The 57428-nt window shown below is 59.1% G+C and carries 52 protein-coding genes and 5 pseudogenes (2 of these 57 cut by a window edge); 28 read left to right on the top strand and 29 right to left on the bottom strand.

The annotated features are described in order from the left end of the window. The 5 genes and pseudogenes from LB577_RS19425 to LB577_RS19400 form a co-directional block, all read right to left on the bottom strand. Window positions 1-4: the beginning of a hypothetical protein gene (locus LB577_RS19425; RefSeq protein WP_224687933.1), read on the bottom strand. It extends 155 nt beyond the left edge of the window; 4 of the gene's 159 nt are visible here — the first part of the coding sequence; its start codon is at window positions 2-4; the stop codon falls past the left edge of the window. An 82-nt stretch (window positions 5-86) separates the two neighbouring features. Further along, the gene (locus tag LB577_RS19420) at window positions 87-320 is read right to left on the bottom strand and encodes a hypothetical protein (RefSeq protein WP_224687932.1); all 234 of its coding nucleotides are present in this window, start codon (window positions 318-320) and stop codon (window positions 87-89) included. A 466-nt stretch (window positions 321-786) separates the two neighbouring features. Continuing rightward, window positions 787-1329, bottom strand: a complete 543-nt coding sequence (locus tag LB577_RS19415; protein ID WP_224687931.1) for a LysR family transcriptional regulator substrate-binding protein — start codon at window positions 1327-1329, stop codon at window positions 787-789. A gap of 38 nt (window positions 1330-1367) precedes the next feature. Further along, window positions 1368-1706, bottom strand: a pseudogene (locus tag LB577_RS33515) (MAPEG family protein). A 412-nt stretch (window positions 1707-2118) separates the two neighbouring features. Next, the gene (locus tag LB577_RS19400; RefSeq protein ID WP_224687929.1) at window positions 2119-2358 is read right to left on the bottom strand and encodes a DUF6894 family protein; all 240 of its coding nucleotides are present in this window, start codon (window positions 2356-2358) and stop codon (window positions 2119-2121) included. A gap of 1793 nt (window positions 2359-4151) precedes the next feature. Between LB577_RS19400 and LB577_RS19395 the strand changes: the two genes are divergently transcribed. Next, entirely contained in the window at window positions 4152-4895 is a 744-nt protein-coding gene (locus LB577_RS19395; RefSeq protein ID WP_224687928.1) for a Crp/Fnr family transcriptional regulator, read from the top strand. A gap of 9 nt (window positions 4896-4904) precedes the next feature. Beyond that, a complete protein-coding gene (locus tag LB577_RS19390; protein ID WP_224687927.1) occupies window positions 4905-5144 on the top strand; it encodes a DUF6894 family protein in 240 nt (79 codons plus the stop codon). A 282-nt stretch (window positions 5145-5426) separates the two neighbouring features. Here the strand turns inward: LB577_RS19390 and LB577_RS19385 are convergent, their stop codons facing one another. Further along, window positions 5427-5582 carry a hypothetical protein gene (locus LB577_RS19385; RefSeq protein WP_224687926.1) on the bottom strand — a complete coding sequence of 52 codons (156 nt, stop codon included), beginning with the start codon at window positions 5580-5582 and terminating at the stop codon, window positions 5427-5429. Window positions 5583-6604: 1022 nt separating this feature from the next. Between LB577_RS19385 and LB577_RS19380 the strand changes: the two genes are divergently transcribed. The 3 genes from LB577_RS19380 (at window position 6605) to LB577_RS19370 (ending at window position 8083) form a co-directional block, all read left to right on the top strand. After that, window positions 6605-6931, top strand: coding sequence for a hypothetical protein (locus tag LB577_RS19380; RefSeq protein ID WP_224687925.1), 327 nt, complete (start codon window positions 6605-6607; stop codon window positions 6929-6931). A gap of 539 nt (window positions 6932-7470) precedes the next feature. After that, window positions 7471-7785 (top strand): hypothetical protein, encoded by a 315-nt coding sequence (locus tag LB577_RS19375; protein WP_224687924.1) that lies wholly within the window; start codon window positions 7471-7473, stop codon window positions 7783-7785. A gap of 160 nt (window positions 7786-7945) precedes the next feature. Then, on the top strand, window positions 7946-8083 hold the full coding sequence (locus tag LB577_RS19370; RefSeq protein ID WP_224687923.1) for a hypothetical protein: 138 nt from the start codon (window positions 7946-7948) through the stop codon (window positions 8081-8083). Window positions 8084-8571: 488 nt separating this feature from the next. Here LB577_RS19370 and LB577_RS19365 read toward each other — a convergent pair whose 3' ends face one another. From LB577_RS19365 to LB577_RS19350, 4 genes are all read right to left on the bottom strand, one after another. Beyond that, window positions 8572-8868 (bottom strand): DUF982 domain-containing protein, encoded by a 297-nt coding sequence (locus LB577_RS19365; RefSeq protein ID WP_224687922.1) that lies wholly within the window; start codon window positions 8866-8868, stop codon window positions 8572-8574. Window positions 8869-9056: 188 nt separating this feature from the next. Continuing rightward, entirely contained in the window at window positions 9057-11225 is a 2169-nt protein-coding gene (locus LB577_RS19360; protein ID WP_224687921.1) for an amylo-alpha-1,6-glucosidase, read from the bottom strand. Window positions 11226-11415: 190 nt separating this feature from the next. Continuing rightward, window positions 11416-12528 (bottom strand): glycosyltransferase family 4 protein, encoded by a 1113-nt coding sequence (locus LB577_RS19355; protein ID WP_224687944.1) that lies wholly within the window; start codon window positions 12526-12528, stop codon window positions 11416-11418. Window positions 12529-12542: 14 nt separating this feature from the next. Further along, window positions 12543-13937: a Do family serine endopeptidase gene (locus LB577_RS19350; RefSeq protein WP_224687920.1), complete on the bottom strand. Its 1395-nt coding sequence runs from the start codon at window positions 13935-13937 to the stop codon at window positions 12543-12545. A gap of 244 nt (window positions 13938-14181) precedes the next feature. On the opposite strand from LB577_RS19350, the gene LB577_RS19345 reads away from it, so the two are divergent. The 7 genes from LB577_RS19345 to LB577_RS19315 all read left to right on the top strand — a co-directional run bounded on the left by LB577_RS19345 (window position 14182) and on the right by LB577_RS19315 (window position 22333). Then, the gene (locus tag LB577_RS19345; protein WP_224687919.1) at window positions 14182-14541 is read left to right on the top strand and encodes a hypothetical protein; all 360 of its coding nucleotides are present in this window, start codon (window positions 14182-14184) and stop codon (window positions 14539-14541) included. 265 nt (window positions 14542-14806) lie between these two features. Next, entirely contained in the window at window positions 14807-15277 is a 471-nt protein-coding gene (locus LB577_RS19340; protein ID WP_224687918.1) for an Hsp20 family protein, read from the top strand. Window positions 15278-15352: 75 nt separating this feature from the next. After that, window positions 15353-15847, top strand: a complete 495-nt coding sequence (locus LB577_RS19335; RefSeq protein ID WP_224687917.1) for an Hsp20/alpha crystallin family protein — start codon at window positions 15353-15355, stop codon at window positions 15845-15847. 71 nt (window positions 15848-15918) lie between these two features. Further along, window positions 15919-16665 (top strand): NADH dehydrogenase ubiquinone Fe-S protein 4, encoded by a 747-nt coding sequence (locus tag LB577_RS19330; RefSeq protein WP_224687943.1) that lies wholly within the window; start codon window positions 15919-15921, stop codon window positions 16663-16665. A gap of 9 nt (window positions 16666-16674) precedes the next feature. Further along, window positions 16675-16980 (top strand): transposase, encoded by a 306-nt coding sequence (locus LB577_RS19325; RefSeq protein ID WP_224687916.1) that lies wholly within the window; start codon window positions 16675-16677, stop codon window positions 16978-16980. Between the two features lie 30 nt (window positions 16981-17010). Further along, on the top strand, window positions 17011-18183 hold the full coding sequence (locus LB577_RS19320; protein WP_224687915.1) for an MFS transporter: 1173 nt from the start codon (window positions 17011-17013) through the stop codon (window positions 18181-18183). 1714 nt (window positions 18184-19897) lie between these two features. Next, window positions 19898-22333, top strand: coding sequence for a putative bifunctional diguanylate cyclase/phosphodiesterase (locus tag LB577_RS19315; protein ID WP_224687914.1), 2436 nt, complete (start codon window positions 19898-19900; stop codon window positions 22331-22333). Between the two features lie 430 nt (window positions 22334-22763). Here the strand turns inward: LB577_RS19315 and LB577_RS19310 are convergent, their stop codons facing one another. Both LB577_RS19310 and LB577_RS19305 read right to left on the bottom strand, forming a co-directional pair. Further along, the gene (locus tag LB577_RS19310; RefSeq protein WP_224687942.1) at window positions 22764-25346 is read right to left on the bottom strand and encodes an EAL domain-containing protein; all 2583 of its coding nucleotides are present in this window, start codon (window positions 25344-25346) and stop codon (window positions 22764-22766) included. Between the two features lie 315 nt (window positions 25347-25661). After that, window positions 25662-26531: a class I SAM-dependent methyltransferase gene (locus tag LB577_RS19305; protein WP_224687913.1), complete on the bottom strand. Its 870-nt coding sequence runs from the start codon at window positions 26529-26531 to the stop codon at window positions 25662-25664. An 877-nt stretch (window positions 26532-27408) separates the two neighbouring features. On the opposite strand from LB577_RS19305, the pseudogene LB577_RS33510 reads away from it, so the two are divergent. After that, window positions 27409-27546, top strand: a pseudogene (locus tag LB577_RS33510) (four-helix bundle copper-binding protein); the annotation flags it as partial. A gap of 451 nt (window positions 27547-27997) precedes the next feature. Here LB577_RS33510 and LB577_RS19290 read toward each other — a convergent pair. Beyond that, window positions 27998-28456 (bottom strand): hypothetical protein, encoded by a 459-nt coding sequence (locus tag LB577_RS19290; protein ID WP_224687911.1) that lies wholly within the window; start codon window positions 28454-28456, stop codon window positions 27998-28000. A 10-nt stretch (window positions 28457-28466) separates the two neighbouring features. Between LB577_RS19290 and LB577_RS19285 the strand changes: the two genes are divergently transcribed. From LB577_RS19285 to LB577_RS19275, 3 genes are all read left to right on the top strand, one after another. Next, window positions 28467-29072: a transposase gene (locus LB577_RS19285; protein ID WP_224687910.1), complete on the top strand. Its 606-nt coding sequence runs from the start codon at window positions 28467-28469 to the stop codon at window positions 29070-29072. Between the two features lie 486 nt (window positions 29073-29558). Next, window positions 29559-29987: an EF-hand domain-containing protein gene (locus LB577_RS19280; protein ID WP_224687909.1), complete on the top strand. Its 429-nt coding sequence runs from the start codon at window positions 29559-29561 to the stop codon at window positions 29985-29987. A gap of 175 nt (window positions 29988-30162) precedes the next feature. Next, complete coding sequence (locus tag LB577_RS19275) at window positions 30163-30399, top strand: hypothetical protein (protein WP_224687908.1); 237 nt, start codon at window positions 30163-30165, stop codon at window positions 30397-30399. A 65-nt stretch (window positions 30400-30464) separates the two neighbouring features. Here the strand turns inward: LB577_RS19275 and LB577_RS19270 are convergent, their stop codons facing one another. From LB577_RS19270 to LB577_RS19230, 9 genes and pseudogenes are all read right to left on the bottom strand, one after another. Then, window positions 30465-30716, bottom strand: a complete 252-nt coding sequence (locus LB577_RS19270) for a DUF982 domain-containing protein (RefSeq protein WP_224687907.1) — start codon at window positions 30714-30716, stop codon at window positions 30465-30467. Between the two features lie 142 nt (window positions 30717-30858). Beyond that, window positions 30859-31194 carry a hypothetical protein gene (locus LB577_RS33295; protein ID WP_318013517.1) on the bottom strand — a complete coding sequence of 112 codons (336 nt, stop codon included), beginning with the start codon at window positions 31192-31194 and terminating at the stop codon, window positions 30859-30861. A gap of 172 nt (window positions 31195-31366) precedes the next feature. Next, window positions 31367-32227, bottom strand: a complete 861-nt coding sequence (locus tag LB577_RS19260) for a YihY/virulence factor BrkB family protein (RefSeq protein WP_224687906.1) — start codon at window positions 32225-32227, stop codon at window positions 31367-31369. Window positions 32228-32508: 281 nt separating this feature from the next. Beyond that, on the bottom strand, window positions 32509-32814 hold the full coding sequence (locus tag LB577_RS19255) for a hypothetical protein (RefSeq protein WP_224687905.1): 306 nt from the start codon (window positions 32812-32814) through the stop codon (window positions 32509-32511). Window positions 32815-33357: 543 nt separating this feature from the next. Next, a complete protein-coding gene (locus LB577_RS19250) occupies window positions 33358-33804 on the bottom strand; it encodes a hypothetical protein (protein ID WP_224687904.1) in 447 nt (148 codons plus the stop codon). Window positions 33805-34269: 465 nt separating this feature from the next. Continuing rightward, window positions 34270-34716, bottom strand: a pseudogene (locus LB577_RS19245) (Dyp-type peroxidase); the annotation flags it as partial. A 514-nt stretch (window positions 34717-35230) separates the two neighbouring features. Then, entirely contained in the window at window positions 35231-36055 is an 825-nt protein-coding gene (locus LB577_RS19240; RefSeq protein WP_224687903.1) for a Ku protein, read from the bottom strand. Window positions 36056-36131: 76 nt separating this feature from the next. After that, window positions 36132-36746, bottom strand: coding sequence for a class I SAM-dependent methyltransferase (locus tag LB577_RS19235; RefSeq protein ID WP_224687902.1), 615 nt, complete (start codon window positions 36744-36746; stop codon window positions 36132-36134). Window positions 36747-37103: 357 nt separating this feature from the next. Then, window positions 37104-37418, bottom strand: a complete 315-nt coding sequence (locus tag LB577_RS19230; RefSeq protein WP_224687901.1) for a YMGG-like glycine zipper-containing protein — start codon at window positions 37416-37418, stop codon at window positions 37104-37106. Between the two features lie 238 nt (window positions 37419-37656). Between LB577_RS19230 and LB577_RS19225 the strand changes: the two genes are divergently transcribed. From LB577_RS19225 to LB577_RS19210, 4 genes are all read left to right on the top strand, one after another. Then, the gene (locus tag LB577_RS19225; RefSeq protein ID WP_224687900.1) at window positions 37657-39219 is read left to right on the top strand and encodes a recombinase family protein; all 1563 of its coding nucleotides are present in this window, start codon (window positions 37657-37659) and stop codon (window positions 39217-39219) included. Next, window positions 39216-40043, top strand: a complete 828-nt coding sequence (locus LB577_RS19220; protein WP_224687899.1) for a plasmid partitioning protein RepB C-terminal domain-containing protein — start codon at window positions 39216-39218, stop codon at window positions 40041-40043. Before LB577_RS19225 ends, LB577_RS19220 begins: the two co-directional genes overlap by 4 nt. A 457-nt stretch (window positions 40044-40500) precedes the next feature. After that, on the top strand, window positions 40501-41184 hold the full coding sequence (locus LB577_RS19215) for a hypothetical protein (protein ID WP_224687898.1): 684 nt from the start codon (window positions 40501-40503) through the stop codon (window positions 41182-41184). A 1-nt stretch (window position 41185) separates the two neighbouring features. Further along, a complete protein-coding gene (locus LB577_RS19210) occupies window positions 41186-41566 on the top strand; it encodes a hypothetical protein (protein WP_411969299.1) in 381 nt (126 codons plus the stop codon). 208 nt (window positions 41567-41774) lie between these two features. Here LB577_RS19210 and LB577_RS19205 read toward each other — a convergent pair whose 3' ends face one another. Then, window positions 41775-42269 carry a metallophosphoesterase gene (locus tag LB577_RS19205; RefSeq protein WP_224687896.1) on the bottom strand — a complete coding sequence of 165 codons (495 nt, stop codon included), beginning with the start codon at window positions 42267-42269 and terminating at the stop codon, window positions 41775-41777. A gap of 382 nt (window positions 42270-42651) precedes the next feature. Between LB577_RS19205 and LB577_RS19200 the strand changes: the two genes are divergently transcribed. The 3 genes from LB577_RS19200 (at window position 42652) to LB577_RS19190 (ending at window position 43977) form a co-directional block, all read left to right on the top strand. Beyond that, complete coding sequence (locus tag LB577_RS19200; protein WP_224687895.1) at window positions 42652-42960, top strand: hypothetical protein; 309 nt, start codon at window positions 42652-42654, stop codon at window positions 42958-42960. Continuing rightward, complete coding sequence (locus LB577_RS19195) at window positions 42957-43226, top strand: hypothetical protein (RefSeq protein WP_224687894.1); 270 nt, start codon at window positions 42957-42959, stop codon at window positions 43224-43226. Before LB577_RS19200 ends, LB577_RS19195 begins: the two co-directional genes overlap by 4 nt. Before the next feature lie 490 nt (window positions 43227-43716). Further along, window positions 43717-43977: a hypothetical protein gene (locus LB577_RS19190; RefSeq protein WP_023767887.1), complete on the top strand. Its 261-nt coding sequence runs from the start codon at window positions 43717-43719 to the stop codon at window positions 43975-43977. Window positions 43978-44052: 75 nt separating this feature from the next. On the opposite strand, the pseudogene ligD reads toward LB577_RS19190, so the two are convergent. Then, window positions 44053-45821: pseudogene (gene ligD / locus LB577_RS19185) on the bottom strand (DNA ligase D). An 875-nt stretch (window positions 45822-46696) separates the two neighbouring features. On the opposite strand from ligD, the gene LB577_RS19180 reads away from it, so the two are divergent. Then, entirely contained in the window at window positions 46697-46933 is a 237-nt protein-coding gene (locus tag LB577_RS19180; protein WP_083833366.1) for a hypothetical protein, read from the top strand. 190 nt (window positions 46934-47123) lie between these two features. On the opposite strand, the gene LB577_RS19175 is transcribed toward LB577_RS19180, so the two are convergent. Beyond that, complete coding sequence (locus LB577_RS19175) at window positions 47124-49277, bottom strand: putative bifunctional diguanylate cyclase/phosphodiesterase (RefSeq protein ID WP_224687893.1); 2154 nt, start codon at window positions 49275-49277, stop codon at window positions 47124-47126. A 659-nt stretch (window positions 49278-49936) separates the two neighbouring features. Here LB577_RS19175 and lgt point away from each other — a divergent pair. Further along, window positions 49937-50791 carry a prolipoprotein diacylglyceryl transferase gene (lgt, locus tag LB577_RS19170; protein ID WP_224687892.1) on the top strand — a complete coding sequence of 285 codons (855 nt, stop codon included), beginning with the start codon at window positions 49937-49939 and terminating at the stop codon, window positions 50789-50791. A 137-nt stretch (window positions 50792-50928) separates the two neighbouring features. Here lgt and LB577_RS19165 read toward each other — a convergent pair. From LB577_RS19165 to LB577_RS19150, 4 genes and pseudogenes are all read right to left on the bottom strand, one after another. Beyond that, a pseudogene (locus LB577_RS19165) lies at window positions 50929-51207 on the bottom strand (transglutaminase-like cysteine peptidase); the annotation flags it as partial. A 266-nt stretch (window positions 51208-51473) separates the two neighbouring features. Further along, a complete protein-coding gene (locus LB577_RS19160) occupies window positions 51474-51992 on the bottom strand; it encodes an RES family NAD+ phosphorylase (RefSeq protein WP_224687891.1) in 519 nt (172 codons plus the stop codon). Further along, window positions 51989-52378, bottom strand: a complete 390-nt coding sequence (locus tag LB577_RS19155) for an MbcA/ParS/Xre antitoxin family protein (RefSeq protein ID WP_224687890.1) — start codon at window positions 52376-52378, stop codon at window positions 51989-51991. Before LB577_RS19155 ends, LB577_RS19160 begins: the two co-directional genes overlap by 4 nt. A 229-nt stretch (window positions 52379-52607) precedes the next feature. Next, window positions 52608-53708 (bottom strand): tartrate dehydrogenase, encoded by a 1101-nt coding sequence (locus LB577_RS19150; protein ID WP_224687889.1) that lies wholly within the window; start codon window positions 53706-53708, stop codon window positions 52608-52610. 502 nt (window positions 53709-54210) lie between these two features. Between LB577_RS19150 and LB577_RS19145 the strand changes: the two genes are divergently transcribed. The 3 genes from LB577_RS19145 to LB577_RS19135 form a co-directional block, all read left to right on the top strand. Beyond that, the gene (locus LB577_RS19145) at window positions 54211-55290 is read left to right on the top strand and encodes an ABC transporter ATP-binding protein (RefSeq protein WP_224687888.1); all 1080 of its coding nucleotides are present in this window, start codon (window positions 54211-54213) and stop codon (window positions 55288-55290) included. Window positions 55291-55328: 38 nt separating this feature from the next. Next, window positions 55329-56654 carry an ABC transporter substrate-binding protein gene (locus LB577_RS19140; RefSeq protein ID WP_224687887.1) on the top strand — a complete coding sequence of 442 codons (1326 nt, stop codon included), beginning with the start codon at window positions 55329-55331 and terminating at the stop codon, window positions 56652-56654. A 94-nt stretch (window positions 56655-56748) separates the two neighbouring features. Then, on the top strand, window positions 56749-57428 hold the 5' portion of the coding sequence (locus LB577_RS19135) for a carbohydrate ABC transporter permease (protein WP_031258236.1). Its footprint extends 259 nt past the window's final position; the window shows 680 of its 939 coding nt (coding positions 1-680); its start codon is at window positions 56749-56751; its stop codon lies off the right edge, out of view.

Here is a 57428-nt window from a genome sequence, read left to right as displayed (position 1 = left end):
TCATTGCGTCGGCAGGTTTTCTGCCATCCACGGTCGAGGAATTAATGCCGCGCGTGCTGATCGAGCACATAAGCCAAAGCTAAGGGCTAGGTTCCGGAGTCAGGACGGTCGACTGCTGTTTCGTCCACCTCTGCTTCCATGCTGGCGCTCATCGGCTTGGGCTCGCTGCCCAGTGGCACGCCGTCGAAGCCATGCAGCCAGGCTTCGGCGTGCTCGGTCCAATAGCTTGGCACGGCGCGTTCCTTGCCATCCTTGTGCGCCTGCTGACCGTACATCCAGGCGTACGTGACGCGCTCCTGATCCTTCTTAGCCAATGCCATCGTCGTCCTTCCAGAAATCGCGCAGCATCGCTTGGTGCAACGTCTCTTCGTCTTTTAAGGAAGCGCACCTTGCCTGAAAGGCCCGCCTTCAGCCACTCGGCTTTTTGCTTTTTGAGGCCCTTCGGCGGCGGCGCACCGACCTTGCCCTGGACGCGATTCCAGAGCGCCTGGCCTTGAAGGTGACAAAAGCGCCGCCCGTGTAGCGGCCCTTGTCGGCCATCAGCACATCCGAAGCTATCGTATGCAATTCAAACGGTAGGGTTCCTGTCCTGCAAAGTACCGCGTCTTGATGCCACGGGCGATCGACCTGTTTCGACCATATGTCCTTTCCATCGGGGATCTCGCCTACGGCATCTCAAGCCGGAAACCCTCCACACGATCCGGGTTGCGAGGGCATCCTGGCCGCCGCAAGTGCGATCCGAGCTGCCAACAAAACCTCAATCTCTAGCGCTTCCTAAGGAAAACTCTAGCAACCTCTAGCAGGCGGCTGCTTGGAAAACGCAACGATGATCGCCTCGAGCGATACATTCAATGCGCTGGAAAAGGCCCTGTCCTTCTGCCAAATCGCCACGTAGTGATACAGCGCGGATGGTTCCACAGGCTTTATTCCCAAGTGAAACGCCGCATATTCGCGCGCAATGATCTCATTGGTGATCGAAATGCCTAGGCCAGCCGAAACGTATCCGGCTTCGTGACCGTTGCAATCGAATTCCACCAGGATGTCCGGCTCAACGCCGGCGAAGCGTAAGGCGTTGAAGTTCATTTGATGGGCAGCGAACTGCGGGTCGATATCGACGATCGTTTCGCCTGCCAGGTCGTGAGCCTCGATACAGGTCCGTTTTGAAAACCGGTGGTCGGGGTGAAAGATGCATACGTTTCGTGCCGACCCAAGCGGCGCCCACTCAAACAGACTTGGATCCAAGGGCAACCGCGAGATTCCGAGTTCGGCACGCCCTGCCTGGCTTATCCCGAGTGCTGCCGCCGCTCGCTTTGTCGAACCAGCCCGCAATACTTCTCGGAAGACCTTCAGTTGACGGAGCTTGAGACCTATCCGTGCATCATCAAGAATATGATCCTGCCAAGGGCGCCGAAGAGAAGGGCGAATGCGGCGAGAGCTTGAATAAAGAAGCCGGGGTACCGCCTCAGCGGCGCGGACAGGTAACCGATGAAATAGGCGATTCTTCCGGCCATCCAAAGCAGTCCCAGTGCAGCCGCCCGTTGCGCGCTCCAGTAGACCGCGAAAAGCCACATCGACGGCAGAAAGATCGGCAGCTATTCGATTGAGTTTGAATGCGCGCGGATTGTCCGCTCAAGCAACGGATCGCCATTCATCGTCGGGGCGAGAATCCCCTTCTTCTTGTGGGTTCTGGCGACTGTCAGCGCCATGCCAAAGGTCATCAGGCTGCAAAGCAACGTCACAATAGCCACCGAGAAATACCGTTCCATGCCTACCTCCTTTCATTGCGGAACGGGTAGGCAAAGCAAAGGTTGTCGCCAGTGGCAAGCTTGCCCTCTGTCATTCCTGACAAACAACGCTCAGGCGGCTTCACCCAGCTCCTCCACGGCCGACTCAGGACCGACTGGCTGAAGGCCACGCAATACAATTCCATAATAGCCGCTGACAGCCGGTCAGTTCGTACGGGTAGCTCCCGCCTTATCAGCTATCCGCTCTAGCAGCTTGCGAGATTCCTCGATTGTGTGCCGCGTCTCTTCACTTGCCAAAATAGCGTCGGTTATGTGGCCCAAAGTCCGCTGAATGCGCCATCGGGCGACGTTCAGGAATAGCTGCAGTTGGGCCTCATCCATCGCGTACCTCACGTGACAGTTCGAACGTGACCTTGACGACGAACAGCTGACTCGCTTGGTCTCGGACACGGAAGGCAACTTCCCTGAAGCCGTGCGACTTCTGATCCTTGACTATTTCGAGAAGGGCTCTAGTCGCTTCGTTCTCAACGGATTCCAAGGTGGGAAGGTCGACACCTTCGGTGTCGGGGTGAATTTCGCCGTCATCGGCTAAGTCGAAGAAAAAACGGGGCATTCCCTTCTAAGTTCGGATCGCGAAAAAAGTTCTCTGTACGATTTTTACGGAGCGAAGCGTTGCGGCGGCGACGCCGCCTATAAGGCGGTCGATCATGTGCATTGGTCGTGAATGGCATGCGCTTTTTTGTCCTTTGTTGAACCTCGTGTTCAAGAACCCCGTTCCAGCGGTGGCAGCGCCTAGCGCTGCTGGTCAAGGAAAGGCAACCCTTGGCCGGGCTCGCATCACCCCCAAGCGATGCGAGCCTCTAGACGCCAATCGGGTATGCGCCCGCGCGTTCGCTCGTGCTAGCGACACCAAGATGTTCCGGCCGGAACAGTCCATCCTGGAACGAGATCAGGGAGAAAGCGCCGAAAACAGAAGCCGGTAGCTGAGAAATTCTGCCCATAATTGTAGGCCCGGCAAGCTGCTTTCTTGACCGCTACCTCTCATTTGAGGAGCATGAATCACGCGGCCTCTCGAATGTCTACGCACTTGGCGCTAACCTGCTCTCGCGACAGGTCAGGCCGCCTAGCCCAGTTCCTCTCAGCGTCGAGCAGTTCGCTCTCCGCGGTCATGCCATTCATAAAAAGCCGGAGGACGTGTGCAGCTATGCGCTCTCCGTCCTGCGAAGCAAGCGCTACGCCACGCTCATTGCAGACTGTCTCACACACGTGGGCAAGCTTCACGATATCGCTCGGCCCCAAAAATCGACCCGGATACAACATTCGGTCCTCTCTCGGAAGCTACTGTGAGCTGTCCATTACGCGGCGTCACCCGCAGGCACAATCACCTATGATAGTCACGCACCTCGAGTCTGCCTAAAATAAAGAGTGGACACGGCACGTTTGCGCTCGGTCCCCATTCCCGGATGCATAGGTACTGAACCGGAATATCTACTGGCAGCCGGAACTGACCCGCGCCGACAACAGGGACCTGTCGGTATCTGCCGTCAGACGACTCTCCCTTGCGACAAACGACGCTTGAGGTCTTCTGAATTCAGGAGGGCTGCCAAATCCTCGGCGTACCCCTGATCAAGGTATTCTGCCGCTGCCCCCCATGCATCCGCTGGCTGCCGCGGTAAACACGTCGAACACCGTCCAGCTCCCGTCAGGGTCTTGCCTTAAGCCGTACCTCAGTTGCATCATCAGATAATTTAGGAGGCCGGAATGTTTGGCGCAAATCTCGGAGCGAGGGCTCGTGCGTTGCGGGCACGGGCATGTAGTCACCCACGAGCCGTCAGGCCTGCTTGTTGATTGAGAAGGCAACCCCATTGATGATCTGGGGCATGGCGAACGGCTTGGTTATCATGAGGCTATTTGGCACCCCAAGTGAGGGCCAGTCCTCGCACCATCGGCACTCATGTAGATGACCGGCAAAGTGGGGTTGACGGATCGCATGTGACGCGCAACTTCCCAGCCGGTGGGACCGTCCCCAATTCGCACATCGGTCACCATGGCCACGACACGCTCCGAGTCACGATCAAAGGCCGCGATGGCATCATGGCCTGTATAAACCGCGATGACCTCGAACCCTGCCTCAACGAGGGATTGCTCGAGGTGGTGGCCTTGCCCAGAAGCTCTTGGAAGAAACCGGCATCACTGAGGCGCAGCCGCTCGAGTTGATCTCGCTTTTAGGAGCGAGTTGGTCGTCCCTGATACGAGAGGCAAAAACCATCAATGATGATCGGAGGTCGTCGCCCGCGTCGCCCTCGCGGATGTAATGCCGACCACGGGCTGTCCTCTCTTCGGCTGGGCAGCGGGGGAACATTAGTGCCCACTGTAAGTTGGGCACCAACCCCAATCAGGTTCTTGATGACAAAGATCGCCTCCTCGAACATTTTGATCCGTAAGCTCCAGACGATCTCTGACCTCGGACCATCAGACATTGCGATCTTGGGAAACGTCGCAATCCAGGAGAAGGAATATCAGGCCACTGCAGACATTCTGCGCGAGGGCGACCATCCGACGGTTTCGTTTGTTGTTCTGGACGGCTTGATAGGGTCGACAAAAATGACAGGCGACGGCAAGCGCCAGATCACCTCCTTTTTTGTTCCCGGCGACATTCCCGACCTTCATGGACTGCACCTCTCGGTCATGGATTGCACCTTTACGCCTCTGATGGCCTCTCGGGTGGGCTTCATGAGGCATGACGCTCTTCGCGCTATTTGCGACCAGCATCCTTCGATAACGACCGTCCTTTGGCGCTCGACAGTAGTTGACGCGGCGATCTATCGAGAGTGGGTCACCAACGTCGGAAGACGCGACGGCTATGCTCGCATGGCTCACATTTTGTGCGAACTCATTGTCCGCCTCCGCGCCGTCGGCCGCATCGAAGATCATGTGGCCCGCCTTCCGATAACGCAGGCGGCGCTTGGCGATGCGCTTGGCCTTTCCACCGTGCACGTCAACCGAATCCTTCAGGATCTTAGACGCGACGGTCTGATATCCACCGTGGGCTCGCGTTTTCATGCAACCGACTGGGCTGGGCTCGTTCGCGCCGGGGATTTTGATGGCACCTATCTGCACCAAAGGGCCGCTGAAGCGTTGTGGCAGTAGAGGTGTTCCATGGCGAGATATTTCTTTGACAGCAGTGTCCGCGACGAGATCATGAAAGATGATGAGGGGATCGAATGTGATGGGTTGGAGGGAGCATGCCGAGCGGGCATGGAGGGGCTCAGAGATTTGGCACGAGAATTCCTCAAGGACCTCGATGGCCAGCAATTAGCGATCTATGTCAGGGACGAGACTGGTGAAAGGCTGCTGAGCTTGAGCATCACCCTTCAGAAGAAGCTGAGCGGGCTTTGAGCTACCCGGTTTTCCTTCTAGGTCGTGCGAGCGCGTGAAGACGCCATAGGCAGGGGCCTGCCGACAGGCACCGGGTCCTAGCCTGCCACAAAAATCCGACGCACTTTCTTCGTAACTTTTGACGTGCGCTTCATCGGCGAAGGGACCGTTGGTTCCCGTGCCAGACGCGCTTCTTTCAACCGCGCGGTTTTGGCAACGCGTTCGGCCCTTTCTTTTTCTACGATAAGTGTCGCAGCCGCTGTAGCTCGCTCGTTACGGCCGTCATCGCTCGACCACGGCATCTCAGTGTTTCCCCTTAAGTTTCATCGCCCGCCGTGCCATTTTGTATCTGAGCCGCGCTCTGGCTTCTTCTATTTGATCCTTAAGCGTGGTTTCAGTCGCCTTGACCGGCTTCTTGCTTGAAAGATTATTGTCGTTGACAGCTGGATTGATGGGCATCTCGGTTCTCCAATGCGAGCCCGAACTTCGAGACGCTGGAAGAGTTCCCTCTTCGCACTCAGGAATCCTGCGCATCGTATGGAGTGATGGAACGTCTATGCTGGGCAGTGGTCGACCTCGCGGCGGCGAACAGCACACTCCATTGGTCGGGACTAGTAGCGGCCAACAGGGCGCAAACTGGGAACCGACAAGTCACACTAGTAATAGTTCGCTAGCGCACTGGCCGCCCATCCCTACGGCTGGGTAGCGCCTGAGTTCACCGGGTGCGAGCAGATCAAAGCTGGCTTGGTTGACTGGATTGGCCGGAACCGGCCGGTCCGCTATCGGGACGAGCTCGGCGGTACTGCGAACGCCGTGAACCTGAGACTGACTGCGACCTGGGTCGTCGAGACGAGGTGAATTGTCGACTGAACTACTCGCGCGCCTAAGGCACGCAAATTCTTTATGGCCTAACTACCCACAAAAGAGCTCGCTACCGGGTGGCAGCGGGCAAGGTCTAGAATACGACGGACGGGAACGGGCGCTCTCTTGAAGAGCTTAGCTCCTACGCTAAATTAGCGCGGGCTGGGGTATTCGAGATGGCAACGTTTGTTGCTGACGTATTTGCTGGTATCTGGGCGACAGGCGTCCTTGTGGCGATCTGGTACCTGAGGACGCGGCCACCACCCCCACCCATCGCTGAAAATGATGAGGATCGCGAGTTGCGGGAATGGCTGGATGGCCAGCTTTAGTGGGAGAGGCTGTCGTAGAAGGCGATGAGGCGTTTGCCGCATCGTTCTTCTCGCTCTCCGGTTCTTCAGCTCGGCGATGCCGGCGCCCTGTTGGTGCGGTTCCGGGTTTTGAACTTTTCGTTCGTCATGGCCTAGCCCAATCCGAGTGAATGGTTCCATTGCGGGTCGGAATTGCGATCCGCTTGATAAATAGGTTTAAACAACGGGCGCTGGTCTAATCGTGCAGGTCGAAGAGGACGGCTTTCCCAGTCTGCGCAGCGATTGGACCACCTTTTCACATAGTGGGTTGTCATGGCCGAGTTCGTCCAGCTCGCCCTTGAGGTCAGGGCGCTTCGTTCGGATAAATGCGACGACCTCCCTAAGGGAGACGATTTCGCCCTGAATAGCCTGGTCTATGGCGTGTTGTATGACGTCGTCGGATTTCAACAGGCGTTCCATCCCCGTGAGTCGGGTATGCGCCCGCCCGTTCGCTCGTGCTGGCGACACCAGATGTTCCGTTCGGAACGGTCCATCCTTGAACGAGATCAGGGAGAAAGCGCCGAAAACAGAAGCCGGTCGCTGCGAAATCCTGCCCACAATTATAGGCCCGGCAAACCGCTTTCCGCCACCTTCATTTGAGGAACATCAATCATGCGGCCTCTCTGATGTCTGCGGAGTCGGCAGGAACCTGCTGTCGCGACAGGTCAGGCCGCCTAGCCCAGTTCCTCTGAGCGTTTAGTAGTTCATACTCCCCAGTCAGGCCATTCATAAACAGCTTGAGGACGTGCGCCGTCCTGCGAAGCAAGCGCTCGTCTCGTGGACGGCGGCGCAGCGGCTGAAACGCTGCGGCGAGATGAGTACCGGGGCAGTATCAGCATGATCAGCGATGGCCAATCTCGATCCGTTGATCGGCCGGATCTCTCCACGGACTGCCTCGCTGGGGGCCCAAGCACGGACATGATGCGTTGGTGACCCTCGGAAGGGGCCATGTTCGGGAAGTCCGACCGGCCCGATCCGTGAGAACGAAGCCGAATGGCTGACCTCCCAGCCAAAGACCGGTTTCAAGCCGTTCACGTTCGTCGCCTCGGATGGCGGGGAGTGTGGGCTCCCCATTTGCGAGATTTTACGCAACCAACTTGGTTTGCCAGCATTAATCTGGAAAGCACCGGATGTTCCCCATGCTGCATTACAGTGTGCCTCGGGAGTTCGAGATTGGCGACGAGGTCGCGTTGACCTCTACCGTCATCACGGTTCTCCCTAGCGGACGCGCCAGGGTCAGCATTCCGTCCTACGACCATCCTTATCCGGTGGATGCACCACCTAAAGCCCGAGCTGGGGATAAACTTGTTCTTGTTGGAGACATCATCCGCATCGATCGCGAAGCCAGTAAGCTGACGGTGCGGATTGATTGCGGCGGGGTGATAACCATCGACAAGGCGGCCATCGCTAGGCTAAGAAAGCACCGTCAGCATTCGCGGCCTGACGCTCACTAGGAAGCCGGCTCATGCGATCGCTGGGACGGGCGCATGCCTACCTGCCTTCGCTTCGAACGCTTCGCCGCGCCGGGTTGCCGCGAACGCCCGCAACGTTCCCGGTGCAGTATAAGGGAGCGAACGTTCCGCAGGCTGGGCGGCGGGGGCGTGCTTTTCACTTTTGCAGGCGATCATCGGCTTCCAGCCCGACGCTCCAAATGGCAAGCTGTACATCGATCCCAGGCTGCCGGACTGGATGCCTGAATTCACCTTAAAAGACGTGCGGCTTGGGAAAGAGCGGCTCGAACTCCATTTCTAGCGCTCCGGCGCCGAGAGCTGTTGGGAAGTTCGAAGCGGCGATCCGTCCTTGGTGGAGGCGCGCAGTTGCGGCGCTACCGGTGCCCTCCTTGCGCTAGGCTGCCGGTCGCGGTGCGCGTTCGGCGTTCTGGTTAGGTGTCGCCTTACTGCACAAGTCGCAACTTATAGCCAGGCCAGATCGAAGCCCGCCCAGACAGTTTTGCCCCCGTCCGGGGCGGGCTGTTGAATCTGAATGGAGGCAGCTCCGACCTTGGCTACGGGGATTCAACCAAGGCAGATTCCGAACTTCACGCGTCCGAATGTTCCAAATGTCGGTTGGGGACCAGGCTAACCGGTTGGCGCAAGATGAGGCGATGACGGACGCCAGCCAGTGGCTGGCCGCCCCGGTCAACAGACCTCAAAGACCACGCTCGAGACCGCCGGATGATCACGGTGACGAGCATCGTCCCGGTGTTCGGCTATGCATGGATGAAGAGACCTTCCGCACCGTCACAAGAGGTCTGCGTTGCTGATCTTTGGCCCTGTCATCCACGGCGGTGCTGTAGGCACATCCTCGATGACGCCGATCTTGCGGGCCCAAGTCGTAAAAGCCTTGTGCGCAGCCTCGACAGGCTTGCGGCCATCGTAAGCCGAGTAGCACGCCTCACAGGCCGCCGCGTGAAGGAGACCACGTTTTTCGACAGGCCATTCTTCCAGAAACTCAATAGCATCCATCACGCAGTCGATTTTTTGGATGTAGCCATTCTCCCCTACGAAGACTGGCTGCTTGAAAGCATCACTTTCCATAGTGACCTCCCTTCAACAACTGGACCTGGTGATCGTTTCCGCAGATGCACTGCTCGGACTCGAACCTCTAAATGCCGGCTGGACATCACAGAAGAGATTGGAAGCACCTCTTTTACATTCAAGACCAGCTCGCCAGGCAAACGCCAGCAGCATCTCGAAGCCGATGGCAGGCACTCCGGCTGCGACTGCTAAGAGCGAACGGCCAGCGGCACCAGGCCCTCGTGCCGTTCACCGAGATAGCAGACGACCCGGTCGCCGACGCGCTGGAAATTGAGATCGACCTTCGCCTCCCCAACGGCTAAATGCCGGATGACGATGTTGTCGATGCCGATCGGCAACCGTGGGCGTTCGACGTTGATCTCGCGCTTCCAACCATCGATGCGGATCCCAAGACAGGCCTGCAACATCATGAAGGCCGAACCGGCAGACCACGCCTGCGGCAGACAGGCAACCGGATAAGCAATCGGCGCGTCGCCGATCGCGCGCGTAAAGCCGCAGAACAGCTCCGGAAGCCGCATGTTGAACTGGACCGCCGCCTCGAACATGCTGCTCAAAAGCTTCACGACGCTGGTGCGCTGCTGATAGCGGGCTAGTCCTGCGGCACAGATTGCGGTGTCATGCGGCCAGATCGAGCCGTTATGATAGGACATCGGATTGAACGGGAGCTCGTCGTCGGCCAAGGTGCGAACGCCCCAACCGCTGTGGAGATGCGCCGACAGCAACTGCTCGGCAATTGATTGCGCCCGTTCCGCCGATGGCAGCCCGACATAAAGCAGATGCGCCGCGTTGGAGGCGCGCACCGCGCATTGCTTGCCTTCCCCATCGATTGCTAAGGCGTAGAAGTTTCGCTCCGGCATCCAGAACCGGGTCTCCACTGCGCTGCGGATTTTTTCCGCCATGGCGCTCCAGTGCGCTGCCTTGGCCGCATCGCCGCGTTTGGCTGCCAATGCAGCCATGCCTTGATAGGCTGCGAAGACATAGCCTTGCACCTCCACCAGTGCGATCGGCCCCTTCGGTATCGTACCATCGGCATGGAAGATCGCGTCGGCGCTGTCCTTCCAGCCTTGGTTGAAAAGCCCGGTATCCGCCGCCCTGCTGTAGGTCACGAAGCCGTCCTCGTTGCGAGCTCCCACCTCCTCCATCCACCCGATTGCCGCACATAGCGAATCCCACATGCGGTCGACGAATCCCTGATCTCCGGTGCGATCAGCGTAGGAACAACCCAGGTAGACATAGAGCGGAGTGGTGTCGACGCCACCATAGTAGCGGCCGAACGGCAGTTCGCGCAGGACAGCCATTTCCCCCTTGCGCGTCTCGTGCATGATCTTGCCGGGTTCGGCATCGTCAAATATCGAAGTCTCTGTCGACTGATAGCGGGCAAGGAACGCCAGGACTCCGCGAGCGAGCGCGGGGTTCAGCCACAACATCTGCAAGGCGGAAATGACGCCGTCGCGGCCAAAAGCGGTCGAAAACCAGGGAATGCCGGCATACGGATATGGCCCGGTCTCCAGATCGGTGGTCAGCAGGGCAATGTCGGCCCGTGTTCGCGTGAGCCAGTCGTTGAACACGCGGCCCGAGCTGAAGATAGTGGCGCCCTGCCGACGCTTTGAGCGCATGGCAAAGCGAGCTCGCGCCGCCGCCGCGCGGAAGCGATCGCTGGATGGCACTTCTTCGTTTTGACCGACCTCCAGGTACAATGCTCTTCTGGCGCGCCTTTCCACCCGAATGAGGAACTCGGCGTGATTGGGGTGCACCTGATCAGGCCTCATCGAAAACGCGATAACAGATTGGCGCGAAACATTGTCGAGGCCTTCGTACCGGAACGTGACGCTCGTCTCACCGACCAGCGCGTCATGGGCGCGACCACGGCGGCTTCGAGTGGTGCCGCGCACCTCGAACATGTCACGAAAATCGGCGTCAAAGTCGAAACGAACCGGCAGCAGGACCTCGCGTCGGGAGTAGTTCGAGAACGCGATTCGCTCGAACATGCGGTCTTGCCAGATAAACCTGGTTCGCTCGATGTGCACGACGCCCGGCAGCGCCTCACTACCGTCGGATCCGATTGTGGACAGATTTGTGAGATTGGCTGTGAATAGGATGTTGTCCTGCGACAGCGAGGCGCCGAGCAGCGAGGGCATGTGGTCGCCGACGAACAGCCGGAAGCGCGACAGCACACGCGTATCGTCGCGGAAAAGCCCGTCGCCAGTGCCGCGTATGTCGCCATAACTGTCCGCAACCACGAAACAGTCCTCGTGCTTCAGCGCAAATTGTCTATGCGGCTCGCGCGGGGCCGATTCATCGAGTGCGGGAAGAGCAACGGCTGGATCAAGCTTACGCTCTTCGACTTCGATGCTCATCTCAACCCTCCTGTTCAGACGGCCGATGCTGGCGCTCATTCATATAGCCGCGCCCGGCCGTACCCTATCAATAGTGTTTCGCATCAATCCCGCGATGCGCGCTTACGGAGAGCGTCCTTCGAATCCTTGGCGGATTTTCGGCGAAGTTCCGCTGTTGAAGGTCGACTGAGGCCGGCGGGAATCTGGCGGCTCAGACAGCCAACACTCCCGAAACAGGGCTGGTTACCGCATTTGCTTGTGCCGCGAAGCCATTTCGCGAGCCCAGTGAGAATCGTTGGTCGCGCGCCAGCGAGTGGTAGATTGCCAAATAATCGCTGCACATGCGCTCCACCGTGAATCGCTTTTCAAAAGCTTTCCGCACTCGGGCGCGATCGAGACCGCCTATCCGCCGTAGAGCCTCTACGGCCTCGTCAACGCTTTCCACGATCAGTCCGGACACACCGTCATCGATGACCTCTGGAACAGCGCCGCGGTTGAAGGCTATCACCGGGGTGCCGCAGGCCATCGCCTCGATCGTTACGAGGCCGAATGGTTCCGGCCAGTCTATAGGAAACAGCAGCGCCGTCGCGTTGCCGAGAAATTCCGCCTTCTGGCGCTCATCGATCTCGCCAATGAACTCGACCTTCGAATTTCGAAGCAACTGGGGCTCGACCTTTTTACTCCAAAATGATTGGTCCACCGCGTCGATTTTGGCCGCGATCTTCAGCGGCATTCCGGCGCGCGCAGCGATTTCCATCGCGACTTCAGGCCCTTTTTCCGGCGAGATGCGGCCAAGGAACGCCAGATAGCCTGAGGCCTTGGGCTGGAAGGGGAGAATGGCGAGCGGCAAACCATGGTAGACGGTTCCGAGCCAATTGACCGGCGGCATCGGCCGCCGCTGGTCATTGGAAATCGAGACCAGCGGAATGTCGTCGAACATCGCGTAAAGCTGCGCCAGGTCCGGAAGGTCGAGCCGACCATGAAGGGTGGTAACCGTTCGCCGCGCGAACTCACGGATAATCGGAAAGTGCAGGACATCAACGTGAAAATGCAGAACGTCGAATTCATCCGCCCGTCGGCGGACGCGTTCCAGCATCATGACATGGTACGGGATGTGATTATGAGCGTTCGGGTTCAGGCGCAGTGCAGTATCGCAACACGCCACAAGTTCGGCCGAAGTGCTTGAATCGCCGCTGGCGAACAACGTCACATCGTGGCCCTGTCGAACCAGCTCTTCGGTCAAATAGGAAACGATACGCTCGGTCCCGCCATAAAGCTTGGGCGGTACTGACTCCATCAGAGGTGCGATCTGGGCTATCTTCATCTGCACATAGTCGCTCAAGAGTTTGAGACGGCCACGAAAAGCGATTGTCCCTGCCGTTCGATGCGGAACAGGATCGGCTTGTTCTGCTGCCGGGATTTCGCCCACTCCTGTCGGACATCCGAGGGGTGGGTAACATTCTGGTTGTTCGCCGAGACGATCACATCGCCGGGCTTGAGACCGCTTTCAGCCGCAAGACTGTTCGGCGCGACCTCCTGGACAAACACGCCGGTGGTACCCGGCTGGAGACCGAGCTGCTGGCGCGCTTCATCCGGAATTGGGCTGAGCGATAGCCCGAGACCTTGATCCGCCGCTTCCGGATTCGGAACAGCACCGGTCTGCACCTCCTCGTCCTTGCGTTGACCGACGGTCAACTCCACCTCCTGCTGGGAGCCGCCGCGGTTCCTTGTCAGCGTCGCTTTCGACCCTGGCTTTTCGTTCGCCGCAGCCAGCGTCAAGTCATGGACACCCTGGATGTCCTTGCCGTTGAACCGAGTGATTACGTCGCCTGACAGTAGGCCGGCCTTCTCCGCTGGACTGCCGGGCTCGACCGAGGCGACCAGCGCTCCCTTGGTGCCAGACATTCCAAGCGCCTCGGCAATCGACGGAGTCACCTCCTGGAGACGCACACCGATGAAACCGCGCTCGATCCGACCGGTGCGGATCAGTTGATCGGCGACGCTCCGCGCGGTTCGCGACGGCACGGCGAAACCGATGCCTATGCTGCCGCCCGACGGCGACACGATGACGGTGTTGACGCCGATCACTTCGCCGCGTGCGTTAAACAGGGGACCGCCGGAATTGCCTCTGTTGATCGAGGCGTCTGTCTGGAGGAAATCGTCATAAGGGCCGGCCTGGATGTCGCGCGAGCGGGCCGAAAGAACACCGACGGTAACGGTTCCCCCGAGCCCGAAGGGACTGCCGATCGCGATCGTCCAGGCACCCGGCTGCATTGCGTCGGAATCACCCCAGACCGCGATGGTCATGTTGGGCCGTGGATCGACCTTCAGCACCGCGATATCGGTTGCTGGATCGCGGCCCACCAGTCGCGCGGGCGAAGTCTCCTTGTCGGAGAAGACGACGTGGATTTCGGTGGAGTCGGCCACGACATGATTGTTGGTGACGATATAGCCCTCGGGACTGATGACGAAGCCGGAGCCAAGCGCTTCCCGCACCTGCGGCTGGACAGGCCCGCGGCCGTCGAAGGGATTCAGAAAATCATCGAGCGTCGTTTGGTCCTGGATGATCTGCCTGGTCGTGATGGCGACCACCGCCGGCAGTTTCTGACGCACGATGGCGCTGAAGTCGTTTGGGATTTCCTGTGCTGAAACCGGAGCAAAGCCGCCAGCCGAGAGCGTCAAAACTCCTGCGAGGAGGCCAATGCACAGCCGCTTCCTGGAAATGTGAGACATGAATGGCTCTCCTGCCCGACTGCCTTGGCGCTGCTGCGCGCCTTGTTCAGACGCCAGAACTGACATTCACGCCGATTGTTTCACCGGTTCAAAAAATGTTGATGTTGGGCTGAACCGTGAGATGCGGCCTTGTTGGCGCCATTGAAATTTGGTCGAAACTCTCCAAAATTTCAGCCGGTGGAAATCACGAGAGCCACCAAGATGACGTCAACAGAGGAGCCTATTGAAAGCGGAGGGACCACCGATGGAAAGAGCCATTTCGACGAGTTTTGCCCCAGTCTGGCCCGAAGCCCCTGATGTTTTTCTTGACCGCTTGCTGCATCCGGCACGGCACTTCAAGCGGCCTCAGGACGTGCTGGACGACATGACGCTCGAGGCCCAGGAGAAGCGTGCAATCCTCTCGTCATGGGCATCGGATGCCTGTGCAGTGGAATCGATGCCGGCACTGCGCATGCCGCCCGGGGTCACCGAACCGGTCAGCTTCGATGCCATCATGGACGCGTTGCGCCAATTGGATCAATGCGAGAAGCTTCCCGCCGCCGGTCGCAGTCACGATGTCGACATCGCGGCCGCCGGTTTCACAGCGCTGGTCGATCGACTTTAACCCAAGCGCCAGCCCTTCCGGAATCCAAGGGGGCCTTTCTGCTGGCGAATTTCGCCAGCAGAACCACCCATTGCGTTCTTACCGCCGCATTCCCCTATACGTCCGGATCTTGCCTGAAAATTTTCCTAAGCGCCTCTTGAACGCGCAAACCGCCATTCTAAATCGACAATCGCCGGCCGCCTGATGGGGCCGGCGCTAAGTCAGGAGGCGTCAAGGCTCTCTTGGCGTCCTTTTGTATCCATGTTGCTCAAAGGAGGATGTGGCTATGAAGACAAACCTCGATTTTACCCCCTTGTTCCGATCCAGCGTCGGCTTCGATCGCATTTTCGATCTGCTCGAAAATGCGAGCCGTGTCACCGCGATAGACAATTGGCCGCCCTACGACATCGCCAAGACCGGTGAGGACGACTATCGCATCACAATGGCGGTAGCCGGTTTTTCGCAGGATCAACTGACCATCACTCATCAACCGAACTTGCTGCTCGTGAGCGGCTCGCAATCGGGTGAGGACGAGGGCCAGTATCTTTATCGCGGTCTTCCCGGGCGCGCCTTCGAGCGGCAGTTCGAAGTGGCAGACCATGTGAAGGTCGTCGGCGCCAGCCTGGAAAACGGGTTGCTGAACATCGATCTCAAGCGCGAGCTTCCCGAAGAGATGAAACCGCGCCGGATCGCCATCGCCGGCAGCACGGCCCAGGCGAAGCCACGGCAGATCGAAGCCGAGAAGAACGCCGCCTGAAGTCAGAGTGAACCAGAAGCGACAGGCACCGGCGCTCGTCCGGTGCCGCGCTCTTGAACATGGAGGTGAATGAAGATGAACATGCGTGACCTTATCCCGTGGGGCCGCAACAACAACCAGGCCCCCAACATCTATGGCGGTGGCGATCCCTTTGTTTCGCTTCACCGCGAGGTAAACAGGCTCTTTGACGATATGTTGAAGAGCTTCGAGACGCGTTTGCCCTCTATGGGGCAGCTCTCGTCTTTCGACAACGGCTGGCCGAAGTTGGAGATTTCGGAGTCGGATAATGAGCTTCGCGTCACCGCCGAGGTTCCCGGTATGGAAGAGAAGGACATCGAAGTCCTGCTCGACGAGGACGTGCTGACCCTGCGTGGCGAAAAGCGGTCGGAGACCGAAGAGAAGGGCTACTCCGAGCGCTTCTACGGTCGCTTCGAGCGGCGCATACCTCTCGGCTACGAGGTCGAGGACGACAAGGTCAAGGCGTCCTTTGCCAATGGCGTCCTGACCTTGACCCTGCCGAAGAACCCAGACGCGCAATCGAAGGTGAAGCGCATCCCGATCACCCACTGACGCATGGAGCAAGTCGGGGGCGGCAGGCAGCCGCCTCCGACGCATCCTTCGCAAAATGGGAGGATGGAATGATGCAGAAGCAAGAAGAAAGAGAAGTCACACAAGCCGCAGAAAATCTCGCACCGGCAAACGACAATCGCAAGCGCGCGCTGTCATTCGGCAGATCCGAGTTCCCGCGTGATGCGGTCGCGCGGATCTACAAGCCTTCCCGTTCAGTCACGACCTCGGGCCGTGCGCGGCCGAAAGGCTGGCGTCTGGTGTTCGAGCGGCGTATGGCGCCGGTCATCGAACCGCTGATGGGCTACACCGGAAGTGGTGACACGCTGACTCAGGTGGAGCTCGATTTTCCGACGGTTCAGGCGGCCATCGACTATGCCGAACGTCAGGGCCTCGCTTATTCGGTTCAGGTAAATCCCGCGGCGGAAAAATCCGCGGAATCCTCCAGTGCCGAAAAGCGGCTGCAGGCCGGCGGGGACCTTGTCTGGAACCGCCTGCAACTGGCGTTGCTCACGAGCAGCTACGGTGCCGTTTCACAGGCCTCGCATTATGGACCGGCATTGGCCGATCCTGAGGCGCTTTATGCATCGCCGATGGACCTCGTTGTCGATCCTCTTCTGACAGTCGACGAGAAACGCGCCATCCTGCGCAACTGGGCGTGGAACGAGCATCTTGTGGATCTCGCGACGGCCGAGGGGATGCCTGAAAACGCGCGTCCGACACGGCTCGACGAAGTGGAATCGGCACTGCTCGCACTGGAGCAGCTTACGACAGCGAAACTGGCCGTTTCCGTTCCTGAACAGAAGCAGAAGGCAGCGTGAGGTGGCATCATGGATCCGATGATCGTGCTCGATTGTGAAAATACCGTGCCGAACCGTTTCGCGCTGGTCGTTGCGGCGGCAGGGGGGGCCTGTGCGCTCAGCCGGAGCGCCGAGCCTCGCCTGACCAGCGACGTGACAGTGCCCGTCGAACTCGCGCGATCGACGATGCCGTCTATGATCCTGAAGAAGCTGTCCGCATCGAAAGAAAGCCAGCTCAGAAGGGCGCTACGGGGGCTCGGTCGGATCAAGCGGTCGCTCTTCATGACTACTCAAGCAGAGGAAGCTCTGATTCGCCTGGTCCCAAGCCCCCTATAACGCGAGGCACATCCGTGGCAGAATTTTGGCATGGCACGTCTCCGCCCGCTGCTGGCATTTTTTGCGCTCTATGCTACGATGTATGCAGCATTCGGGACAGCGTCCCCGTTCTGGCCACGGTATTTTGGGGCACGTGGCCTGACACCTGAAGAGCTGGGCGTTCTGTTTGGGTTAGGCAACGCCGCCCGGCTGATTGCCGGACCGCTCGCCAATCGAATTGCAGACATTTTCGGCGCTCTCCGTGTCACCCTGGCGGTCTGCATCGGGATCGCGGTGGCGGCGACGCTTGGGCTGGCTGCCGTGCAAGGTGTCTTTCTTCTGCTGATCGTTTATTTGACCCAGTCAGCCGGGCTGGCACCGATCACAACCCTGGCCGACGCACTTGCGGCGGGCGCGTCGGTGCGCGAGCCTGGTTTTGAGTATGGTTGGGTGCGGGGTGCTGCATCAGCGGCCTTCGTTGCTGGCACCCTCGCGGCTGGCCAGGTGCTCGGAATCTTCGGGCTGGATGCCATTATATGGATGTACGCGGCGCTGCTCGCCGCAGCGCTGGCTGCCGCCGCGCTGGTGCCGGAAGTATACACTGGAGCCGAGCGGGCTGCGGACCCGGTCGGGCAAAACGTAATCGGCGGGCTGCGTGAGCTCCTCGATCTCCCGACCTTCCGGCGCATCGTGGTGATTGCGGCGCTGATCTATGGCAGCCATGCGATGCATGACACGTTCTCGGTCATCCGCTGGACTGCGGCCGGGGTTGGCACGGCAGCGAGCAGCATACTTTGGTCGGAAGCCGTCGCAGCGGAGGTGGTAGTGTTCGTTTTGGTCGGGCCGATCCTGCTGCGCCGGCTTGGCGTGGCCGGGGCCGCCGCTCTGGCGGCGGTCGCCGGCATCCTGCGCTGGGTCGTGGAAGCGGAAACCGCATCGGTCTGGATACTTGCGCTCGTGCAGCCGCTTCACGGCATTACGTTCGCACTTCTGCATCTTGCCTGTATGCGTGTTATCGCCAGCAGCGTACCCACACATCTTGCCGCCACGGCGCAGGCCCTTTACGCGATTGGCCCGGGGATCGCCACTGCGGGCCTTGTCTGGCTATCAGCTCAGCTTTATGGAGCCTATGGTCCGCCCGGGTTCCTTATGATGGCAGGACTGTGTGTGCTGTCCCTTCCGCTAATGATTGGACTGCGCGAAAGGCCCCCATCACGTGATTGAGACAGGCACACCTGCCTTGTCCCGCCGCATCAGCATAACCAGGTGGCCCGGCACTTCCGCACGCGCCTGAATGCCGCTGAAGATCGCGGCCAAGATCGACGCGGTTAAGTTGCTTTTGGGGTGACCGCAGGTGCCTCAGCATTCAATCGTGGAGTTGATGGGCGAGATCAATGAGCGGCAGAAGGCGGAGTTCTTGGGCAGTGCGACCTAGGTTAGAGGCCGAACGGTTCCGGCCAGTTGATGGGAACAGCAGCGGCGTCGGTGAAGCCTTCAGACCCGGTGCCGTTCCGGAAGTCATCGATGATGTTGTGTTCGGACCCATCGTAGCCAGCGTGGACGAAGCTGTGGAGGCTCTACGGCGGATAGCTCGTCTCGATCGCGCACGGGTCCGGGAAACTTTTGAAAAGCGGTTCTTGGTCGGGCGCATGTGTCGCGATTGTATGGCGATCTATCGCTCGCCCGCAGGCAACAAGTGATTTGCAAATTTGTAGATCGGAGAAAATTTCGGGGGAACAATGGTTCCTTATTGTCGTTCATTCGACCCCGGACGCATTTATGGCTGACCACTCGGTCGCTCGTCCGCCGCTCGATCTTGGCAAGGCGGACTGTCGTTGGACGATGAAAATGTAGGAAACTATGATACGCTCTGTTATAGTCGCCGCCGCACTGGTAGGCTTGCTGGGTGCTCCCGCAATTGCTGCGACGCACTATTGGGTCGCCAAGGACACGAGCACCAAGACATGCACGGTGGTCTCTATGAAGCCCGACGGAGTTAAGATGACGGCTGTCGGCGAGAAAACCTACTCGAGCTATTCCAGTGCAGACAAAGCTCTGAGGGCATCGGCCGCGTGCAAGAGCTGACAAGCATATGTGACCTGGCCTTTTTGCCGCGCCGTAATTGTCGCTGATGCCGCGCTTTCCGGCTTTCGGCTGGGTTCCATATCGAGGCTATTTGTCTCGCCCATGGTCTATGGCCGCTAAGTCGTTAGCTGTCGAGGGAGGCGCAATCTACGGCTGGCGTCGTCAGCGGTATGTCTGCCTATAAGCCGGCATGAAGACCACAGCGACTTACGATTCGGAGGCAGGCACTTTCACGATCGAGAAAGACAAATGGCGAGGGACCTTCTCGATTGCCGACTTGCCGAAATGGCTGCACTTCTACCGCCAGCAGCAGGAGCGATACCCCGCTCACGCGCATTCCTATGGGTCAGACGTGGAGGCGCTTGAGGGGCTCGCCGTCATACTAGCCTGTGGCCAGTAACCAGCTATCCACCATGGCTGCATCCTAATTGAAGGCGACACAATCGCGCTTACTGTGGTTATGGGTCTAGTTGGGGACGCGCCCCCGCCTAGATACTGGCGCCCAACGCTTCAAGTTCAGGAACCAAAATCCAAGTACGCGTCGGCCGCCAGATTTACCATCTCGGCACCTAGCCTACCCTCGGTCGCGCTTTCGCATCCTGGGTTCTTGCTGCGAATCTTGGCGAAGGGCTGTAGAGAATTCGTAATTCGCGGCTTCGCCGGTCCTGGCGAGCCACTTCAAGTTGTAACCACGTGCACCGCACGCCGGCGTTTCCCCCTCTGGTTTCCCCCTCACGCTCGCTTCGGCCTGAGCGCGCACGGCTCCATGCTCGAATCGAAAATTGAATAGGCTAATTAGCGCTTCCTAAACCGCTGTCAGGCTATACTCCGCTTGATCGATGGTGGGATACAGATGAACGCGTTCAGGCGAGCGGCCGGATTTGTTGTGATCCTGTTGACCGGCGCAGTGATGCTGGTGGCGCTATGCATCGACAGCCAGCGTGACTACGCGCTGGCCAGACAACGCTATGTCGAAAACTCCCAGGCGGCGGCGAGCGCGACAGCCAAAACGGTGGAAGACGCCTTGCGGGCCGTCTACGAGAATGTGCGCACGCTGAGCTACCTGCCAAGCGTCCGCAGCCTCGACCGGCATGGCACGAATCTTGGCGATGAGGGCCGCGCGACGATCCAGCAGATCTACAATAACCTCGCCAACAACGTCTCGATTTCCGAGGTCTACTTCCTACCGCTCGATTTCGACCCGGAGCGCTTCGATGCCGCGACCGGCAAACATGAAGAGCCGATCCTCCAGTTCGACCAGTTGATCGTGAATGCCAAAGCCAGATCGGATGCCGCCGGCGACGCCAAGCACGCCAAGCTGGATGAGGATGCGCTGACCCGCCCTCCGGAAGAGGTCGAGACCTATGAATACCATGAACTGGCCAAGCAGCTTGCCTGGCTGAAGGCGAACTATCCGAATTCCAGTGCCATCGATGGGCTGAATGTGCCGATCATCGGAACCAAGGAGCTCATCACCTGCGACAACACCGATTTCATCCACACCGGCAATGACGCAGACCGCTCCGGATTCATTCTTTCGGTCCCGGTGTTCGGTGCGGATGGTAGCCTGCGCGGCTCCGTCTCGGCTATCATGCTCACCTCGGCGCTACGCAAACTGTTGCCGAGCAGCGACTACGTCATCGTCAATTCAGGCTACGGCTTTGAATCCGATCAGCACAAGATGTCGAAGGCCCTAGCGGCCGATTCCCGCGCCTTCACGGCGGCCGACCCGAACCTGATCTATTCCGAGGTCATCCCGCTCTCGCTCAACGATCCCAGAAGCGCATGGCGTCTTTGGGCTGGTTTTCCCAACAGCCGGTTCGACAGCAACATGGACGCCCGCTCCGTGCGGGAATTCGAGTTGGCAGGCTACGCGGCGGTCGCGGTGGTCACGCTGCTGGCACTGGCCTGCTGGTATGCGGTAGGGCGGGCGATGATGATGCAGGCCGATGCCGCCGAGACCCTGGAACTGCGGGTCGAGGAACGCACCGCCGAGATCCAGCACCTCGCCACGCATGACATTCTCACCGGCCTGCCCAACCGGGGCCTCCTGGCTGACACCATGGACGAGGCGCTGAGAAGCCTCAGGGATGGCGAGAAGCTGGCGGTCCATTGCGTCGACCTCGACCGATTCAAGCCAGTCAATGACACGCTTGGCCATCCGGTCGGCGATGAGCTTCTCGGGGCGGTGTCGAAGCGGTTGAAGCAGCATGCCGGCGAAACCGCCATGGTGGCGAGAATTGGCGGCGACGAATTCGTCATCCTTCAGCTCCTGCTCGACGGCGACGACGAGGCCGGGGCGCTGGCAAGCCGTGTCATTCATGCCCTGTCCGACGAATTCTCCATCCAGGGGTACAAGATCAACATCGGCGGCAGCATCGGCATCGCCGTCTTCCCCGACGACGGGCAAAATTCGGAAACCCTTATCCGCAATGCCGACCTTGCTCTATACAAGGCCAAGATGGAGGGTCGTGGCACCTGCAGGTCATTCGAGCCGGGAATGGATGCAAGGCTGCAGGAGCGGCGCCTGCTGGAATCCGAACTGGCGCTGGGCGTGAAAAGAGACCAATTCGTGTTGCATTATCAACCGCTGCACGACGCGAAGACCTCGACCCTCACGGGCTTCGAAGCGTTGGTGCGATGGAACCATCCGCGCCTCGGCCTGCTGCCGCCGTCGGAGTTCGTCCAACTGGCCGAGGAGACGGGCGTCATCGACACGCTTGGCGAGTGGATCATGCGGCAAGCTTGCGCCGATGCCGCGAAATGGCCCCTGCCCGTCAAGGTCGCGGTCAATCTCTCGCCGGCCCAGTTCAAGCAGCAAGAGCTATCGCTTCAGGTTGCCTCCGCACTCGCCGCTTCCGGCCTGCTGGCGTCGCGCCTTGAGCTGGAGATCACCGAGTCGGTACTGCTGGCGAACAATGAAAATACGGTGGCGACGCTGCACAGCCTGCGCGACATCGGCATCAGCATCGCCATGGACGATTTCGGCACCGGCTATTCCTCGCTGAGCTATCTCAGATCGTTCCCGTTCGACCGTATCAAGATCGACCGCAGCTTCGTTAGCCTGATGTGCGAGAGCAGCGAAAGCCGGGCGATCGTCAAGGCCGTCGCCGAACTCGGCGCAACGCTCGGCATGACCACGACCGCGGAAGGCGTCGAGACCCAGGACCAGTACAGGTTGGTCAGGGAGAATGGTTGCACCGATGTCCAAGGATGGCTGTTTGGGCGGCCCATGCCGGCATCCGAGATTCACGCCCTTTTTGAAATTCCCAACAGTTTAATAGCTTAAGATCCAACCCGCCTTGCAGAAAGCAGGTTTTGTTCGCATCAGGAAGGATTTTCGACCAGATACGCCCAGAAGCGGAGGGCAACGAGTTTCGCGACATCCTCCCTGGCCCAGAGGCGCAACCCAGAAAGTTCGAAAAGCTTTCAAGCACCCCAGTCAATCACGAATTGTAGAACTGTTGAATGACCGCTTGGACGTGAGCAGACTGGCGGCTCTTGGGCGATCTGGACCGGACAGCTGCCATTCCGCCAAGCAGGTAGCCGGTACGACCGTTTTCGCCCGGAGCCGGTCATGTTGTCACGTCCTTGTAGATCCAGATTGCGGGGAGCGAGATATTGCCTTCTGACACGATGTATAGGCGAAAGCGCTAGCGTCAACGTCCGCGGTTCCAGTATATGCGAAGCAGGCAGGCAGCAAACGCAGCAGCTATCACTCAGCTGGCCGCACGCAGACGCCGAGAGCGAACCAATACCTTCAGGCGGTCGGAATCCAATGCCTGCCCAAAGGCATAACCCTGCAGTATATCGCAGCCCAACCCCTTGAGCACGCGTGCGTGCTCCATCGTCTCGACGCCTTCCGCTATAACCTCGATACCCAAGGACTTGCCAATTTCGATGATCGACGAGACAACCTGCCTTCGTTGCGGCGATTCGACAATTGGGATGACCAGCTGCCGATCTATCTTCAGTCGGCGAGGCTGTAGCTTGAGCAGGCTGACTATGGAGGCATAGCCGGTGCCAAAATCATCTATCTCTATATCAATGCCCAGTTGCTTGATCTGGTCGACATTCCAAGTCACCAAATCGTCGTTTTCATCAAGGAAAATGGATTCAACAAGCTCGAACGAAACTGTTCCCTTCTTGATATTTAGTTCTCTCAAGCTCTTTATGAGTTCTTCGTCCTGAAGCCGCCGTGCCGAAACGTTGACCGATACGCGCGGTATATGAAGACCCGCAGCAGACCAGCCTTGGAAATCTGAAAGCGCTTGGTTCAGTATGGTTCGATCGATCGTCGACACGACATTTAGTTCTTCTGCAATCTTTAGAAAGACATCCGGCGCTAAAATACCCTCCTTTGGGTGTCTCCATCGCGCAAGCGCCTCGACTCCGACAATTTCGAGCGTTTTTGCGCTAAATTGGGGCTGGTAGAAGGCTATGAACTCGTTACGCTCGAGGCCGCCAAGCAGCTCATCGGCAATCCGCTTTGTGTCGACGATTTCGCTTTGCATCGCCTCAGTGAAGAATTCGTGTCGATTGCGCCCACGACTTTTTGCTCGGTAAAGCGCGATGTCGGCGTTCATCAGCAGGTGCTTGGCTTCGGCGTCTTTTCGGTTGTCGACTGCAATTCCCACGCTGACACCAAAACGGCATCGGTGACCGCGGTAGTAGACGGGTTCGCCCATCTGACTGATGATGCGGTCAGCCAGCAGCGCTAGTTGCTTGATATCGTCATTCACCGTGCACAGGACGACGAATTCGTCTCCTCCGATCCGAGCGACGAATCCTCCATTCTCGACCTTGGATCGGAGGACGGCAGATGCGTGTACCAACATCGCGTCACCCGCGGCATGGCCAAGAGTATCGTTGATGTGCTTGAACCGGTCCAAGTCGATGTGAAGCAGGGCCGCATAGCACCCATCACGCTTTGCATTTGCTGTGTACTCCTCCAATATCTGGTCGAGGTAACGACGGTTGGGCAGACCGGTCAGCGAATCGTGAAGCGCAATATGCTCTATGCGCGCCTTGGCTGCCCCGAGTTCCGCATTTTTCGACTCGGACAGCTGTTTTGCGCGAACCAGATCGGTATTCAGCAAAACGTCGGCTGTTACATCCCATTCCGCACCAATCATTTTGGCCGTCTCGTTTGGAGCCTGGTATATCGTCGCCTTGGCTCGGACATGACGAATCTCGCCATCCGAACGAATAATCCGGTACTCCGACGAATATGTTCCGCGGCTGGCCACGGCACGTTCGAAATCTGCGTTGGCGCCGGCTAAATCCTGGGGGTGAATTGCCCCCGCCCAATCCGAGTAGCCGCGAGGTCCTCCATCGCTGGGTTTGCCGTATATTTCGTTGACGCGGTCGTCCCAGGACAGATCATTGGTCGCGAGATCGTGTTCCCAAACGCCAATAGCCGACGCCTCCAGAGCGAGTTCGAGGCGTCTCGACAATCGACGCAGTTCCGCATAATTGCGCTGCCTCTCGCCAATCAGACGACTGGTGACCAAGAATGGGATCACAACCAGCGCCCCGGCCGCGGCCATGATCGCGCGCAAGAACCACGCGTTGCTAGGTGTCGAAGGCCAGCCGCTTTTGGGGATGGCCGCTATTTGCCAGGAACCTGAGGGGAGCAGAACTTCGGCCGTCACTGGATTGCTTTTGCGGACGCCGATATCGCCGAAGAATTGATCTCCACGCGGGCCGAGGGCGTCTTTACCGATGAGCGCGACGTCAATCCCGAGATCATCGTCAAACAGGCCGCTCGCCCTGTAAAGGCGCTGCACGTCGACAACGGCGGAAATGATGCCCCAGAATCTTTCAGTATTGCCCGCGCTCGGCACAAAAACCGGAAAACGGCCGATGAAGCCTTGGCCGCCCTGCTTCAGGTCGACCGGACCGGCTAGAATCAACTTGCGCTCGTCTCGTGCCCGCAGCGCGGCGTTGCGCTGCCGATCGTCCATTCGGTAATCGAGGCCCACCGCTTTCTCGTTGCCCTTCAGAGGGTACATTAAGGAAACGACCAGATCGGGCGCGCCAGCAATATTGTTCAATTGCGAGTCGCCGCCAAACAGGTTGCTCGCGAGCGAGGCGAAGCGTTGCTGTCCCATATAGGGTTCAGTCACGACCGTCGCGACCAGTCCATGCACGAGTTGAAGGTTTCCGTTGATGTTCCCTTCTAGCTTGGCGCGGATCAGATTGACCTTGACCAGAACATCCGCACGAGCGGTTTGGTCCGAAACGATTTTGTTCTGGTGGTCCGCATACGCTGCGCTAATCGCAATAACCAAGATCGCCATTGCGGCCGGGATGTTTGCCGAGGAAAAAACAGCATCCTTTATGCCGCCGAACCTAGCGCCGAAAAGAGCCAATAGGGTGAGACTCCCCTGTGTTGTTCAGATTCTCGGATCTATCCGCCGATAGAACATTAGCTTTCATTAATTAATTTTGAACTTCACAGTTCTGAGAACTTTGCACTGTCCGACCGCTGAGGTCGTTCTGGCACGCCGCCGGAGGCGATTGGACCCAGCCGCCACTCAATGAGGCAACGTGTCGGGAGGGATGATTCCCGGGTCCGGGTGATCGTGCCCAGGGGATGACAGTGCAAAACTGGATTAACAGTGGTCCGCAATCGTTTTGGGAGCAACAAGGTATGGTATCTTGCCAACGCTTCGCTTAGTCGCGCCAATGGAGTAGGCCATTGGGATCTTGGGAGAGTTGTTGGGCAAGCCGTACATATCCTTGCCGGCTCTCACCGCGAATGAAAAGTGCTGCCAAGAAACCGTGTCATGCTCATTCAGAAAATCGAGCGTCAGCCCAGCTGAAATGAGCGCGTTCACCACGTCGCTGATCGGATGAATCCACTCATAATAGCGAGAATGCTTCAAAATGCGGTCGTCGCCAGTATAGGTCCGTTCCTCGTTCCATGTGAGCGGCCGAGCTGTAGGCGTTCGCCAATCGTGCTTAAACTCCAGCGCCGCGGCCTTGCGATCACATTGAAACATCAACGGATGGCCCTCGGCCATATAGAGCCTGCCGCCGGGTCGCAGGAGATCAGCAACAACCCGCGCCCAGCGGAACACGTCGTCCAGCCAGTTTACCGAGCCCCAGGTGACATAAACGACGTCGAAGGTCCGGCCGAGTGCTTCGACTGCCTCGAACAGTGGCGCCTCGACGAAGCGCACCTCAGTGCCTGCCTTCGCAGCGAAATCCCGCGCAGCGGCGATCGCCGTCGGTGAAAAGTCGAGACCGGTCACGCTGCCCGCGCCGAGATTCTTCAAGCTGATCGTGTCGAGCCCAATATGACATTGCAAATGGACGATGTCTTTGCCGACAATATCACCGACCTCCTCCGTCTCCAGTTCATAAAGATTGGATCCGCCTGCCAGCACATTTTCGATGTGATAGCTGCCTGTTGTGTCGGTCGAATGTAGTTCGGCCCGATCATCCCAATTGAGGCGGTTCGTACCCAGAAACGGTTCCAAATTCCCCCCAAATTCCCAGCGGTGACTGGCGCCTGGTAAACAAATCGTTAATATATCTTTGCAGCGAAAGGGTCGCGCGTCAATGCGCCGGTTGGTAATGGGTCGGTTTGAAATTCAGCCATTTAATTGAGCCAAGCAGGAAACGGGTGGCGGCTTTACCCGCCAACGGTGCTATTTACCCAGAGAGGGACTGCCAAGCCAAGAAGGCTTACCGAGTTCGGCTACCACCTTCATTCCAGCAAATCGCGGCTTGAACGGCTGGAACGCTGCATCTCTGCCCTGCAATCCGCCGATCGGCGGCGAGAAGAACACAGGCCCCAGCAGGTTTAGTGTGTTCCTGCGGTAGCTTTGGCAGTCGAGGTAGAGGGCCGTATCGCCAGGAAGCTCACATCGAACGTCCGCCACTGGATCGAGCTGCCCCTGAGGACTCGAAATCTCCGCTTTTGAGCGATACTGAGAGAGTGCCTAGCGCCGGGGTTGGACGCGAAGCTGCCGTTCACACTTGGAAGTCATGCCGTCGCGCTTTCGGGTGCAACGTGCCATGGGAGTCGATCCCCTGCAAAGCCATGGAAAAACCGAAGCTAGTTTCCTGATTTGTCCATGAGCACCCGCAATTTGGGCTGTGGAGTGACCCAGAAAGTTCGAAAAGCTTCCAGGAACCCAGGCAAACTAGACGCAGCGGCAGACAATGAGGTTCAAAGAAAGGCTGGCGAACATCCGCATCGGAGCGGTCAAAATCGGCGACAGAAGAGCGTGCGAAAGAGGGTTTCGGCGGCTCTTTCGTGGGAACGAAAAAAGAAGAGAAGCAGAACTTTCGTGTGCTCGTTTTGCACACAACATCCCGTAACAAGCTGATTATACTACTTTCTGCCCCATCCATCACAAACACACGTGCCGCGAATGCGCAGAAATTTGCGAAGAATGTGCGCGAAGCTGCGAACAGATCGGCGACATGCAAGAATGCGTTGATGCTTGCCGCCAATGCGCTGAGAGTTGTCGCAAAATGGCAGCTTAGCCTGAAAAGGGGAGCAGTCAGCTCCCCCTTTATACCTGACCCGATTGGCGGCCTAGTGTGCGCACACATTTGCTTCGTGCTTTGATCAAGCGTGAAGAAGCGACGCCGGAAAATGGCTTGAAGCGTTTGAATCGTATGTGATTCTGTAGCTGCCATTGTTGATTCTGGAGGCTTCGACGATGGCTTTGCTGCTTGGATACTTCGGCGACCTGCGCTTGCAAAAAAGGGGAGCATGGTTCTGGAGCGCATGTTTGCGCGTGTCAGCGCGGGCATGCGCCGGCTGGCCGACACGCGCGCGGAGAAGGTCGCGTTCACGCGCCTGTTTCGCAATCGCCACGTGAGCAAGCAAGAGATCATCCGCACGGCGGCGGCGCGAACCGCCGAAATGGCCGCCGGCCGCCACGTGCTGATCATCGAGGACAGCAGCGAGATCAACTATGAAGCCAAGGCTTCACGCAAGCGTGGCCTCGGTCGTGTCGGCAATGGCAAGGATATCGGGCTGTTCGTGCATCCGGCGCTGGCCGTGGATGCCGGGGACGGCTCGGTCCTGGGCCTTGCAGGCGCCACGATCTGGCGGCGCGAGGCAAAGAAGGCGCATGACTACCAGGCGCTGCCGATCGAAGCCAAGGAAAGCCACAAATGGATCGGCACCGCCAAGGCGGCATGCCAGGCGCTGACCGACACGCCGCAGATGACGGTGGTCGGCGACCGCGAAGCCGACATCTACGAAGTGTTTGCAAGGCTTCCCGGCGAGCGCACCCATGTGCTCATCCGCGCTGTACGGGATCGGGCTTTGGGCACGCGGGGCGAGCGCCTGTTCAGCGCGATCGCCAAGACGGCGGAAGCCGGCCGCATTGCCTTCGAGCTGCAGGCACGCCCTGGCCGGCCAGGTCGCAGCCGTTCGCTTCACCGCGGTGAGCTTGCGCCAGCCCCGCCTTGGCGCCGACAGCCGCGATCCGCGCGAACTCACGCTCAACATGGTGGAAGTGCGCGAGATCGATCCACCTTCGGCCAAGGACGCGGTGATCTGGCGGCTGTTGACCACCCACAGCGTCGAAACACTCGCCGATGCCTGCCGCATCGTCGAGATGTATCGCTCGCGTTGGATCGTCGAGCAGTTGTTCCGGACCGTGAAGTCGCAGGCCATCGATCTGGAGGAAAGTCTCATCGCCGATGGCGATGCACTCGAACGCCTGGCCGCCGCCGCTCTGGTCGTCGCCACCAGGGTCATGCAACTCGTGCACGGGCGTGGTTCGCCGGGCCAGGGCTTCCAGGCCGCGCGCCTCTTTGATCCCACCGAGATCACCGTCCTGGACGTGCTCATCGCCAAGCTCGAAGGCAAGACCCAAAAGCAGAAGAACCCTCACCCCACGCACACGCTCGCCTGGGCCGCCTGGTGTATCGCCAGGCTCGGAGGCTGGAACGGCTACGAAAAGGAACGCCCGCCAGGGCCCATCACCTTCACCCACGGCCTCAGACGCTTCAACGCCATCGTAGACGGCTTCGTTCTCGCCTCACAAAAATGAGCCCGAAGCAAATGTGTGCCCACGCTAGGATTGGCGGCGGAGGGAGCTCGACAACGGATCACGTCCGTGGCTGCGACGTAGCGCCCTCCCCGCACTCACGGACCTGATCGGCAGATCCCGCCCCACGCTCAGTTCCTCGCCGGGGACAATCGGCGTGCGGCTCGCCCGCGGCTTGGCTCGCGCTCCGTCAGCTTGGTTCGACTTGGGCGGGAGACAGGTTTCGCCGTAACCTGATCCCCTTCAGGGAACAATCAGATCGAGCTCCAGTTTAGCCATCCAGGCAAACACGACCAATGGATGGAGCACGCCATGAGATTCCCATACAGCACGACCGCCGCGGCTGCGGCGTTCATAGCCCTGACCTCCCCCGTCCCTGCCCAGACAACCGGAACACCGACACCTTTGACGCCTGCACCCCCTCCGGCGACCGAACAGCCGGGTGCCAGGCCAGAAGCGAACGGACAGGCGGATGGACCGACACGCGAAATGATCCGGCAGATGGTTGAGCAAGCGGTCCAACAGAGGATGGAGCAGGATCGTGGGTCTGCGGAAGGTTACCGCGATGAACAAGATAGCTACAAGAACCTGGGAGGCCGCGACGAAGATGCAGACCGTCCCGATGAAGCCAACCCTCAAACCAACCGTCGGCGGAAACATGATGACTGGGCCGAAGGACACAGAATGGCTGGCCACAGGCGTCACCAGATGATGCGCGGCGCCGGCATGCGATTGATCTTTGGGCTGCTGGACACGGATGGCGACGGATCGCTCTCCGAGAACGAGGTTCAAGGCGCGGTCGGCAGGATCTTCAATGGCATCGACGAGAATGGTGACGGCAAGATCGATCTGGACGAGATCCAGTGGTTCATGCACGGCTCCAACATGCATGGGGCCAACAGCGAGGTCAATCCTTAGCTACGTTCCCCAAGCGATAACCTCCGATGTCGCTCAAGGCGTGGCGCTACCCTTCTCATTGAGAAGCATTGCGATGCCAGTTATGATCTGGGGCAGGACGAACGGCTTGGTTGTCATGAGGCTATTTGGCACCCCGAGTGACGGCCAGTCCTCCGCACCATCGGCAATCATGTAGATGGCCGGCAAAGTGGGGTTGACGTCGCATGTGACGCGCAACTTCCCAGCCGGTGGGACCGTCCCCAATTCGCACATCGGTCACCAAGGCCACGACACGCTCCGGGTCACGATCAAAGGCCGCGATGGCATCATCGCCTGTATGAACCGCGATGACCTCGAACCCTGCCTCAACGAGGGATTGCTCGATGTCCAACAGGATGAGGCTCTCATCCTCCACAACCAGGACTGCACCTGAGGTCATTGGAAGCCAGCGGCTTGTTGTTGCGCCCGACGCGAAACGAACGGAAGCGCCGAGGTTCCTCAAAGCTTAATATCGGGCAGCAGCATTTCCTCCTCCTGAGCTGCATCCTCGAACAGCATTCGGAACTCGTCGGTCGGCATCTTGCCGTCGATCGCCGAAAGGCAGGCCTCCGCCGCCCAGACGCCATTTGGGCCACGGTTGGGCCAATTCAGGAGTTCCTCCGCAGCAGTATCGACACGGCTGACCCCAAGGCGAAACCCCCGAAGATCGGTCCTCACATAGACCGGGGAGTTGAACCAGCGCAGCGGCATCAGCGTTCACGGACGTCGAATGCGACGAACAGCCCGTGCTTGTTGGCAAAATCGACGATCATTGCGATCATCGATCATCTGACAATCGGTGTCGTGAAGATCACGACTACGCTCGCGGACCTCTGCATGGTACCTTACGGATCTAGGCGGAAGCCAAAGTGAGCTCCAATACAAGACGGCTGTTGCCGCCCCCGATGGTGCTTAGACCGCTTTGCTTCGGGCGAACGTACTTGCCATGCGGGCGATCCTCGAAGTGCGACCGGACACCATCTTCATTCAGAGCGAATCCTCGGAATATTCCCACGCCGATTTTCCCGAGGCGATCGGCAGGGCTGAGTGTTTCAACAGCGAGCGTTTCCTGTCGCTTGACCTCAATTACGGTCATGACGTCGACGCGCGCACCTACCGCTACCTTCTCGATAACGGGATGACGGCGGAAGAATATAGTTTTTTCCTGGAGAACCATCTGTGCAGGCATTGCGTGATGGGCACCGATTACTACCAGACCAACGAACATCGGGTTTGGGCAGCTGGAAGGACCTCCGGGTCCGGCGAGGTGTTTGGCTATGACGAGATCACGCGGCACAACGCTCGTCGAACTGGACTCTGCCTCTGCGCGGAAATGGATCTGTCTTGCAGGCCGAGAACTGTTAACCGATGCGTTCAGGTCGGACCTGCTGCCGTGTCGAATAGGCGCGCGTGAATTCGGCCCCGAGCAGGAAAATTTCCGACGAGTAGTAAACCCAAAGGAGGATCACGAGCAGGCCACCGGCGGCACCATATGAGGATGCCACTGCGCTGGTACCGATATACCAGCCGATAAGGGATTTTCCGAGCGTGAACAGAGCCGCGGTCACAACGGCCCCAACCCGGACATTGCGCCATTCGAGAGTTCGGTCGGGTAGAACCTTGTAGATGGCGGCGAACATCACCGAGATCAGGACGAAGGAAACGACCGCGTTGATCACACTAAGGACGATTTTGCCGAATGGCAGATGCGCGTTGATGATGTTTCCCACTGCCGATATCGCTGCGCTCGCAACCAGAGAGACGAGCAACATGAAGCCAAGCGCGGCCACCAAGCCGAGGCTTGCGGCACGGGCGCGGACCAGGCGTGAAAACGAACTTCCCTGAGGTTTAACCTTCCATATCGTATTCAGCGATTGCTGCATTTCGCCAAAGACTCCCGACGCAGCCACCAACAAGGTGACTATTCCGATCACCGCAGCCCAGCTTCCGGAGAACCGGCTTGACGCGCTCTGCAGCGCGGCCTGGAGGATATTTGCGCTCTGTGGGCCCATCAGGCCCGAAATCTGAGCGGATAAAGCCAATTGTGCAGCGTCGTGACCGAAAACAAGGCCTGCAATGGCGACGACGATCAGCAAAATTGGCGCCAGAGAAGTGGTGGCATAGAAAGCCATTGCCGCGCCATGACTGAGAGCATTGTCGTTGATGAACCCGACCACGCTTTCTTTCACCAGACACCAGACAGTCATGAGCAAGCTGCCCATTTTTGGCATCCCTTGCATTTGCAACCGCATCCGTCACAAATGTCCCAGCATCCGCGATGTTCCAACATCGCGCGCGCGATTGGCTTTGGAATGCTTGCTGTGCAGTTGGGTGGACACGGGTGAGACATTGCGGATGCTGAGGCGCCATTCCCTAAACACCACACGTCGTTGCGCCGCTCTTGGAGTTTGGCGCGAAAGAGTGGCAGAGCAGTTCCGCTTGGGCTAAAGACGCCAAAAGCTATCAAGATCGGCCCGGACGCGTCGTGACCTTTCAGGCCTGCTTAGACCCACGCCATGGGCAGGTATCGGATGATCACCATGTCCTGCCGGAACAGGCGCTCCAACTCCGCTCGGCGCCTCCGCCAATCGGGAAGATCGACCTCTTCCGTCATCACCTCGAAGATGACGATCTCGTCCAGGCCGGACTCTTTGCCCTGCCTCCACACCCCTTCCGCGGGCGCTCGAAAATACGCAGTGACACCTTCGAAGGTATTGGCGAGTTCTTCCTTCACACAGTCGAAGTCCTCGTTGGCGAAGGGCTCTCCGGCGTTGTCGGAACGAGGAAGCAGTATCTGGACAAGGTGCATGCGGCCGCCTCCAAGATCATTAACGGCCGCGGCATTGACGATGTTCCATCGGCCGACGCATTGCACGCGCCGAGGCGCAACGGCATAATTTGCAGATCGCGTTCGAACCCGTTTGGAACTGATGTTCGCCCCTAGGCACTGTGTTGCCGACACCAACGGTGCTCTGACCCACACTAGTGGTCCTCCCGCTGCAGTGAAGGCCGAACGCGATTCTAGCGCTGGCCCTTGGGCCGCGGCTACAAATCTATCGTGTCGCCATCACCGTGCACCTGGTCTCGATCCCAGTCATTCGTTTTGTCCGGGGGTTTTGGCGGCAGCCTCCTGCGTGTCCCTGGCCTTTCCTTGCGAGGCTTGGGCTGGGGAAAATCGCGTGATGATTGGGCGCCCATGGATGCTTTTTCCTTCGGATTTTTGCTTGCCCGGGCGAAACACGTCTGGGGATTTAAGTTCCCTCACCCGCGCCGAGCACGCGCCGGATATTCCAGCGATAGGCGATCACGAGCCCATCCCGTGGCGGTGCGCTTGTGCCGGCCACCCGGAACCTCATGAACAGCCTTGTGCCTTCAGGGACCTCACCATACGCTCGACAATAGGATCATACGGTTCCTTTTCCGATTTCCTATAATTCATGGTGAAAAGTGCTGCGCGTTGGTCGCAGACCAATATCGCGCGGACATAGCGAATCTCGCCATTCCTGATCCCGGAGTAGCTCGCCCATCTTGGAGCTATGCGCCGATAGGTCAGACGCCAACCGGCCTTTGCGTCCTCGATCATGCGATGCGCGATCTCGGCACGAAAGCTGGCTTTGCCCAGTCGCGCGCCCCAAACGGCCAGAAACGCATCTCTTGCGCCCTCAAAAGCCGCTCCGTGGTCCGATTGCTGCGCCAACACGAAACCGGGAGGGATATCGAACGTGAAGCCAAGCTGCCGGACACCGAAGGGCTGCCAGGCTTCGGCCTGTAGCATGGTGGTGCAAAAGAGAAAGACCATAAGGCACAGCATTGAACGTCGCATTGCTCTGATTTAGCGTCGGCCAATATGGCGTCCAGAGGAAGAGGAGGTCCGAGGCGAAAATAGAGCAAGCGCGTGAACGGGAGGACGGCCACAACGATCTTTGCTGGGAGGCTGCAGCGCGGCCGCATGTCGAGGCCGCCTGGAAAATCGCCCGGAACACGCTGTTGATTCTCATTGGTCTGGCCACCCAATTTCCACAATGCGGACTCGCCCCAGTGAAGGGGCGGTGTACGGAGGGTGGTGCGCTCAGGTTGAAGTGTCGCAGCAACGGAGCCGTCGTGAATGACTGAGATGAGGCGCAAAGCTGCCATTCGGTATAAGTTAAGTAATGTCAGCGGATGGCCGGATCAGCCTCTTGAATAAATTTGAGCGAACCGCTTGGTAACGAACTGATAAACAAGAGTTATTTAGGCGTGTAGGGTCGTCGTCTCCTATCGAAAATCAATATATCAGCAGCTGGTTCGCCAAGCCGTTTCTTTCGTATTCTCTCGTATGGTCTGGCGAACCAAAGGACGACGACTCCGAATAGGTCGGCCCGACGGACTCGGGCCAGCGATCGATGACCTCTTGGCCCGTCGTACCGCTCTCCAGGAATGTCGCCGACGGTATGAAGAACAAAGTACCGGTAACTGCGCGGCTGAAGTCCAGCAACCGGTCGTAGTTGCCTTGCGGCCCGCCAATGAACATGTTCTCCAGCATTTGCTCTATTCTGCGCGGCGAACGGGCGTAGCCTATGAAATAGGTGCCGAACTCACCCTTGCCGACGTCGCCGACTGCGTGTTGTGGCGTACAATCTCCAACTGCTTTCCGTGCTCGATAATCGTGGTCAGCGCATTGTGGGCCGGAGGTCGGTTTTATGGCATCATCCAGCTCGATATCGTAGAGTTTTTACCTGCGAATGTGCCGGCACCTCGCGGCAGTTTCGTGATGTTCAGCATTGGCGAGCGACCATATCTCGTCGCAATGCGGTAGTGCCCATCTTTGCCTATCGGAAAGCCGGCATCCGTGACGTCCAGATCGCCAAGCCGATGATCACGATTAAAATCCAGAAAAGCGAGTTGAAGAGCATGCGAACAAGGTCGCGGTTTTGTTCTTTCGTAACACCGAGCCGATCTGAGATAATGTCGCCTGGGGCGATCAACAGCCAGAGTATGAACCGACCCAGCCTTGCCATACGATTCCTTGCCTCGCAAGCAAGACAGCAAAGCACCATCCTGAGCGCGAGTCGAGCGAACCGTGCCCGAAACATCCGACGGTCGGTGCCTCCATGTCGCAGTACATTTGGCCCAAACGAGTTCTCCTGCCTTATGCCAACTCGCGAGGTCGGTTTCGATGTGCCGGACTTCAGGCTATCGGAAGATGGCTTCGGGATTGGGGTCGAGAGGCTCGACTGACTTTTTAACTATGCTGATTTGCGGCTCTTGGCAGTTGGCCGGTCTTGCTTGACGCCTTCCTTGGCGAGGCTCTTTCGAAGCACCGAGGCTAGGTCGATCACGTTCTCCTTGGGCTGCGGGACCGGTTTCGGGGGCTTTTTGCCCTTGCGCTTGGCGTCGATCATGGCGATCAACGCGTCCTCGTAGGTGTCCTCGAATTTCGAGGGATCGAACTTTGTCGCCTTCTTGTCGATGAGCAGCCCCGCGATTTCGAGCAAATCCGCATCGTACTTTGGGCTTTTCACGTCATCGAAGACGGTGTCTTCCGACGTCATCTCATTGTGGGTGCGCAGCTCGGTCAGCAGCATTCCCTTTCCAAGGGGCTGTATCAGCACTTCGCGCCCGCGCTGATAGAGCACGACGCAGGAGCGGGCCGCGACGCGCTTCTTGGCCATCGCATCGCGCAGGACGGCAAAGGCCTCCACAGAGGCGCCGTCTGCGGGGATCAGGTAGTAGGGTTTCTCCAGATAACGTGTGTCGATCTCGGCAACCGGGACAAAGGAATCGACATCGAGTGTATGCTGCGATGTCAGTTTCAGTTTTTTGATCTCGTCCGGTTCCACGTGAATGAAATCACCCTTGTCGGCCTCGTAGCCTTTGATCTGATCCGCGGCTTCGACGATGTCGCCTGTCTCTTCATCGACATAGGCGCTCTTGACGGGCAAGCCGTCCTTGCGGTTCAAAATCTTGAAGTGGATCTTGGATGCCTCGCTTGTGGCGCCAACGATCTTCACCCCGCATGCCACCGAGCCGACCCTCAGAAACCCCTTCCAGACCGCGCGTGGCGCCACCATGCCGTTTCTCCCAGACGTGCCGATGTCGCACAACGTCAGGCACACGGTTCTGTTCCGCAACGTGGGCAGTACTCGATCACGCCTTCTTGGCAAACGCCCAGACCATCAGCGGGTATTCCTCGTCGTTGCTCAGATCCCGCCACAGGCCGTAGGCGCGGACGGGGCCGCCGATATGGGCCCTGGCGCAGGCCTTGTTGCCCCAACCGTGGACCTTGACATTGGCTTCGGGAAAGCCGCCCTCGACCATCAGCTGTTTCAGGCCGGCAGGCGTCCATCGGTTGTAGTCGTGCGGCCTGGCGTGGACCCTGAACAGGAAGGGCGTCGCCACCATCGCCCAGCCGCCGGGCCGGGTCATGGCATGGATATTGGCCACTGCCGCCAGCGGCCGCTGGACATGTTCCAGCACCTGGTCGGCGATGACGATGGAATATTGCTCGTCTGTGCGGTCGCTGCAGATGTCGAAGTCGGGGAAGTCGACCGATCTGTAGTTGGGGCACATCGCCCGCCAGTAGCGGTTCCAGCCGGGCGAGATCTCGATCACGTCGGAGGCTTTGCGGTTGCCGGCCTCGAGGAAGAGGGTGAACGCCTCGATCTGGCGGATGCGCAGCCAGTTTCGGGAATCGTAGCCGATGAGTCGTTTGACGGCGCGTTTGCTTTGGTTTTTCAGGGCGGCAAGGCTTGTCGTCGTCACATCGACCTCCTCCAAAGCGCCCGCCTCAAAGACAAGGTAGTCCAAGCAAGTGGGCAAAAAATGACAGTGAGCCCACTTTCATCACCGCTTAGGGGCGCCGATAGCGCGGACATGAAAAAGGCGGATCCGGGGACGGGATCCGCCTTGCCTGTCGACGGGGCTTCGGGGGGAAGACAGGTGTCGGCAAGCGTCCGATAGCAATGTCAGCAGGCGTCTACTGGGCTTCGGATAACTAGAGTGTCGGCGCGTTTAGCGGCCGACACAATTAGTCCGATGGACGTAGCCTGCCATACCCATATCGCGGACGAGCGTCGGCCAAGGTCTATTGGGGCGTCAGTGGCCGGCGAACACCGCCCTTCAATAGTTGCCGTTGTAGTAACGGTCATCGCATGGTGCTGTGTAGATACGCCCGTAACGGTCCTGGTAGCGGCACATCTCATCGCCCCGACGCTGTGGGGTGGTCGCGCTACCCACCACCGCACCCAGCAAGGCGCCGCTGGCCGCGCCGATGACCGTGCTCTTGGTGTTGCCGCCGATGGCCTGGCCGACGAGGGCGCCGCCGGCGCCGCCGATCAGCGCGCCGGTTCCGGCCCGTTGCTGGCCCTCGGTTTGCGCGCAGCCGGCGAGTGCTGCGGTCATAAGCACCGCCAGAATGGCCTTCTTGATGATCATCTCCAGAACTCCTTTGTAGCCCCGGGACTGCACATGGGGCAATTTCGCTCAAGTGCGGTCGGATTGCGGCCGAACAGCGGCGTGCCGGCTCACGAAGTGAGTCAGGGTTCCCCGGCAGTTGAACGCCATGGTTTCCAAACAGAAAAGCCCGGCATTCGACGCAAACTGGACAGGAATTTTCAACCAAACCATAGCGCTGTGGTCGCTAACATGACCGATCGGCAGGACAGCGCGAGCGATGGACGAGGTTGCCAAAACCCCACAAGTTCCTTCAGGCAAACGTCTCGTTCGCGCCGCTCAGTACCTGCGCATGTCGAAAGAGCACCAGACCTACTCGATCGCCAATCAGAAAGATGCCATCCGCAACTATGCCGAAATCATGGGCTACGACATCGTCGCCACTTACGAGGATGCCGGTCGCAGCGGTCTCAACTTAGGCGGTCGTCCCGGCCTCCAGCGGATGCTGGCCGATGTAGAAAGTGGGCGCGCCGAGTTCGAAACGGTCGTGATTTACGATGTCAGCCGCTGGGGACGTTTCCAGAACATCAATGAAAGCGCCGCCTACGAATACCGTTGCCAGATGGCCGGCGTGCGAATCGAATTTTGCGCCGAGCAATTCGCAAATGACGGCAGCGTCGGCTCCGATGTGCTTATGGCTATCAAACGCAGCATGGCCGCCGAGCACAGCCGCATGCTCTCTCAAAAGACGTTCATAGGCCAGGCGAGGCTGATCCGGCTGGGCTTCCGTCAAGGTGGCAAGCCGGGGCTCGGCCTAAGACGCCAGTTGGTGGACCAGTCAGGACGTCCCAAATTTATCCTCTGCCCGCACGAACAAAAGAGCCTGCACACCGACAGAATGATCTTGGTGCCCGGGCCGCCAGAAGAAATCGCGACGGTGCGCTGGATCTTCGGTGAGTTCGTCAAAACGCATAAGACAGAGCTTGAGATTGCAAGGCTGTTGAACAAGCGCGGCGTCGCCACAGACCTTGGGCGGCCATGGAAGCGGGAAACGGTGCGCGGAGTTCTGACCAATGAGAAATACATCGGCAACAATGTCTGGAACAGGCGCTCGCGCAAGCTTAAAGCAAAGGCAACGAACAATCCTCCTGAACACTGGGCTCGAGCGGACGGCGCATTCGAGCCCATCATTGACCGCAGGCTGTTCGAACGGGCGCAACTCATCCACCAAACGCTCTATTCGCGCATCAGGGTGAGCAACGAAGAGATACTGCTTGCGTTGAAGAAAGTCCTGGCGCGCCGAGGCTACTTGTCTGCCTCGATCATTGACGATGCGCCTGATTGCCCTGCGGCTAGCCTGTATTTCCATCGCTTCGGAAGCCTTCTGAAGTCCTACGAACTGATCGGATATCGGTCGCCCAGGCAGTTCATTGCCTCGAAAAGGCGATTGGCGACGGTGCGTATACAGGCGATAGAAGGCTTACTGGGGGCGATCGGAAGCGCTGGCGGACAGGCGGCCTATGACAAAGAGAACGAGATCCTCCGGATCAACGACGAGTTCACGGTTGCAATCGAAGTCCTACATTGCGCCGCTTCCGACTACGGATATCCCTTCTGGTCCCTGAAAACCCGACGCCAGTCGGTGGCTGACATTTTCATCTTGGTCCGGATGCGCCCAGGTGACCTTGTCATTCGAGACTATCTGATTGCCCCTATGTCTAAAATCGTCGCCAAATCGGAATTGCGCGCTAACAATGGGGCTCAACTGGACACCTACCTCTTCCCCACGCTCACCCCAATTACCAGACTGGCAGCGCGAGCAAGTGTGGAGACCATATCGTGAGTTCTAAGTATCGTATGACCCGCATAGCCGCCTACAAAGCTTTCCAGGATAACGGCCAGAGACACGCTCGGAATATTGCCACTGATCAAGCGGGATCAAAGGTAAAGCTCTTTGGGCCAGATCTTTTGGCAACCTATGAAGCTGAGTGCAGACGCAAGCGCCATTTCATAAAAGAAACAGTGGAAGCAGAACAGCGCTTGGGGCGTATGGTCAAAGCGCTTCGTGTGATCATGAGCGACACGAAATTTCGCTCATTGCTGGTGTCCGAAAGCCTTGCCACTATGCCAAAATCCCTGGCCCAGCGGTTGCAAGGCACGACGGTCGAATCTCAAACAGCCGCGCATGCCAGCGAGTCCCCTTCTGACAGCAGTGCTCAATCTGTCGGCGGGATTTGCCCCGACGTCCTCAATTTTCTTCAGGACTACCCTGTGAAGGTGAAGATCTTCGGCTTACTGCGGCATGTGCTCCCGGCCAGGCAATTGGAAATTGCCAAGTTGATGGTTGCCATGGAGCGGGTCACGTTCACGTACGAAAAGTTGCTTGTCGCCTTTACGCCTCGTGCGCTGCTGGCCGAGGGTTTCGATCCGACGACGGTTGCCAACGCGTCTAAAGATCAACTGGACGCGATGACGCCAGAACTTGACCGGCTAAGCCGTGAGTTTCTGAGCGCTGTGGAGCGACGTGGTTCGGTGAGCCTGGAACTGTTGGCTGCCGGCCGCTATCTCGATCGGCTGATGAATAACCCTAGGGCCGTGCGGTATCTGGCGCGCAATTTTTCCGGCCATTTTGAAGAGTTCCATAATTTGTCGGTGCCCCACAAATAGGTGGATCGAATGACATACCGGGCCGGCTTGGATAGCCCACGTCCGCGGCCATGCTGCTTGTGCCACTACCGGTTTTTTGGCGCGACAGCACCACATGGCTCACTCTATTTTCTGATCAATCGCTTTCTCATCCAAAAGATGACTGCCACCACCAGCCATAGCTTAGCCACGACGTTGACGCGGCGGCGCTGACAGTGGTCCCAGCCGAGGCCGGTCCGGCCATGATCCCAGCAGTGGTGTGGTTTCGTTCTCGCCGATTGCCGATGTGCCGATGACAGGGACTAAGGACGGCCCTCCCGTCTTATCCCGGCGCTTTTTCAGCGCATCGATTTCGTCGTCACGCCGGGCGATGCGGCTTTCCAGATTGGCGATGCGCTAGGTCAGAAAATAGCGACCCACAACGAACCCTCCACTCCCGAAAAGAATCGCGAACGTCGCGAAGGCAATAGGATTGGCAATGATCAACGTCGCATTGGCCTGGAAGAACCTGATCAAATCATGCATTCTCAAACCCGCTCAATCCCTTGGCATCCTCTGGATTTCCAACCGGACCGACGGTCCTACTCTGCTCCTCGGCGGTGCCCGCACCAGAGGTGCTGCTCGTGTCAGGGTCGCGAAAAACGTTCGAAATCGCACCACGCGACAAGCCAAGCTCGCGTTCCAGTTCTGTTTTCCTCGCCACCTGGGCGCTGCGTCTAGTGCGCTGCCGGGCTGCGGGTTCCAATTCCGACAGAGCTCCGCCGCCGCCCCGTTTTGGGGCTTTGCCATGGGGGTGCTCTCTGGTTTCATGCCGTCACAAATAAGGAATATATTCCTGCTTCGTCAAGACCGCAGCGGTCTATCGTTCTCTTTTTGCTCCGAATGGGAGCGGTACAGACTGCGGGATTTGGGCAGCCCCGGGGAGCCGCTTCGAATTGAAAACGTGAACGCGCATGCCGCCGTCTATCTTCCAATCCCTCTACACGCCCGGCCTGAGTTTTTGCCTGCACCGTTGCTTCATCGTGATCCTGGAGATCGTCTACCAACCACTCGTCAGGCCATCGCGGTGATTGGTGGCGTGCGCAGTGCGTCCTGTGAACAACGGCAGATATCCACGAAATGTTGGCTAGGCCAATCGCACAGAACAGCGCACTGTCGCTAACATGGTGGCTGGACATGTTGAAATGGTTCTGTTCGAGCAATCGATGGCCAATGCGGATGGCATTCAGCAGCCGTTTTCCGACCGGGTGATCGACGCTGCGGAGAAAACGGCTGGCGCGGTGCTGTTCGATGTGCGTGTCGACGGTGACGCCAACATTTATAGAATGGCCGCCATCGGATACGGTGACGCAGATACGGCGATAGTCGTGCTCGAGAAGAGTGGCCAATTAAGGTGCGCCTCAGTGAATGGTGCCGCGTCGCCTTTCGTCGCGGCGCTCGCTGCATGGGAGGCTTCCCCATTGAGCGAACATGTGCGAGCTGAATACCATGGCACAGCACTGATCTTGCTGGCGAAGCTTCGCGCGACTGGTCACCTCAAATGATCAAAACTACGCCATCACTTTGGTAGAATTCTGGCATCATCCGAACCCAATCTTGCAAAGTTCGCGGGTCAAACAGGTCAAGCGTTTGTATTTGACCAAGCCCTATACGATCGACGAATTGGCGGAGAAGATCCGGATGGTGCTGGATAGAAAGTGAATGGCAACGGCCGCCGGTGCTCGCTCACCAACCCTCTCCGCTTCAGCCGCGTCACCGGAGCCCGCGCTTGCCGCGCAAGGTGTGCAGCGAAACGGGCCGGAAGTCCCAGCAGTCGACACCAACATCATATTGGCGCGTCAACGGCTTCAATTTGCCGTGCGAATGTCCGTGCAGGTTTATCGACTTCTTGCCCATCCGGTTCCATGTCCGGAACGGATAATGGCACAACACGATGAGCTGAGCCTCCTGCGTCAGCTCCCTATAGTGCTGGACGCTGTGCCACCCGTGTGCGGCCGTTGTCTCGAAAGCATCATTGTTGCCGACGATGAGGTTCTTGCGGCCGTTTAGGTGTGCCAGCAGGGTTTCGACGTTCGATTTGCCGTGGCGCGCGAAGTCGCCGAGATGCCAGACTTCATCCTCGGGGCCGACGGTCTCGTTCCACCGGGCAATCAGCGCTTCATCATGCTCGGGCAGCGATCCGAACGGCCGGCGATCGATCCTGAGAATGCGGGGATCATTGAAATGCGTGTCGGTTGGAGGCGACATGCATTAGCGTTGGAGATCCCGACGGTCGTGCGCTTTTTGTGGCTACTCGCAGGTGCGCCAACAGTCCTAAATCGTTCCTCTGTACTGGGTTGCCTCAATCCATAGTAAGAGCGCAACAGCTGGCGACCGCCCCTTAACTTCCAAATCCCGACCTCGATAGCCCCCAGCCACGATCCATACCGTCTTTGAACGCTGATATATTTTGATGCCCCGTGCACTCGCCCAATCACACAGGTATGCAAAGTCTCGCTTCATGATCTTCCCACACTTCGCAAAATCGGAACGCTAATAACCGCGAAGGTAGAGGTATGTTCCAAGAGGGGCGATCACACTTTAGCATCTCCTTACGAAACAAACTCGCCTGCTCCGAGTTTGAATCGGCATGGCTAAGGGCAGCATCAGCATAGGCGATGAGGTGGCAATCGTGGCGACAGTCCGGCGGCGCGTCACCGCAGACCGCGTAAGCGTCTCGATCCCCTCTTATGGCTTCCCGCATTCCATCATCGACCGCACTTCCCAAGTGCAGCAGGGCCAGCCGATCGAGCTTATCGGCAGCGTCACTCACATCGATGGTGATCTGGCGACGGTGAACTTTGGCGTGCCTATCACCGTCAACCTGGACACGCTGCGCCTGGTGAATGCCTACAAGCCGCCGACGAAGAAGACGCCGCTGGTGGACAAACCGACATGACGAAGCTTTCAAAGCTTGACCCGCCTAGCCCGGCAAGTTGCACGGCGGCGAAGACATCCCGGAAGAGCGGCATTTCTATCCGTGCCCCAATTGTGGGCAAGAGGTGGACCAGTGGGATTTGCGCCAATGCCGCCACATACGAATACAGCTTGGCCGACCCAAGCGACCCGACTCATTCCTCCGAATTCATGCTCTCCGAACTTGGTCCGCCTATTCCCGGCAACAGGCGCGAAGGCGATCCGGCTGACGAACAGAAGGATTTCTAACCCTGCCAGTTTCCCGTCAGCAAGTCGACATCGGGAGCTGTACCAGGTGTCCGACGGCGGGACGAGCATCCCCGGCCCCCGACTTCGCCGCGTCGCAAAAGCTAGGACAGCAAAGAACCCGCAGGCCGAAGCCAGCGGGTGTACGTTCAGGCGATAGGACGCTCCCAGCCGGCACGTGTTTGCGGCCCTTTTTGGGGCCGGGAGCGGAACGAAAGGGCCAAGTGACGATTTTCTAATGGAAGGGTGATGATCGAGGAAGCCTGGAATGGTTGAACTTCTGAACCTGGAAATGGCAGTCGCCAGGCAACACGCTAGGCGCGCCGAACTCTCCCTCGATCAGCCACAGACAATGAACAACGACAACCACGGGCTTGCGACCAGTCTTGCGCTGTGCAGCCGCATGCGAGCCGGGCAGGCGCGGGCAAAAGCAGCCCGTCGGCGGCTACTCAAAATAGCGCACCCGACAAGCATGCCTTGAGGAGCCAAAACCATGATGTTGTTCGAACCACTCAATTGGGATGGTCACAAGCGAAGCGAGGTCTACCATGCCGCGCGGTTGTCGATGCTCCATGATCGCGTCCTGAAGCGCATGGATCGACTCGACCACTCGGCCGATGAAGTTGAGCGAGCGGCAGCCATTCTGGTCGACCTCACCCACGCCTCTGCTGCCGAGGCTTTTCAGGACGCGGTTTTCAGGAATCCGTCGGCAGCCTTCCTTCAGCTTGAAGCAGGTCAAACACTTGGGCTCTGATCGGTGAGGCAGGGCGCCACCGCCGCCTCACGCTTCTTCCACTGCGAAAGCTGCGGCTTGTGGCCAAACTTTGGGTTATGCCGCCCTTCGGCTATCGGGTCTGAAGGGATTGGCGAGTGTGAAGGCGTCTGGCCTGATACCTCGTTCAACCTGTCCCCATGTGACAGGATGGGAAATGGGGAAGCCCGGCCGCGCTCGCGGAGAAAAAGCCCCGACGGCGGTGTTGCCCCGGCCGTTGCGCAGATAGTCGAGGAAGATGCGGCTTTTTCGGGCCGCCGGGTCGGCTGACAGCAGGTATCGGTGGGGTTCGGCATCCATGAGGCATTGAGCCAGCGATCTGGCCAGTTGCCGGACCTCGTCGTGGGTCATCCTGGAGGCGAGCGGCGTCATCAGGTGGATGCCTTTGCCGCCGGTCACCTTCGGCCAACTCTCCAAGCCAGCCGCTTCCAAGATACGGCGCAGCGACAGCGCGGCCTCAACCACCGCTTGCCACGGAACGCCTTCACCGGGATCAAGGTCGAGGACGAGCCGGTCAGCATGTTCGACATCGTCAATGGTGGCGTTCCAAGGATGCAGCTCGACGGCATCCATTTCGACTAAGCCAAGCAAACCGTCCAGATCGTCAATCCACACTCGGACACCTTCGCCACCTTCGCGCTTTTGGACCCGAAGCTGGTGCACCGAAGCCGGTATCGGAGGCAATTGCCCCTTGTGATAGAAGGTGGCGCCGAAGGCGTGGCGGACCAGCTCAGCGGCCGCCGGCCCAGATGAACCAAAGCCTGATCGGCCACTCGCTCCCAATAGCGCGCGAGCTCTTCCTTGGGCGGCGCGATAGCATCGGGCAGAAGCTGCAGAATGTTTTCGCGAGGGACGCCATGCCGGCCTTCCGATCTGCGCTTGGAGGGAGACGGCGGCTTGGCCGGGATCGCCTGAAGATCTTCCCGCAGCCCCTTGAACACGGCTTCCCGCAAGATGCCGCGATCCGTGACACCGCTGAATTGCACCTCCGCCAGCACGTCGGGCCTGACCCAGGTCGCCTTCGGCTTCTCAACCGGTTCGGACAAGGGGGATTTGCCGACGACCAGCGGATCTGGCCGTTCCCTGACCCTCCGTGCTGCGTCCAGCGTATAGCCGCTCTGAGCTTTCCCGGCATAAAGCAGCCGGTCGCCTTTCCATCTGCCGATATACAGCGAGGCAATACGGCGGGGGTGAGCACCAAGCTTCTCGACAAAGGCGACAATCGGGAACGTGTCGCTCTTGATGCATTTCACCTTGAGCCAGCTCGTCTGGATGCCGGAGCGATACGGCGAATCGGCTCGCTTGGATACGATGCCTTCCAGGCCCATCCGGCACGCGTGGTCGAACACGTCGCGACCGCATGCCTCTAGGTGCTCGGCATAGGTCAGCGTCGGCGCCGTGTCCTTCAGCACCTTCTGGAGGGCGGCCTTGCGTGCAATCAGTGGTTCTCGCCGAAGATCGCGGCCGTTGAGGTGCAGAAGGTCGAATGCAAAGAACATAAGCTTATGCGAGTTCGCATTCCCCAGTTCCCGCTCAAGAGCTTGAAAATCCGGCAGGCCGGTGCTGCCCAGAACAACGGCTTCGCCATCGAGGATCGCGGATTTGACGGGCAGCTGCGCCGCCGCCTGAACAATCCGCTTGTAGCGGTGCGACCAGTCGTAGCCCCGGCGGGTAAATGCGCGCGCCTGCCTGCCCTCGACGACAAGCTCCGTCCGGTAGCCGTCATATTTGATTTCATGCAGCCAGTCGGCCTCCTCGGGCGTGTTTAGAACCAGCGTTGGCGATTGGAACGCGATGAAAGCGAGTTGGCCTTCCGGTTTACGCATGCACTTGCGACTCCCTGACCGGAGTCAAATCGGATAGCAGCAATCGGTTCCTGGAGTTTTAGTAAAAATGAATATGACCTGCTCGGGCGACCAGCATGCCCACCCAAGCCGGCCAGTGCTCGTATGCATTCCAGCGAACTATTCACCCTGTCAGGCCGATCCCCGCCCGGGCAAGTTCGTCTCCTCCTTCACCTGTCGTCCCAAATCTCTGCGGAGGCGTTCGGTTTCGTCGGAGCCGTCCTTGGCGTCTGTCCGTTCGAGTTCGCGGTCGATTGTTTCGCGCGACCCCTCCACGGGATCCTGTTCTGGAGGTCCGTCAGGGGCGTTGTCGACCTTGCCTTTGTTGCCCGGCCCGCTTGGGTAGAAAGATCTCGACATATTCAGTTCCTTTCCGTCGGTCCGCAAAGCCCGAGTTCCAGCTCTCAGTGCTTGCCTATCAAACCAGACCGCCAGTGCATTGTTCCATGTCCGGCACCGCCCTGGTGCACTGTCGCGCCTGCGAAGAATGCGACGAACCGGGAGAGTCATCACGCCGCTAGGCCGGGGCTAAAGTGAGCTCCAATACAAGACGGCTGTTGCCGCCCCCGGGCCGTGCTTAGACCGCTTTGCTTCGGGCCGGCCATCGTCGGGGCTGACGACGCAAGTCACATCTGACGTGAGGCGCAAACTTTGGCCATAGCCATCTCGTTAACCATGACCATCGAGAGGCCAGGCGGCCTCGGACCGACTTGGCAAGAATGCCGACTGGTGCGACGTGCACGATGTTCGCGGCCCGGCAAAGGCCAGATGCCAGGCAAATTCCGCCGCCACACGCGGCCAGGGAACATTTCCTCTTGCTTGACGTTTTGCGCCACCCTCGTACAGGAAGTATGGCCATGCATAGTCGCAAACCGGTGATGGCCGCGCTCGTCAAAGAGATCGACGCGGTCCGCCTCAGCATTTCGCTGCTTCAAATCGATCAATGCAGAGACGCACGACCCGGGAGAAGCGCATGGCGTTCCGGCTATGAGCTGAACGCCCAAAAGGCCCGCCTGGCTCGCCTGGAGACGGTGCTCGCGAGCTATCCTTCGGCACCGGCAGCCCGGAGATTGGAACATCAACAGAGTGAGTGACAAGCAACGCGGCAACGTTTCTATGGAAAACGGCATGGGAGGCAGGCGCAACCACAAAGTGGAGGTTCTGGGCGACGGGTGCTCAGCTCCCCTCGGCCAGGAAATGTGCTGGCCGATTTTGACCGAGTGCCAGAACCGCATCGCCTGCCACAAGCCCGTTAAGGGCCACCCGAATCCGCATTCAGCGGCCTCAGGCGGAAGCGCGCCTTGTTGCGCCCGTTATGAGATTCTCGATCTCTTGCTTGGGCACGGGCCTGGACAGCAAGAATCCCTGTAGCTGGTCACAGCCGAGTTTGCGCAGAAAATCGCATTGGCTGTCCGTCTCCACACCTTCCGCCGTGGTGCTGAGGCCAGTGGCGCGGGCCAGGTCAATTATCGCCTGAACAATAGCCTCGTCTCCATTTGAGTGACCAAAGCCCTGCACAAAGCTTCGGTCGATCTTGATCCGGTCGACTTCCAGGGTCTGCAGGCGTCCAAGTGAGGAGAAGCCCGTCCCAAAATCATCAAGAGCAAAGCGCACGCCGATGCTGCGCAACGCTTCGACGTTCTGCTGACATTCAGTTCGGTGCTGAGACAGCGTGCTTTCGGTGACCTCGAGTTCAAGCCGTCGAGGGTCCATCTGGGTCTCCAGCAGGATGCTCGTGACCTTCATGGCAAAGCTCGGATTGTTCAACTGCAAAGCCGACACGTTCACCGCCAATGTCTCGATTGGCCAGTGTACCGCATCCAGACACGCCTGGCGGAGAACCAGTTCGCCCAATTGTTCAACCAGTCCCATTTCTTCGGCCAACGGTACGAACAAGTCGGGCGCAACCCAACCACGCTCCACATGCGACCAGCGGGCAAGCGCTTCAACACCTGCCATCCGGTTTGTGTCTGCGGTGTATAGCGGCTGGTAGTAGACCTGAATCTGGCCGGGCGCCTGCAAAGCACTGCGCAGGTCCTGTTCGAGACCCTTGCGCATTGCCAGGGTTTGGTCCATCTCGGTTGCGAAGAATGCATAGCTGCTGCGGCCGCGAGCCTTGGCGTGATACAGTGCGACGTCGGCTTTACGCACCAGCTCTATCCACTCCAATCCGTCCCTTGGAGCGAACGCTGCGCCAACACTCACCCCTACAAAGACCTGAGCTCCGGCGACCTGAAATGGACGGCGCGCGGACTCGAGCAAATGTTCGCATAACGTCCTGACCTCATCTTCGCCTGCGACCGAACGCTTGATGATGATGAATTCGTCGCCACCCAGGCGCGCGACCGTGTCTGCCTCGGTGGTTAGCCGCCTCAACCGGTCTGCAAACTCCCTAAGCAGCTCATCGCCAGCGGGGTGACCGAGGGTATCATTAACCTGCTTGAACCTGTCGAGGTCGAGGTAAAGAACTGCCAGTTGCTCGCCCGTCGAGGGCAGCCGCGACAGCGCGTCGGCCAAACGGTCGTTGAATTGCCCGCGATTGGGGAGCGCGGTAAGCAGATCGTTGTGGGCGAGTTGAAAGATTCGATCTTCCGATTCAATTAGCTTCAAAGTTCGCCTGCGCAACGCTCTGAGAGCTACAATGACACCGCCCAGAACCAGCCCGCACAAGGCGACCAGAATTGGAACCAGTTGAAAGAGAACGAAGGTCCCGGGCCGGTATGGCTGCCAGACGAAGAAGCCGATGGTCGAGCCGGATCGGTCGACGAGGGGATAAGATGCCTCTGCCGAGGCGAGCTTGTTGACCCAGGAGAAACGCGCACCCTCGAGCAGATAATCCTGGCGCAGCAAGGTAAGCAGGCTGCCATCGAGATATCGAATCGCGACGTGCAGGAACTCCTCCCCTGGTATTTGCGCGATGTGGCCGCTGTCGGAAACGACCGGCTTTACACTCACAATGGCGGGGTGGCCCGAGATGACGGCCATGTCGGAAGCACCTATCGTGAGCACCTGCTCCGTCACTCCGTCGGTGTCCTCACGTTTCAACCTTGCCCTAAGATTAAGGACAAGAGGCGCTGTCATAGGACTTGCGGAACGGTAGCTGGAGGAAGCGACAATAGAGCCGTCGACGAATGCGTAGACTGGCGCGTCATTGGCGTCGAGAATGTAGACCTGGTCGTGGCCAAAGTAAGTGTGCATCCAGCTGCCGAGATTGGTGTCGATCCATTTTGCGTCGCGGCTCCGCAGCGCATTGACCGCATCGTCCCAAACCGTGACGCTCTCCTGGTCATGCGCTACTCCGCTCTCCAGGTTGGATACGATCAGCGCAACCAAGCTTTTTTGCCGCGACACGGCAACACGGTCAGTCTGGATAGCCGACCACAGCAAAAGTCCCGCAGTGACGATCGCAACTATCAGCGTCACCACGGTGATGGGCAAAGCCGTTCTCAAGAGGAAGAGACGGCGGGTTGGTTCGCCAAAATGCCGTAGCGGTTTCATGAACCTGCTGTACGCCAGGAAAACTTCTGGATCGTTAAAGGCGCCCCCGCCAAGGACGGCTTGCAGTGAGCAACTGTGCCGTTAAACTCGATGATAGGTGACCTGCCCAGGTGATGGCACCGCGCGAAGAGATCGAGCCAGGAAGGGCACTAAACGTGTCCAGCAAGCCAAGCGGTATTGCCCTCCAATACTCCGACCTCTGCTGCTGCCCCGAGCGTTTCAGGAAATTGGCGACCTACATCCTACACGCGAATATGACGGGCGGGCGCCACTGTTTCTTCGATCAGCGATGGGTTGATTAAGCGCGGGAACATTGGTGGAGGTTTGTCCGCCAGATCATTCGAACGACCGCGGCGGCAACCCGGGCCTGCCCCAATCGTATTGCTGATTCAATTATAGTTCAGCCACATCGCCGGTAGCGTTGACGCCTGGCGTGGCAGTTCTTTGGGATTGTCGATGCTGCATCAATTTGGCTCTGCAGCCTGCTCGCGTGAATAGACGGCGCCAAATGCAGGCATGGAGGATAGGGTTGCCTTGACCCTGCCAAAACCCTGCCGCATGGTCCGCGCCCAAACGCGTTCGCAACCGAGAGCTCCCCGTTGAACGAATATTTCCTGCTGCCGCTGGCCTCGCTGCCGTTTCCCAATATCAACCCGATCCTCATCCAGATCGGGCCGCTAGCGGTGCACTGGTACGGCGTCGGCTACATCGTCGGCATCCTGTTCGCCTGGTGGTATGCCAAGCGGCTCGCCGCCAATGCGAGGCTGTGGCCGAATGGCATCCTGCCGATGAAGCCGGAGGACCTCGACGATTTCATCGTCTGGGCGGCGATCGGCGTCGTGCTTGGCGGCCGCACAGGCTACGTCCTGTTTTACGATCTGGCGCGCTACATTGCCCATCCACTCAACATCTTCGCCGTCTGGCAAGGTGGTATGTCGTTCCATGGCGGCCTGCTCGGCGTCATCCTCGCCATGACGTTGTTTTCCATCAAGCGCGGCATCCGCACCTGGTCGCTGTTCGACGTCGTGGCCGCCGGCGTGCCGGTCGGCCTTGGCCTGGTGCGCGTCGCCAACTTCATCAATTCGGAACTCTGGGGCCGGCCGACGGACGTGCCCTGGGCAATCGAATTCCCCAATGGCGGGCCGTTTGCCCGCCATCCCAGCCAGCTCTACGAGGCCCTGCTCGAAGGCGTCGTGCTGTTCCTCGTGCTGCGCATCCTCACTCATTCGCGCCTCAAGCTGAAGACGCCTCGCTTCGTCGGCGGCGCCTTCATCTGCGGCTATGGCCTGTCGCGCATCTTCGTCGAGTTCTTCCGTGAACCCGACCAGCAGCTCGGCTACCTCCTCGGCACCAATTGGCTGACCATGGGCATGATCCTGTCGACGCCGATGGTGCTGGCCGGCATCTGGGCGATGGCGACAGCCAAGCCGGTGGCGCAGCCGCTGCCGGCATGACGCGGCTGAAGACCCGCATCGTCGACGTGATCGGTATGGTAGGGGCCGACCTGGGACAACAGACGCAAAGTGACGGTTGTTCCGAGATGGCGGACTGACGCCGTTCGGTACCAATTTGCTCTCGTTATCCTTGCGCTCTAATGGACGCTGGCGACCGCGTCTTCGCGGCCCTCGTTGATCGTCACCCAAACGCCTGAATTCTCGTCAGATTGGCGCTTCAGGTAAGTGTTGTCGGTGTCGGTCCAAACGAGCACCCTGGGTTCCAGATTGTCGAGGATGAAATCGCCGAGGTTGGTGCGCATGGTGAGCACCGCGTGGCCATCGCCGTTCGACCGGCGCGCCACCGTCATCAGCAGATCTCCGGCCGGAACACCCTGGCTCATCAACTCGCGACGCTTCTCCAGCGCATAATCCTCGCCGAAGGCTGTGGCAGAACCCGATTAGTAGTGGGTCGTTGCCGCCGTTGCAGCGCGCATCGCTAAGAGGTTCTGCTAGCGCGCTCGCCCGCAGCGGTTTAGCTGCCTACCTGCCTGGCTGCTTTCATTCCGGGAATGGAGGTTCTGAGCTACCCGAGATTGACTTGGCGAGGCGCAGACGCGATTGCTTTTGTGTCAATCTTACCAAACCATCAGACCTGCAGGGCGAAAGACCCTCCCCTGCCGTTCGGAGGAGCGAGAGCGCGTTACCGCCAGGATAGCTGGTCCTTGGGCAACCGACCGCTCGGGTCGAATACAGCTATCTTGTGCGGCAGATCCGGCCCCCAGTCCCAAAGGACCAGATTGCGATTTTCCATCTCGGCGCTCGGCGCGAAACTTGGGACAACGATGCCGCCAACATTTCGAGGCCGCAGCCGGTCGTAGACGGACCAGGACGCCGGACGCTCCCCGTCGCTAAGCGCCGTCGCCCAGGCGCAGGCCATGTCTTCGAGCGCGACAGAAAATTCTCCCCTCGTCTCTTTCGTTGTCAGATCCGCGATGTCGTCGCAGTCGACCTCATACGAACACAGCACACAGGGATCGATTCGCTGCGCGAAGCCCTGGTTGGCTTCCTTGATGGCTGTCATCAGGCTCAACGCCAGATAGAGCGCCGGCACACCTTTGGGATTGAATCGGGCCCCTCGGATTGCCGCTCCTTCACCGGAAGTCGGTTTGAATGCCCAACGTGGATCGTGCGCCCGATAGCAGGTTCCGACAAACTTCACGCAAAGCCACCAACGGCCATGTGATCGAGATAATCACGAACCGCAACGGCCTTGCCGTCCTTCACCAGCGCCTCAGCCGTGCGTCCGCCGAATGCTGCAAGCGGCTGAGCCCGATACCAGGCCATCGCCTGCTCCTTGCCGCCCGCCCAATCCGTCACGCGACTGATAATCTCGAGCATCTCCCGCAGACGCCCCTGTGTTTTTACCGCAGCGCTGCGCTCTGACCGATAAAGGGTCTCGCGAGCAAGACCAGCGGTTTGGGCCAACTGGCTCTTGGACATGCCAAAACCATCCGCGACTTGTCCGATCGCAATCTTCCCGTTCCGGTCCATATAGGACAGGATGAGAGGTCCGTTCTGTTCGGGGATCTTGAGTGCCTGGGCCACAGAATTCATCCTGCCACAGTGAGAGTCAGATTTCTTGGGCAAAAGATATGGCAGTCTTCGACGGCTTTCAAGCCCAGGTCTGAGCCAATTCAAGCTCACAGTCTCGCCTTGGTGCTCCACGCGCCTGCTTGGGACCGCATCTCGCAAGCCACGGCCGACAGTCAGCAACCCCAAGCACCTTATACAGGGAATCTGGTCATGCGACTTGCAAGCGAGCAACCGTGACTGTCTATCCGACCGGCGGAGATGAACTCGTGCTGTTTAGACCTGACAGCGCGGCAATCACTGCAGCGGTGACCTCGGCGGTGGGGGCCATCCCCCCAAGATCCGGACTGAGATGCTCCCCCCGGCCGGTGACGGTTTCAATCGCTACCATCAGGCGCCGCGCCGCGGCGTGCTCGCCGAGATGGTCGAGCATCAGGCTTGCCGTCCAGAACGATCCAAGCGGATTGGCGATGCCTTTGCCGGTGATGTCGAACGCCGAGCCATGGATCGGCTCAAACATCGACGGACGGTTGCGCGACGGTTCAATGTTCGCGGTTGAGCCGATTCCCAGCGAACCCCCAAGCGCCGACGCCAGATCCGACAGGATGTCGGCGTGCAGGTTGGTCGCCAGCACAGTGTCGATGCTGCCGGGCCTGTTGACCATTCTTTGCGTCATGGCGTCGACCAGCATCCAGTCAACGGTCAGCCCTCGGTAGCCGCGGACCACTTCGCGCACGACTTCGTCCCAGAGCACCATGCCATGGCGCTGTGCGTTCGATTTGGTTACGACGGTCAGCAGCTTGCGAGGGCGCGACAAGGCAAGATCGCAGGCAAAACGTGCGATACGCTCAATACCGGCGCGGGTGAAGACAGCAACGTCCATGCCGACTTCGATGGGCAATCCACGATGGGCGCGACCGCCAACCCCCGCGTATTCGCCTTCGCTGTTCTCGCGTACGATCACCCAGTCGATCTGTTGGCCGAGGTCGGGCCGCAGCGGGCCTGTCAACCCGGGCAGAAGGCGTGTTGGCCGCACATTCGCATACTGGTCAAACCCCTGGCAGATCGCCAGGCGCAAGCCCCACAGCGTGATGTCGTCGGGGAGCTCCGGGTCGCCGACCGCGCCGAAATAGATCGCGTCGAAATTCTCAAGCCGAGCAAGCCCATCCTGCGGCATCATGCGGCCATTGCGGCGATAATAGTCCGAGCCCCAATCGAAGCGCTTGAACTCGAAGGCAAGACCGAATTCCGCGGCAGCCAAGGTCTCCAGCACCTCGACGCCGGCCTCAACCACCTCGGGGCCGATTCCGTCGCCACCGATCACCGCGATCCTATGCAAGGACATTTTCAGTTTCCTTCTCAGCGGCAGCGACCTTGGCGCTAATTTAGTCATTGGTTCGGAGTTGGCGGTCAGGTATATCGTCAGTCCGCGTCTCTTGCCACGCGAGAGCGGCAACAGTGGTCTTGCCCTGATCAGCGAGGCGGATGGCGATGCCACGGCAATGGCCGCTCCATCCGTCATCAGCTGCTTCAATCGCCGCGCAAGGATTTGACGATACTCCAGCGGGCCGGTCGCCTTCCACCAACTTGGCCGCAGCCGAGTTCCAAGATGGCGCCCTTCGGCCACGGATTTGGACTATAGACCCGCTGTTCTGCGGTTCCTGCATGCCCGCTTTACAGGCGGATTTGGTAGCGCTACCGTTTCAGAGTCGCGTGACCTGGGGGAACTGGAGGCAGACGTCGCCGACGCAAGTGGTGGATCGTCGCACTGCCGGCATCCGTTTCAAGCCACGCCTGATACAACGGCTCCCAGCGACGTTTTCGCAGGGACCATCGGGAGGAGTTCGATGGCGGCTGTCGCGATTGGCGATGTCTACAAATCCTTCGGGGCCACTGAGGTCCTGCATGGCGTCAGCGTCGATATTGAAGACGGCGAGTTCGTCACGCTCGTCGGACCCTCCGGCTGCGGGAAATCGACGCTTCTGCGGATGATTGCCGGTCTGGAAAAGATTTCGCGGGGCCATATCTCGATTGGCAGCCGGATCGTCAATGACGTTGCTCCTAAGGAACGCGACGTGGCCATGGTCTTTCAGAATTACGCGCTCTACCCGCACATGACGGTTGCGGAGAACATGGCGTTCTCGCTCATGCTCAAGGGTGTTCCGAAGGCGGAGAGCGATGCAGGCGTCGGTCGGGCAGCCGAAATCCTTGGGCTGGTCCCGCTTCTGTCACGGTATCCGCGGCAGCTTTCTGGAGGCCAACGTCAACGCGTCGCCATGGGCCGCGCGATCGTGCGCAATCCGCAGGTATTCCTGTTTGATGAGCCGCTCAGCAATCTCGATGCCAAGCTCAGGGTGCAAATGCGCGCCGAGATCAAGGAGTTGCACCAGCGGCTGAAGACCACGACGGTGTATGTCACGCACGACCAGATCGAGGCCATGACCATGGCCGACAAGATTGTGGTCATGCACGACGGTATGGTCGAGCAAATCGGGTCGCCGCTGGAGCTCTACGACCGCCCGAACAACCTGTTCGTGGCAAGCTTCATCGGCTCTCCCGCCATGAATATGCTCAAGGGAACAATCCTGACCGAAGGCACGCCGCGTTTTCAGGGCGCGGGAGGGATTTCGGTGCCTTTGGCCGGCCCGTTGTCCATTGGCAATGGCGAACCCGTCGTGCTGGGGATACGGCCAGAGCATCTGCGGCTCGGCGACAATGGCATTGCGGTCACCGTGGTGGTGATCGAGCCAACCGGCTCGGAGGTACAGATCATAGGCCGGACGGCGGGAGGCGAGGATGTGGTCGCCAATTTTCGGGAACGCCATTCCTTCGCGCCGGGAGAAACCATCCGGCTGTCGGTCGAGCCCGGTCTCGTTCATCTCTTTCACGGCGAAACCGGCAAGCGCATGAGCCTCCCGCAGCAGTAGGGCAACACGCAACGAGGAAAACACAGGAGGAAACGATCATGAGATTCACCAGACGCGACGTGATCCGCACGACGGCCGGCGCCGCCGCCGGCGCGTTGGGGAGCCGGTTCGTCGGCTCTCCGGCCTTCGCCAAGGAGGCTTTGACGTACAAACCGGAGGATGGCGCGAAGCTCAGACTGCTGCGCTGGTCTCCTTTCGTGCAGGGCGACGAGGACCAGTGGCTGAAAAACACCAAACGGTTCACGGAAGCGACGGGGGTGGAGGTCCGCGTCGACAAGGAGAGTTGGGAAGACATTCGCCCCAAGGCTGCGGTCGCCGCTAATGTCGGCTCGGGTCCGGACCTGATGTTCGTCTGGTTCGATGATCCGCACCAGTACCCCGACAAGCTGCTCGATGTGACGGAACTGGGCGATTATCTCGGCAACAAATATGGCGGCTGGTATGAGGGGCCAAAACAATATGCGACGCGCGAGGGCAAGTTCGTGGGCCTGCCTCTGGCCACCATCGGCAACGCCATCGTCTACCGGGAAAGCTGGGTGAAGGAGGCCGGTTTCTCGGAGTTTCCGAAGGACACGGCCGGCTTCCTCGAGCTCTGCAAGGCGCTCAAGGCCAAAGGTCATCCGGCCGGCTTTACCCATGGCCACGGCGTCGGCGACGGCAACAACTATGCGCATTGGCTGCTGTGGAGCCATGGCGGCCAGATGGTCGACGAGAAAGGCAAGGTCACGATCAACAGCCCCGAGACGCTCAAGGCAATCCAGTATGCGCAGGAGCTCTACAAGACCTTCATCCCCGGCACCGAAAGCTGGCTCGATGTCAACAACAACCGGGCCTTCCTCGCCGGCGAAGTGAGCGTCATCGCCAACGGGATTTCCGTCTACAACACCGCCAAGGTCAACAAGGACAATGATCCGAAGCTGACCGAGATTGCCAAGGACATGCGCACGAACAACTTGCCGATCGGTCCGGTCGGGAAATCCGTCGAGCTGTTCCAGGTGACCACGGCCGTCATTTTCAACTACACGCCCTACCCCAACGCGGCCAAAGCCTATCTGCAGTTCATGTTCGAGGATCCGCAAATGTCGGACTGGATCACCTCCTCGGCATGCTACTGTTGCCAGACGCTCAAAGCCTTCGCCAACAATCCGGTCTGGAAGGCTGACCCGAACAATGCGGCATATGCGAAAGCCTCCGAGACGCTGCGTCCCAACGGCTATGCCGGGCCGCTCGGCTACGCCTCGGCGGCCACCATGGCCGACTATGTTCTGGTCGACATGTTCGCCAAGGCCGTGACAGGCCAGGCCACGCCGCAGGAAGCGATGGAAGAGGCGGAAAAGCGGGCCAACCGTTATTATCGCGTTTGACCACAGCTGAACCGGGCGGCGGACCATGTTGCCCGGTTCGGTTTCGGACGGCGGCTTGCGTCGCCATGCAACCAGACCTCGTGAGGAGCCGGCCATGGCCGTGACGTCCGCTGCGGTTCGGCCGCGCCCATCAATCCTGTCGCGTCTGGCCGAAAGCCGAAATGTCCTGGGCTTCGGCTTCATGCTGCCGGCGGCGGCGCTGCTGCTGGTCTTCCTGACCTACCCGCTGGGGCTTGGCGTCTGGCTCGGTTTCACCGATGCGCGCATCGGTCGCCCTGGCATCTTCGTAGGTATTGAGAACTATGAGTATCTGTGGAGCGACAGCATCTTTTGGCTCTCGGTCTTCAACACGCTGCTCTATACGGTCAGCGCTTCGATCCTGAAATTTGCGCTCGGGCTCTGGCTGGCGCTCATCCTCAACGAGAACATTCGCTTCAAGTCCTTCTTTCGTGCAGTGGTGCTTTTGCCCTGGGTGGTGCCGACGGTGCTTTCGGCGATCGCTTTCTGGTGGATCTACGATTCGCAGTTCTCGATCCTGTCATGGGCGCTGCAGCAGATGGGACTGATTGATCATCGCATCAACTTCCTCGGCGACCCGACCAATGCGCGCGCGTCGGTTATTGCCGCCAACGTGTGGCGCGGCATTCCATTCGTCGCCATCACTCTGCTGGCGGGTCTGCAGACCATCCCGCAATCGCTATACGAGGCCGCCACCCTCGACGGCGCCAGTCGGTCGCAGTTGTTCCGCTACGTGACCCTGCCGCTGCTGACGCC

Source organism: Mesorhizobium sp. B283B1A (genome assembly GCF_020165735.1).
In the GTDB taxonomy this organism is placed as follows: domain Bacteria; phylum Pseudomonadota; class Alphaproteobacteria; order Rhizobiales; family Rhizobiaceae; genus Mesorhizobium; species Mesorhizobium opportunistum.
The sequence above is the reverse complement of the archived record's forward strand: the minus strand, read 5'-3'. Positions and strand labels throughout refer to the sequence as shown.

What these genes read in the sequence shown, in the direction of transcription:
- LB577_RS19420 (WP_224687932.1), bottom strand. Translation starts at nt 320, where the DNA reads ATGGCATTGGCTAAGAAGGATCAGGAGCGCGTCACGTACGCCTGGATG.
- LB577_RS19400 (WP_224687929.1), bottom strand. Translation starts at nt 2,358, where the DNA reads ATGCCCCGTTTTTTCTTCGACTTAGCCGATGACGGCGAAATTCACCCC.
- LB577_RS19395 (WP_224687928.1), top strand. Translation starts at nt 4,152, where the DNA reads ATGACAAAGATCGCCTCCTCGAACATTTTGATCCGTAAGCTCCAGACG.
- LB577_RS19390 (WP_224687927.1), top strand. Translation starts at nt 4,905, where the DNA reads ATGGCGAGATATTTCTTTGACAGCAGTGTCCGCGACGAGATCATGAAA.
- LB577_RS19385 (WP_224687926.1), bottom strand. Translation starts at nt 5,582, where the DNA reads ATGCCCATCAATCCAGCTGTCAACGACAATAATCTTTCAAGCAAGAAG.
- LB577_RS19380 (WP_224687925.1), top strand. Translation starts at nt 6,605, where the DNA reads ATGGCCGAGTTCGTCCAGCTCGCCCTTGAGGTCAGGGCGCTTCGTTCG.
- LB577_RS19375 (WP_224687924.1), top strand. Translation starts at nt 7,471, where the DNA reads ATGCTGCATTACAGTGTGCCTCGGGAGTTCGAGATTGGCGACGAGGTC.
- LB577_RS19365 (WP_224687922.1), bottom strand. Translation starts at nt 8,868, where the DNA reads ATGGAAAGTGATGCTTTCAAGCAGCCAGTCTTCGTAGGGGAGAATGGC.
- LB577_RS19360 (WP_224687921.1), bottom strand. Translation starts at nt 11,225, where the DNA reads ATGAGCATCGAAGTCGAAGAGCGTAAGCTTGATCCAGCCGTTGCTCTT.
- LB577_RS19355 (WP_224687944.1), bottom strand. Translation starts at nt 12,528, where the DNA reads ATGAAGATAGCCCAGATCGCACCTCTGATGGAGTCAGTACCGCCCAAG.
- LB577_RS19350 (WP_224687920.1), bottom strand. Translation starts at nt 13,937, where the DNA reads ATGTCTCACATTTCCAGGAAGCGGCTGTGCATTGGCCTCCTCGCAGGA.
- LB577_RS19345 (WP_224687919.1), top strand. Translation starts at nt 14,182, where the DNA reads ATGGAAAGAGCCATTTCGACGAGTTTTGCCCCAGTCTGGCCCGAAGCC.
- LB577_RS19340 (WP_224687918.1), top strand. Translation starts at nt 14,807, where the DNA reads ATGAAGACAAACCTCGATTTTACCCCCTTGTTCCGATCCAGCGTCGGC.
- LB577_RS19335 (WP_224687917.1), top strand. Translation starts at nt 15,353, where the DNA reads ATGAACATGCGTGACCTTATCCCGTGGGGCCGCAACAACAACCAGGCC.
- LB577_RS19330 (WP_224687943.1), top strand. Translation starts at nt 15,919, where the DNA reads ATGCAGAAGCAAGAAGAAAGAGAAGTCACACAAGCCGCAGAAAATCTC.
- LB577_RS19325 (WP_224687916.1), top strand. Translation starts at nt 16,675, where the DNA reads ATGGATCCGATGATCGTGCTCGATTGTGAAAATACCGTGCCGAACCGT.
- LB577_RS19320 (WP_224687915.1), top strand. Translation starts at nt 17,011, where the DNA reads ATGGCACGTCTCCGCCCGCTGCTGGCATTTTTTGCGCTCTATGCTACG.
- LB577_RS19315 (WP_224687914.1), top strand. Translation starts at nt 19,898, where the DNA reads ATGAACGCGTTCAGGCGAGCGGCCGGATTTGTTGTGATCCTGTTGACC.
- LB577_RS19310 (WP_224687942.1), bottom strand. Translation starts at nt 25,346, where the DNA reads ATGGCGATCTTGGTTATTGCGATTAGCGCAGCGTATGCGGACCACCAG.
- LB577_RS19280 (WP_224687909.1), top strand. Translation starts at nt 29,559, where the DNA reads ATGATCCGGCAGATGGTTGAGCAAGCGGTCCAACAGAGGATGGAGCAG.
- LB577_RS19275 (WP_224687908.1), top strand. Translation starts at nt 30,163, where the DNA reads ATGGCCGGCAAAGTGGGGTTGACGTCGCATGTGACGCGCAACTTCCCA.
- LB577_RS19270 (WP_224687907.1), bottom strand. Translation starts at nt 30,716, where the DNA reads ATGCCGCTGCGCTGGTTCAACTCCCCGGTCTATGTGAGGACCGATCTT.
- LB577_RS33295 (WP_318013517.1), bottom strand. Translation starts at nt 31,194, where the DNA reads ATGCCTGCACAGATGGTTCTCCAGGAAAAAACTATATTCTTCCGCCGT.
- LB577_RS19260 (WP_224687906.1), bottom strand. Translation starts at nt 32,227, where the DNA reads ATGGGCAGCTTGCTCATGACTGTCTGGTGTCTGGTGAAAGAAAGCGTG.
- LB577_RS19255 (WP_224687905.1), bottom strand. Translation starts at nt 32,814, where the DNA reads ATGCACCTTGTCCAGATACTGCTTCCTCGTTCCGACAACGCCGGAGAG.
- LB577_RS19250 (WP_224687904.1), bottom strand. Translation starts at nt 33,804, where the DNA reads ATGGTCTTTCTCTTTTGCACCACCATGCTACAGGCCGAAGCCTGGCAG.
- LB577_RS19240 (WP_224687903.1), bottom strand. Translation starts at nt 36,055, where the DNA reads ATGGTGGCGCCACGCGCGGTCTGGAAGGGGTTTCTGAGGGTCGGCTCG.
- LB577_RS19230 (WP_224687901.1), bottom strand. Translation starts at nt 37,418, where the DNA reads ATGATCATCAAGAAGGCCATTCTGGCGGTGCTTATGACCGCAGCACTC.
- LB577_RS19225 (WP_224687900.1), top strand. Translation starts at nt 37,657, where the DNA reads ATGGACGAGGTTGCCAAAACCCCACAAGTTCCTTCAGGCAAACGTCTC.
- LB577_RS19215 (WP_224687898.1), top strand. Translation starts at nt 40,501, where the DNA reads ATGATCAACGTCGCATTGGCCTGGAAGAACCTGATCAAATCATGCATT.
- LB577_RS19210 (WP_411969299.1), top strand. Translation starts at nt 41,186, where the DNA reads ATGGTGGCTGGACATGTTGAAATGGTTCTGTTCGAGCAATCGATGGCC.
- LB577_RS19205 (WP_224687896.1), bottom strand. Translation starts at nt 42,269, where the DNA reads ATGTCGCCTCCAACCGACACGCATTTCAATGATCCCCGCATTCTCAGG.
- LB577_RS19200 (WP_224687895.1), top strand. Translation starts at nt 42,652, where the DNA reads ATGGCTAAGGGCAGCATCAGCATAGGCGATGAGGTGGCAATCGTGGCG.
- LB577_RS19195 (WP_224687894.1), top strand. Translation starts at nt 42,957, where the DNA reads ATGACGAAGCTTTCAAAGCTTGACCCGCCTAGCCCGGCAAGTTGCACG.
- LB577_RS19190 (WP_023767887.1), top strand. Translation starts at nt 43,717, where the DNA reads ATGATGTTGTTCGAACCACTCAATTGGGATGGTCACAAGCGAAGCGAG.
- LB577_RS19180 (WP_083833366.1), top strand. Translation starts at nt 46,697, where the DNA reads ATGCATAGTCGCAAACCGGTGATGGCCGCGCTCGTCAAAGAGATCGAC.
- LB577_RS19150 (WP_224687889.1), bottom strand. Translation starts at nt 53,708, where the DNA reads ATGTCCTTGCATAGGATCGCGGTGATCGGTGGCGACGGAATCGGCCCC.
- LB577_RS19145 (WP_224687888.1), top strand. Translation starts at nt 54,211, where the DNA reads ATGGCGGCTGTCGCGATTGGCGATGTCTACAAATCCTTCGGGGCCACT.
- LB577_RS19140 (WP_224687887.1), top strand. Translation starts at nt 55,329, where the DNA reads ATGAGATTCACCAGACGCGACGTGATCCGCACGACGGCCGGCGCCGCC.